Here is a 49,843-nt window from a genome sequence, read left to right on the forward strand (position 1 = left end):
TTCACCCTCGCCGAACTGAAAACCCTCTACGCCCGCGAGCGCCTGCCGCAGCTGCGCAGCACCGCGTTCGACGGCCAGTTCCGCATCGCCACGCTGGACGAGATCATCACTTTCCTGGTGCAGCAGGCCGGCCGCGCCAACCGCGGCATCGGGCTGGTGCCGGAGATCAAGCACGGCACCTACTTCACGCGCATCGGCCTGCCGATGGAAGACAAGGTGGTCGCCGCGCTGCAGGGCAACGCCTATACGCGCGTGGCACCGGTGACGATCCAGTCCTTCGAGGTCGGCAACCTGCGTTACCTGCGCGGCAAGCTCGGCCGCGACAGCAACATCCGCCTGCTGCAGCTGCTCGGCGATCCCAAGCAGCAGCCCGGTGACGTGCTGGCCGCCAAGGGCAGCCAGCGCTATGCCGACCTGATCACCCCGGCGGGACTGCGCGAGGTCGCGACCTACGCCGACGGCATCGGCCCGAGCCTGCGCATGGTCATTCCGCTGGATGCGCAGGGAAAACTGGGCACCCCGACGTCGCTGGTACGCGATGCGCATGCGGCCGGCCTGATGGTGGTGCCGTATACGTTCCGGCCGGAAAACTACTTCCAGGCCGCGGAGTTCCGCAGTGGCGAGCCGAATGCCCGCAACGCGGAAGGTTCGGTCGCCGAGATGCGGGCCTACCTGGCCACCGGCATCGATGCGTTCTTCACCGATGACCCGGCGCTGGGCCGGCGCGCGGTGGATGGGGATGGCACACCGGCGACCCGGTAGGTACCGACCGTTGGTCGGTACGATCGTGATCGGCGCGATATCTGAATGTCCGGCGCACGGCAGCCACGCATGGCCTGGCTCTACCCCGGCATGCCATCAGATGGCGTCGCCGGTCAGTCCAGCGATGACCCTTCATCGCGCCGCCGGAACGGCAGCACCACGAAGTCGCGGCCCTCGCGCGGTTGCCACAGCACCGGGACGCGGGTCGGGGAGGGCGGTTCCAGATCGGCGTCGCGCGCTGCCTCGATATCGTCCTCTTCCTCGTCCTCCCAGCTGTAGCGCTTGCGCGGCGCCATCGGGTCGGAGAGGCGGAACAGCAGTGCGCTGATGATGCCGGCGAACGCACCGCCCATATGCGACTGCCAGGACACGCCCGGTTCGTGCGGGAGGATGGTGAGCAGCATGCTGCCGTAGAAAAGGAAGGCGATCAGCCCGGCCGCGATCGCTGGCCGGTCGCGGCGCAGCAGGCCGAGCACGAACACCAGGAACATCAGGCCGTGGGTGATGCCACTGGCGCCCAGATGGTGGCTGCCCAGATCGCCGAGCAGCCAGGCGCCCAGCCCCGAGCCGACCCACAACAGGGGCAGCGCGCGCACGGTGGCCTTGGGATAGACGCTGCCGGCCAGCGTGCCGAGGATCAGCAAAGCCGCCGCATTGGCACCGAGATGCTGGATTGAGCCATGCAGCAGCGGTGCACCGAGAATGCCGAGCAGGCCGGCCTTGTCCAGCGGGGCAACCGCCCACGGACGCCAGTCGAAGTGGCCTTGGGCGGTATAGACCGCCACCAGCAGCAGCACGAAGGCCAGGCTCAGGTTGAATGCCCGCAGCACACCACCACGGTCGTTGCGGGACGGGACCGGCGGCGCGCCGGCGGGCTGGGGCAGGTTGGCGTTCATAGCCTTAGGGATGGCGTCGCCCCGGATGAACACAAGGGCAACGCCGTGGGAGAGAGAGGTACCGCCTGCGGGACAATCCCGCAGGCGGCACGGTCGGTCAGGCGTGGCCGCCTTCCTTCGGCGGGTTCTTCAGGCTCAGCACCACGGTCGCGGCGATGATCACCGCCACCACGCCCAGCGAGATCGGGGTGGGGATCTTGAAGATGTCGATCAGCATCATCTTGATGCCGATGAAGGCCAGCACCAGGGCCAGGCCGTACGGCAGCAGGTGGAAGCGATCGGCCATGCCGGCCAGCAGGAAGAACATCGCGCGCAGGCCCAGCACCGCGAACACGTTGGAGGTCAGCACGATGAACGGGTCGGTGGTGATCGCGAAGATCGCCGGGATGCTGTCCACCGCGAAGATCACGTCGGTCACCGCGATCAGGATCAGCACCACGAACAGCGGCGTGAACCAGCGCTTGCCATCGCGCATGACGCTCATCGCGTTGCCGGCATAGTCCGGCAGCAGGCGCAGGTGCTTGCGCATCCAGCGCAGGGCGGGGTTGGTCTCGAGATCCGGCTCGCTACCGGCCGAGAACCACATCTTCCAGCCGGTGAAGAGCAGGAACGCGCCGAACACGTAGAGCAGCCAGTGGAACTTGGTCAGCAGCACGCTGCCGGCGAAGATCATGATCGTACGCAGCACGATCGCGCCCAGGATGCCGATGATCAGCACCTTCTGGCGCTGTTTCTCGGGCACCGCGAAGTAGCCCATGATCATCAGGAACACGAAGATGTTGTCCACGGCCAGGGCTTTCTCGACCAGGTAACCGGTCAGGAACTCCAGGCCGACCTGGTTGGCCACCACCTGGCCGGCGGTCTCGTTCAGGTAGTACCAGAGGCCACCGTTGAAGGCCAGGGCCAGCGCGACCCAGCCGATGGACCACCACAGGGCCTCCTTGAAGGTGACCTTGTGCGGCCCGCCGTGTCGCATCAAAACGAGATCGACCAGCAACGCGATGATCACCACCGCGCCGAAGCCGCCCCACAACCACACATTACCGATCGTCTGCATTGGGTTTGTCCGTTGGAAAAATAGAATGCCTCAAGCCGGACGGCGAGGATCTGCAACGGAGGATCGGGGGGATCCGGGGACAGAGCTTCGCCATACGGCGAAGGTCTCGCTCGCAGTCCCGATGGGTGGGACTGCCGTTGCACCGGAGCCTGCGGGCTCGAATTGACGGCGACAACGTCTGGGAGCTACTCCCCTTCTGGGGCCGATTCTGCGGGGTGCCGGGGGCCGGCGTCAAATGGCGGCCTGCCGGCCGGGGCCGGGGGCCGTTTACAATACGCCCATGAATACCCCCCTTCCCGTTGTCCGCCTCAAGAACGCCTGGCGCTCCAGCCACCCGTGGATCTTCCAGAAACTGGTCGAAAAGCCGGCCGTCCGTCCCAAACCCGGTGCCATCGTCGACGTCATCGGCGTGGATGGGGAGTGGATCGGGCGTGGCTTCTACAACGGTCACTCGCGCATCGCCGTGCGCATCCTGGAGACCGATCAGGCCATCCCGGTCGACGCCGGCTGGTTCTCGCGCAAGATCGCCCAGGCGGTGTCGCTGCGTCGTGAGGTGCTCAAGCTGGACGAGATCTCCGACGCGTGGCGCGTGGTCCACAGCGAAGGCGACGGTCTGTCCGGCCTGGTCGTGGACCGCTATGGCGATCTGGTCGTGGTCGAGTTCTTCGCCGCCGGCATGTTCCGCCACCGCGAGTGGGTCTACGAGGCCCTGCGCGAGCAGTTCCCGGGCTGCCGTTTCCACAGCTTCGCCGACGAACACGTGCAGAAGCAGGAGAGCTTCGACTTCCACGGCAACACCACCACCGAAGCCTCGGTGATCACCGAGTACGGCGTGAAGTTCCGCGCCGACCCGGCCGGCGCGCACAAGACCGGCTTCTTCGCCGACCAGCGCGAGAACCGCCAGTGGCTGAGCCAGCAGGTGGAAGGCAAGACCGTGCTGGACCTGTGCTGCAACACCGGCGGTTTTGCGGTGTATGCCGCCGCGCGCGGTGCGGCCGAGGTGGTCGGCATCGACATCGATGAAGACGTGATCGCCATCGCCAAGGGCAACGCCAAGCTCAACAACGTGCGTCCGAAGTTCATCCAGTCCGACATCTTCCCGTGGCTGCGCGATGCGTCCAACCGCGGCGAGCAGTTCGACGTGGTGATCCTCGACCCGGCCAAGATGACCCGCGACCGCGACCAGGTCATCACCGCGCTGAAGAAGTACCTGGACATGAACAAGCTGGCGCTGGGCGTGGTCAAGCCCGGTGGCCTGCTCGCCACGTTCTCGTGCACCGGCCTGGTGGCCGAGGATCAGTTCCTGGACATGCTGCGCCGCGCCGCGTTCTACGCGGGCCGCACCATCCAGATCCTGAAGGTGGCCGGCGCCGGTCCGGACCACCCGTTCATGGCCCACGTGCAGGAATCGCGCTACCTCAAGGCCGTGTTCTGCCGCGTGGTGGATTGATCCGCACCGGGATTCCGGCCACGTTAGGCATCGGGTAGTGCCGGCCGCTGGCCGGCTCCTCCTGGTCTCCGAGTGTCGCGGGGAGCCGGCCAGCGGCCGGCACTACCGTTTGTTGTCCTCTCGGCGCTATGGTCTGACGCTTCCCATCCAAGGTGAGGCGTCATGACGTTGCGCAGTCTGTCTTTGCTGGTTTCGCTGGCGTTGTGCACGCCACTGGCCGCCCACGCGATCGAATTCACCCCGCAGGAACTGGCCAGGGCGTCCACGCTGCAGCACCGGCTGCTGACCCTGGACAGCCACCTCGACACGCCGGCCAATTTCCACCGCGACGGCTTCGACATCACCCAGCGGCACGATCACAACGCGCTGTCGCAGGTGGACTATCCGCGCATGGTCGAAGGCGCGCTCGATGGCGGCTTCTGGGCGATCTACACCGACCAGGGCGACCGCAGCGCGCAGGCGCACCAGCATGACCGCGATGCCGGCCTGCTGCGGCTGACCGAAATCCGCGAGATGCTCGCCGCGCACCCGGACACCTTCCAGCTTGCGCTGACCGCCGCCGATGCTGCGCGCATCAAGGCCGCCGGCAAGCGCGTGGTCTACATCAGCATGGAGAACGCCAGCCCGCTGGTCGACGACCCCACGCTGCTCAGCTACTACCACCTGGCCGGCCTGCGCCTGCTCAGCACGGTGCACTTCGCCAACAACGAGTTCGCCGATTCGGCTACCGACCCCAAGGGCGCCGAGTGGAAGGGCCTGAGCCCGGCCGGCAAGGCGCTGGTGGATGAAGCGGTGCGGCTGGGCATCGTCATCGACCAGTCGCATGCCTCCGATGCGGTGTTCGATGATCTGATCGAACGCATGCCGGTGCCGTTCGTGCTCTCGCACAGCTCGGCCAAGGCGATCTACAACCATCCGCGCAATCTCGACGATGCGCGCCTGAAGCGGCTGGCCAAGGCCGGCGGCGTGATCCAGGTCAACGCGTATGGCGGTTACCTGATCGATACCGGCAAGAGCGAGGCGCGCAAGGCGGCCGAGACGGCCCTGATGGAACAGCTCGGTACCGATTACGACGGCATGAGCATCCAGCAGGGCGTCGCGCTGAAGAAGGGGCTGGAAGAGATCGACCAGCGCATCCCGCTGCGCAAGGCCACGCTCGACGATTTCTTCGCCCACTTCGAGCACATCCTGAAGGTGGTCGGCCCTGAGCACGTGGGCATCGGGCTGGACTGGGATGGCGGCGGTGGCCTGGCTGATCTGCAGGACGTGAGCCAGCTGCCGAAGATCACCGCGTGGCTGCTGCGCAAGGGCTACAGCGAGAAGCAGATCGCCGGTATCTGGGGCGGCAACCTGCTGAGGGTGATGGCGCAGGCCCAGGCGCATGCCCAACAGGCAGCCAAACCCTGATCCCGGACCTGTAGTGCCGAGCCTTGCTCGGCAACGCGCAATGCAGCCGCGCATGGCTCGGCTCTACCCGAACATGGCGGCGGTAGGTGCCGACCGGTGGTCGGCACACGCCCCGATCCGGCCTTGCCCCGCACCGCCGTGCGACGCCCATAGGCGAAGTAGGCGATCAGGCCCAGAACGTTCCACGCCAGGAAGTACAGCTGGGTGGTGCTCGGCAGGCTGAAGAACAGGTACACGCAGCCGATCACCGCCAGCGGGCCGACCACGTAGGCCAGCGGCGTGCGGAACTTGCGCACCCGGTTCGGCTCGCGCTTGCGCAGCACCACCAGGCACAGGCCCACCGCGGTGAACGCGGCCAGCGTGCCGGCGTTGGCCAGTGCGGCGATCTCGTCCAGGCGTGCCACACCGGCCAGCGCCGCAACCAGCACGGCGGTGAACAGCGTGGTGGCGATCGGGGTGCCGGTGCGCGCGCTGACCTTGGACAGGCCACGCGGCAGCAGGCCATCGCGCGACATGACGAAGAAGATGCGGCTCTGGCCATACAGGAAGGCCAGCAGCACGGTCGGCAGCGCGATCACCGCCGCTGCGCCGATCCACTTGGCCGCGCCCGGGCTGCCCAGCTCGCGCAGGATCAGGGCCAGCGGCTCGGCGCTCTGGCCGAAGATCGTGTAGCTCATCGCACCCACGGCGGCCAGCGCCACCAGCACATAGATGATGGTGCAGCCGACCATCGAGCCGATGATGCCGATCGCCAGGTCGCGCTCGGGCTTCTTGGTTTCTTCAGCCGCGGTGGAGATCGCATCGAAGCCGTAGAACGCGAAGAAGATGATCGCCGCGGCCGCCATCACCCCGCGTTCCACGCCATCGGCGCCCAGCGATTTGACGAAGCCGAACGGCATGAACGGCTCCATGTGGCCGGTATCGAAGTGCGGCAGGGCGATCGCCACGAACACGGTCAGCGCGATGATCTTGATCACCACCAGGACCGCGTTGAGGGTGGCGCTCTCCTTGGTGCCGGCCATCAGCATGCCGGCCACCAGGAAGGTGATCAGCACCGCGGGCAGGTTGATGAAGCCGCCTTCCACGTGGGGACCGGCGGTCAGCATCAGGGGCAGGTCGATGCCAAAGCCATGCAGGAAGCCGACCGCGTAGCCGGACCACCCGACCGCCACCGTACTGACCACCAGCGAGTACTCCAGGATCAGGCTCCAGCCGACCACCCAGGCCACCACTTCGCCGAGCGCGGTGTAGCTGTAGGTATAGGCGCTGCCGGCGGCCGGCATCATCGTCGACAGCTCGGCGTAGGACAGGGCCGCACAGGCGCAGACCGCACCGGCGATCGCGAAGGAGATCAGCACCGCGGGGCCGGCCAGGTTCGCGCCGACACCGATCAGGGTGTAGATGCCGGTGCCGACGATCGCGCCGATGCCCAGCGCGATCAGGTGCGGCCAACTCAGGGTCGGGATCAGTTGCCTGCCGGCTTCATGGACGGTGACGGTGTCTAGGGACTTGCGCCGGAGCAATGACATGGGGCCTCGCGGTGGATGACTGTTAACGACAAGTCTGCGAGTTTTACCGAACGCGGCGCAGCATTACTACTGCCAAGCGTCGTAAGCAGCTGCGCGGCGCGCATGACCGGGGCGAAGGTGACGAAAGCGGCACAAAGGCCGGACACTCATTCCCAGTGGCAGCCGGTGTCGGTGATCGCCTCGACGTCTTCGCCGAACGCGGTCTGCTGGCCGGTGCGGGCGTTGGTGTACGAGAAGTCATAGATCCGCGCGCCTTGCGAGCTGATCGCATAGTGGCCGATGACCTTGCCGCCCAGGTGCTCGTCCCACACCGTGTCGAACTGCCAGGGGCGGTCCTCGGCAAGCACCGTGCTTTCCTGCGAGGCCAGGGTCAGTCGCAGCCACTGGGTCTTGCCGGCATAACGCACATGGCTGACCCGTTCGCCGTCCGCGGTGCCCTCGGGGATTTTCCATTCGAGGTGGATCTGCTGGCGGCTGCCGCCGGTCAGGCAGCGGATTTCATCGGCGTGGGCCGGCGCGATGGCCAGCAGCAGCAACAACGGGGTAAGCCAACGCATGGGCCAGGGTCCATCCAGACAGAGAGGGGGCTATTGTCCTCCCGGCGCACCCGAAGGGGGCATCGGCCGGATCGCGCCTGCCGATCCGGCCGATGAAGCTCAGCGGTTCAACGTCGCCATCGCCGCGGGGGCATAACGCGCGCCGGCGGCGGCCTCGGCCGGGAAGATCGCATTGATGCGCGATACGTCATCGGGACTGAGCTCGACCTGCAGCGCGCCGAGGTTCTCCTCCAGGTAGGCCAGCCGCTTGGTGCCCGGGATCGGCACCAGATCGTCGCCCTGCGCCAGCACCCAGGCCAGGGCCAGCTGCCCGGGCGTCACGCCCTTGTCGCTGGCCATCGCGGTGACTGCGTCGACCAGGGCCAGGTTGCGGTCGAAGTTCCCGCCCTGGAAGCGCGGCGACTGGCGGCGGTAGTCATCGGCCTCGAAATCGGCCGGGCTGCGGATCGCGCCGGTCAGGAAGCCACGGCCCAGCGGCGAGTAGGGCACGAAGCCGATACCGAGCTCGCGCACCGTCGCCAGCACACCGTTTTCCTCCGGATCGCGCGACCACAGCGAGTACTCGGTCTGCACCGCGGTGATCGGGTGCACCGCATGGGCGCGGCGGATCGTGCCGGCCGAGGCCTCGGACAGGCCGAGGAAACGCACCTTGCCCTGCTCGACCAGCCGCGCCATCGCCCCCACGGTGTCTTCGATCGGCACCGTGCCGTCCACGCGGTGCTGGTAGTACAGGTCGATATGGTCCACGCCCAGCCGCTGCAGGCTGGCCTCGCAGGCGGCGATTACGTACTCGGGGCGGCCATCGACGCTGCGCGCGGCGGTGTCGCTCGGCTCCAGCCTGATCCCGAACTTGGTGGCGAGGAACACGTGGTCGCGGCGGTCGGCGATCGCCTTGCCGACCAGCACCTCGTTGGTGTGCGGGCCGTACATGTCGGCGGTGTCGAGCAGGGTGACGCCGCTCTCCAGCGCGCGGTGGATGACCGCGATCGATTCGGCATCGCTGCCGCGGCCGCCATAGAAGGCGCTCATGCCCATGCAGCCCAGGCCGAGCGCGGAGACGGTGGGGCCAGTGCGGCCAAGGGTACGGGTCTGCATCGGGTACTCCGGGGGGGAAGAGAGGGAACACCCCCAGCATCCTCCTGCGGACTAGGTGGATAAACTGGCTGCTCCTGCATCGTCCTTGAAGCCAGCCTTTACAATGAGTGCCCAGCACCCGCTGCCCGCCGTGGTCGCCTTCGCCCGCGTCGCGCACCATGCCAGCTTCACCCGCGCCGCCGACGAGCTGGGCGTGTCGCCCTCGGCGCTGTCGCAGACCGTGCGCGCGCTGGAAGCCCATCTCGGCGTGCGGCTGCTGCAGCGGACCACGCGCCGGGTCGGCCTGACCGAGCAGGGCGCGCGTTTCCTGGTACAGGTGCGCGAGGGCCTGGCCCGGATCGACGCCGCCTTCGAGGACCTGGACCAGGTGCGCGATGTGCCCGCGGGCAAGCTGCGCATCAACGTGCCGCGGATCGCCGCCGAACTGCTGGTGCTGCCGCACCTGCCGGGCTTCCTGGCGCGGTATCCACAAATCGAGGTGGAGCTGTTCGTGGAAACCGCGCTGAGCGACCTGGTCGCCGGTGGCTTCGATGCCGGGGTCCGGCTGGGCGAAAGCCTGGCCCGCGGCATGATCGCGGTACCGATCGGACCGCTGGAGCGCCAGGTGGTGGTGGCCACGCCGGACTACCTGGCCCGGCACGGGATACCCGCCACCCCGGCCGAACTGGTCACCCACGAGTGCATCGTGCATCGGCTCAGCACCGGCCGGCGGATGGCATGGGAGTTCACCCGCGACGGCCGCGATCTCGAGGTCGAGGTGGCCGGCCGGCTGGTGTTCAACGACGCCGGCCTGATCCGTGCCGCAGTGATCGGCGGCATGGGCCTGGCGCAGGGGTTCGAGGCGCTGTACGCCGGCGATGTGGCGGCCGGCCGCCTGCAGTGCGTGCTGCAGGACTGGCAGCAGCCGTTCGCCGGGTTCCATCTGTACTACCCGGCCCGCGAGCAGATGGCGCCCAAGCTGCGGGTGTTCATCGACTACCTGCGCGACGCGATGCGGCGCTGACGAACGGGGCGCGCGCGGTGGCCGCCCTTCCCGCGGTGGGCCGGCCTCAGCCGCTGACGCCCAGCCGCACGCCGAACCCGACCAGGAACACGCCCGCCACGCGCCTCAGCCAAAGCCCGACCCGCGGGTGCTGGAGAATCCGACGGCGCAACAGATTGCCGACCCCGATCAGCACCGAGCAGTACGCCAGTCCCATGGCGAAGATGATCAGCGCCATGGTCGCAAACGTCACCACGCCCTGGTGCCGGGCCGGATCGATGAACAGCGGCAGGAAGGCCATGTAGAAGATGATCGCCTTCGGGTTGAGCAGGTTGATCAGCACCGCCTGGCGGAAGTAGTGGCCCGGGGTGAGCCGGATACCGCCTTCATCGCCCTGGGCGCGTGGCTGGCGCAGCAGGCCGATGCCGATCCACACCAGGTAGGCCGCGCCCAGGTACTGCACGGCGTGGAACACCAGCGGGTTGGCCTTGAGCAGCGCGGCCACGCCGGCCACCGCCAGCCACATCAGGATCTGGTCGCCCAGCAACAGGCCGAACAGCGCCGTGTAGCCGCCGCGCACCCCACCGCGACCGGTGGCGGTAAGCAGGGTGAAGGTGCCCGGTCCCGGCAACGCCAGGAACACCAGCACGGCAGCGACAAAGGTCCACAGATCCTGGATGCCCATCCACGGCATGGCGGCGACTCGACAACGGGGAGGGGCATTGTCCGGCAGCCGCGCGCCGGGCGATAGCGTCAGCGCGCGCTGGTGGGCAATCCGGCGAGCAGCGGCTGCAGGCGGTGCGCGAACATCGCATGCAGCTGCCGGATCGCCGGGGAGAACTGCTTGCGGTGCGGGCACACCAGGTTCAACGGCAGGCTGTCGCCCGCGCCGTCCAGCAGCACCTGCAGGCGCCCGGCCTGGACATCGGCGCAGACATCCAGCCACGACTTGAACACGATGCCTTGCCCGGCCACCGCCCAGCGGCGCACCACGTCGGCATCGTCGCAGACCATATTGCCGCGCACCGGGATCACCGTCCGCCGGCCATCGAGCTCGAAACTCCAGCGGTCATACGCGCGCCCGGCCAGCTGGTAGAGCAGGCAGTGGTGGTCCTTCAAGGCCTCCAGGCTGTCCGGCGAACCGTGCCGGGCCAGGTAGTCCGGCGAGGCGGCCAGCACCCGGCGATTGCCGGGCAGCAGCGGCAGGGCGACGTAGCTGGCGTTGTCGAAGCGGCCCAGGCGGAAGGCGATGTCGACCGGATCGCGGAAGACATCGGCGACCTGGTCGGACAACTGCAGGCGCAGCTGCAGCTTCGGGTGTGCGGCGCGGAACTCGGTCAGCCACGGCAGCAGCAGGTTGCGGCCCAGGTCCGACGGTGCGGCCACCTGCAGCGTGCCGCGCAGCTCGGCATCCTCGCCGCGCACCCGGGCTTCGCCCTCGCGCAGCGCGGCCAACACCTCCTGCGCGTAGGGCAGGTACAGCGCGCCTTCGGCAGTCAGGCGCAGGCTGCGGGTCGAGCGCACGAACAGCCGCAGGTCCAGCTCGCGCTCCAGCCGCGCGACGGCCGCAGCCACCTGGCCCGGGAGCAGGTCGGCCTCACGCGCGGCGTTGGAGAAACTGCCCAGCGCGGCGGTGCGGACGAACAGGGCGAGGTCGTCGAACCGGATCATTTTCATTCCTGCAGTGAAAGTGCTGCCCGATTTTGCGCCTTTCTCCGCCCGGCCGTGAAGCGCACGCTGTCCGTCTTCCCCAACGGATCTCCCCACGATGAAAGCCGTCGCCTATACCCAGCATGGCCTGCCGATCAGCGACCCCGCCGCGCTGGTGGACATCACCCTGCCGATCCCCACCCCCGGGCCGCGCGACCTGCGGGTCGAGGTCCGCGCGATCTCGGTGAACCCGGTCGATACCAAGGTCCGCAACGGCGTGGCGGTGACCGAGCCGCGCGTGCTGGGCTTCGACGCGGTCGGCATCGTGGATGCGGTGGGCGACGAGGTGACGCTGTTCCAGCCCGGCGACGCGGTCTTCTACGCCGGTGCGATCGGCCGCGCCGGCAGCAACGCCGAGTACCAGCTGGTGGACGAGCGGATCGTCGGGCACAAGCCGGCCAGCCTGGATGACGCCGCCGCGGCCGCGCTGCCGCTGACCGCGATCACCGCCTGGGAGCTGCTGTTCGACCGCCTGCGCATCCCCGAGAACGGCGGTGAAGGCCAGACCCTGCTGGTGATCGGCGCGGCCGGTGGCGTCGGCTCGATCCTGGTCCAGCTGGCCCGCCAGCTGACCCGCCTGACCGTGATCGGCACCGCCTCGCGCCCGGATACCCAGGACTGGGTCTACGCGCTGGGCGCGCACCATGTGATCGACCACACCCAGCCGCTGAGCGAAGGCCTGCAGCGCCTGGGCATCGCCGAGGTCAGCCACGTCGCCAGCCTGACCCATACCGACCAGCACTACGACCAGATCGTCAGCGTGCTCGCCCCGCAGGGCCAGCTGGCGCTGATCGACGACCCCGGCCAGCTCGATGTGATGGCGCTCAAGCGCAAGAGCCTGTCGCTGCACTGGGAATCGATGTTCACCCGCTCCAGCTTCAACACCCCCGACGTGCAGCGCCAGCACGACCTGCTCGAACGCGTGGCAGCGCTGATCGATGCCGGCGTCCTGCGCACAACGCTGGGCGAGCACTACGGCCGGATCAACGCCGCCAACCTGCGCCAGGCGCACGCCCTGATCGAGAGCCACCGCGCACGCGGCAAGCTCGTCCTCGAAGGGTTCTGACGCAGCCTTTGAGACCGCCGCGGCCTACACTTGCCGCATGCAAACCGAATTCCTCATCCTCGGCGGCCTGGTGTGTGCCGTCCTCGTGCTGCAGCTGCTCGCGCTGCTGCGGCGTTCCGGCCATGGCGACCTCGAACAGACCCTGCGCGAGGAAGCGCGGGTCGGCCGCAGCGAACTGCGCGAGCAGCTCGAAGGCCTGGGCCGCCAGCAGGACGCGCGGCTGGAGAGCTTCGCCCGCGCGCTGACCGATCTGTCCACCCGCACCGACCAGCGCCTGGACCTGCTGCGCGATGCGCTCGGCGAAGATGCGCGCAAGGCCCGCGAGGAAAGCACGCTCAGCCAGCAGCGCACCGGCGACCTGCTGGCGCTGCGCATGCAGGAAGTGCGCGCGCAGCTGGAAGCGTTCGGGCACCAGCAGCAGGCCCGCATCGAAGCGTTCGGCCAGCAGCTGGTGGAACTGACCACGCGCACCGACAGCCACATGGCCGCGCTGCGCCAGGCCCTGGCCGAAGACGCGCGCCTGGGCCGCGAGGAAACCGGGCAGTCGCAGCAGCGCCTGGCCGAATCGCTGGGCCTGCGCCTGCAGGAGATGACCCAGCGCAACGAACAGCGTATCGGCGAGATGCGCGCCACGCTCGAGCAGCAGCTCAAGAGCCTGCAGAGCGACAACGCCGAGAAGCTCGACCAGATGCGCGTGACCGTCGACGAGAAGCTGCAGACCACGCTGGAAACCCGCCTGGGCGCCTCCTTCCAGCTGGTCTCCGAGCGGCTGGAGCAGGTCCAGCGTGGCCTCGGTGAAATGCAGCAGCTGGCCACCGGCGTGGGCGACCTCAAGCGCGTGCTGACCAACGTCAAGAACCGCGGCAGCTGGGGCGAAGTGCAGCTGGACAACATCCTCGAGCAGACGCTCACCCAGGAGCAGTACGCGCGCGGCGTCAAAGTGCGCCCGGACAGCAACGAGATCGTCGACATCGCCGTGCGCCTGCCGGGCCGCGGCCATGAAGACACCCCGGTGTGGCTGCCGATCGATTCCAAGTTCCCGCGCGAGGATTACGAGCGCCTGCTCGATGCGCAGGAACAGGGGGATGTCGAGGGCGTACGCCTGCAGGGCGCCCAGCTGGAGCGCGCGATCCGCATCCAGGCCAAGTCGATCTGCGACAAGTACATCGCGCCGCCGCACACCACCGATTTCGCGGTGATGTTCCTGCCCACCGAAAGCCTGTACGCCGAAGTGATCCGCCGCCCCGGCCTGATCGACCTGCTGCAGCGCGACCATCGCGTCGTGGTGGCGGGCCCGACCACCGTCACCGCGCTGCTCAACAGCCTGCAGATGGGCTTCCGCACGCTGGCCATCGAACAGCGCTCCAGCGAAGTGTGGGGCCTGCTCGGCGCGGTCAAGAGTGAGTTCGGCAAGTTCGCCGGCATCCTGGAAAAAGCCGAGAAGCAGATCACCACGGTGGGCCGCAGCCTCGGCGAAGCCAGCCGCAAGACGCGCACCATCGAACGCCGCCTGCGCAGCGTGGAAACGCTGGGCGGTGAACAGACCCAGGACCTGCTCGGCGACATGAGCGGCGAGGACGAGGATATGGCCGGCGACGAGGCCAGCACCGTGCAGGAGTAAGCGGCGACGCGACGCATGCATGCGATCGCGCATGCTGCGTGGCACGTCCTTTCCCTGCCGTCTTCCACCTTTCAAGGAACCGCCCATGCGTCTGACCCTGATGCTGTCCCTCCTGCTCGCCCTGGCCGGGTGCAGCAGCACGCCCTCCGCCGACACCACGGCGGCGACACCCGCTACGCCGAGCGCCGCTGAATGCACCGCCACCGGTGGCAGCCTGCAGCCGCTGGGTCGCCTGCAGCGCGTGCAGTGCGTGGTGCCCTACGCCGATGCCGGCAAGGTCTGCAGCGCCAAGGCCGACTGCAGTGGCCAGTGCCTGGCCACCAGCGATGTCGCGCCGGGAACCGCCGCGCGTGGCGTCTGCCAGCGCGATGTCAGCCAGAACTTCGGCTGCCGCCAGCGCATCGATGGCGGCGTGGCGCTCGGCACGATCTGCGTCGACTGATCTCCCCACGGCACGGCTATGCTGTGCCTCCCCCGATGCAACGCAAGGAATCTGCAGTGAGCCAGACCGTCTACGACATCCCCGTCACCACCATCGAAGGCCAGCCGACCTCGCTGGCCGACTACCGCGGCAAGGTGCTGCTGGTGGTCAACGTCGCCTCCAAGTGCGGCCTGACCTCGCAGTACGCAGGCCTGCAGGCGCTGTACGCCGACAAGCAGGCCGCCGGCCTGGAAGTGCTGGGTTTCCCGGCCAACAACTTCCTGGCGCAGGAGCCGGGCAGCGAAGCGGACATCCAGCAGTTCTGCCAGCTGGAATACAACGTCAGCTTCCCGATGTTCGCCAAGATCAGCGTCGCCGGTGAGGACACCCATCCGCTGTACCAGCAGCTGACCGCCGCCCAGCCGGCCGCCACCGGCGAAGGCCCGATGCGCGAGAAGCTGGAAGGGCTGGGCGACAAGTACCCGGACCTGGTGGTCAACCCGGCCCCCCAGGTGCTGTGGAACTTCGAGAAGTTCCTGATCGGCCGCGACGGCCAGGTCATCGCGCGCTTCGCCCCGGACGTGCCGGCCGATGACGCGCGCCTGGTGGCCGCGATCGACGCCGCGCTGGCGGCCTGATCGGCGGACCCGGAAACAGAAAAAGCCCCGCTTCGGCGGGGCTTTTTCTTTGCTCGCACCACGACCAACGGTCGTGGTCTACCACCTCGGTAGGTACCGACCGTTGGTCGGTGCTCGGTAGGTACCGACCGTGGGTCGGTACTCCGATCAATTACCCCAGTTCGGCATCGGCATCGCATCGACCGGGATCGGCGCGTCCGGATCGTCCTTGCCGCGCGCATGCTTGCCGCGCAGGTCGTTCTCGATCTGGTAGTTGCGGCGCTGCAGCCACGCATCGCGGACCAGCGAGTACTCGTCCACCGCGTTGTCGCGCATGTCGTCCACCGCCAGCAGCTGCGAACGCATGTCCACCAGCTGCAGGCCCTGCAGGCCGATGCGGATCTTGTCCTCTTCGATCGTGCGGATCGGCGAGAGCGGCATGTCGCCGGCCAGGCCGAACACATCGCGCACGGTACGCGGGCCGAAGAACGGCAGTTCAACGTACCGCGAACGGCGCCAGCCCCAGGTGCCCAGGGTCTGGCCGAAGTCTTCCTTGCGGCGCGGCACCATGGCCTTGCTGGCCGGATCGAACAGACCGCCGATACCCAGCGTGGAGTTCATCAGGAAGCGGCCCAGGCTGTCCCAGGCATCATCCGGACGGCCCTGCAGCAGCTGGTTGGTGATCGTCACCGGCGCGCGCAGGTTGCTGAAGAAGTTGCTCACGCCGGTCCGTGCGAAGCGCGGGACGACGTTGGTATAGGCCACCGCCAGCGGCCGTGCGACGGCACGGTCGACCACGTTGTTGAAGCTGTGCACCCTGCGGTTGAACGGTTCCCACGGATCGTACGGCGCGCCGGTGGGCTCGGTGCCGTCCGCGGTCGGGGCCGGGCCGCCGTACAGGGCGGCGAAGTCGTCTTCGGCATTGGTCGGCGCAGTGCCGCCGGTGACCGGTGCGGCGGCCGGATCGGTGCTGGCCTGCGTTGCCTGGGCGGCCGTGTCGGCGACGGGCTCGGCCGGTACCGCATCGGTGCTGGCCACATCGGCCGCCGGTGCCGCCACAGGGGCGACCTCGACGCTGACCGGTGCGCTGTCGCGTGCGGGCTTGCCGGCACAGGCGCTCAGGGCCAGCGCCAGCACAAGGAGGGGGAGGGTGCGTATGACGTTCATGTCAGCTCGCCGCAGAAAGGGCATGGAAATCCAGGGAAGGTGCCAGCCGGTAGGCGGCACGGAGGTCGGTGAAACCGACCGGGCTGCCGACGATCGTCGGCGTTGTCCCGGTTGCGCGCAGGCGTGCGGCCAGCTCGGCCAGCAGCGCCAGACCGGCGCTGTCGAGCCGGCTCACTGCCGTCAGATCCAACTGCTGCACGCCGTCCAGCGCGGTCAGCGAGGGCCACAGGGCCGTCACCGCCGCGCGGTCGAGCAGCCCGCTGAAGACCAGCGAGGTGCCGTTGCGCTGCACGCTGGCGCTGTTACTTGCCACGCGGGGCCTGCCCGGCCTGCATGCTGCCGTTGCGCAGCTCGGTGGCCACCTGCTGGATCGACTTCTGGCGCAGCGGGGCGTCGAACTGGGTCTTGAAGGTCTGCACGTAGGAGATGCCTTCGATCATCACGTCGAAGATCTTCCACTGGCCGTTGACGTTGCGCATCAGGTAGTCGACCGGGGTCGGCTCGTTGCCGGCCCGGATCAGTTCGGTGGACACGCGCACGCCGCGGTTGCCCGGCAGCGGCGACTCGCTCTTCAGGCGGAAGGTCGGCTTGCCCTGGATCTCGAGCAGGGCCGAACCGTAGCGCTGCATCAGATTGTCGGCCATGGCATCGGCGAACAGCTTGACGTCGGCATCGGAGGCGCCGCGGCCGTGCACGCCCAGCACCAGGCGGGCGGCGTAGTCACGGTCGAAGGTCTTGTTGAGCTCGCTGTTGATGAAGTCACGCAGCACGGCCGGGTTGGCCCGGAACTCGGTGCGGCGCTGCTGCAGCGAGGTCAGGATGCGGGTGCTGGCGTCCATCACGGCCTTGCCGGCCTGGCCCTGCTGGGCGGCGGCGGCTGCCGGGGCGGCCTGGGCGAAGGAGAGCGAGGGCGTGGCGGCGAGCAGGGCCGAGGCGAGCAGCGCCGGGATCAGGGTCTTTTTCATGGTTGCGGTTCCGTTGCAGGCGCGGGCGCGCCGTTGCCATCGTGGGAGTCAGCGCCACCGGTATTGGCCGGACCGCTGAACATGTACTTGCCGACCAGCTGGAGCAGGTCCACCGCCGGCTGGGTGAAGACGATCTCGTCGCCGGACTTGAGTACGTCCGGATCTCCGCCCGGCTGCAGTCCGATATAGCTCTCGCCGAGCAAACCGCTGGTGAAGATGCCGGCCGAGGTGTCGGCGGGCAGGTCCTTGAACTTGCCGTCGAGCTTGAGGGTCACGATCGAGTCGAACTTCTGGGGATCCAGTTCGATGCCCGAGACCTGGCCGATGGTCACGCCGCCGATCTTGACCGGCGCCTGCTTGCGCAGCTGGCCGATCTGGGTGAAGCGCGCCTTGAGTTCGTAGCCGCTGCCGCCGGTGCCCCACCGTTGGTTGGTGGAGGCCACGGCCAGCACCAGCAGCGAGGCCAGCGCCAGCAGCAGGAAGGCGCCGACGGAAAATTCGAGTCTGGGACCGCGGATGGCCATGGGATATCTCACTGTTCTTTGTCAGGTGCCTGGACAGGTGTCCGGGCGGGAAGTCTTTGCGTACCGAAGAAGCGCACCGAAGAGGCGTACCGACCAACGGTCGGTACCTACTGGAACATCATGGCGGACAGCACGAAGTTGAAGACCAGCACCAGCAGCGAGGCGTTGACCACCGCACGCGTGGTGGCGACCGAGGTGCCTTCGATGGTGGGCTCGGCATGGAAGCCGACATAGGACGCGACCAGGGCAGCCGTGCCGCCGAAGATCGCCGACTTCAGCATCGCCACGCCGAAGTCATCCCAGAAGTCCACGCTGTTGCTCAGCGCCGACCAGAACACGCCATTGTCCAGGCCGAGCACGTGCACGGCCTCGAAGTAGCTGGCACTGATCGCCAGCGAACAGAAGATGCCGGTCAGCAGCGGCACGGTCAGCACGGCCGCCCAGAAGCGCGGGGCGACGACCTTGGCGACCGGGTCGATCGCCATCAGCTCCAGGGCCTTGATCTGGTCGGTGGCGCGCATCAGGCCCAGTTCGGCGGCGATCGAACTGCCGGCGCGGCCGATGAACAGCAGCGCGGTCAGCACCGGCGCCAGTTCGCGGTACAGCGACAGGCCGAGCAGGGTCGACAAGGCATCGGCGGCGCCGAAGGTGGTCAAGGTGCGGTAGCCCTGCAGAGTCAGCACCAGGCCCACGAAGGCACCGCCCACGGCGATGATCGGCAGCGAACGCGCGCCGATCTTGTAGATCTCGCGGGTCAGCTCGGCCAGGAAATCGGCGGTCGGCAGCGAGCCGCGCAGTACCGTCAGCGAGAACAGGCCGGCGCGACCGAGCGAGCGGGTGGCGTCAACGAACGGCATCAGGCAACCCTCGCACGCGGGGCGGCATCGAACGGGATCGGGCCGTCCGGCTCACCGTGCAGGAACTGCCGCAGCAGCGGGTCCTGGCTGGATTCGAGCGCGGCCGGGCTGCCCTGGAACACGATGCCGCCGTTGGCGATCGCGATCACCTGGTCGCAGATCGGCAGGGTCTCGTGCACGTGGTGGCTGACGATGATGCTGGTCAGCCCCAGGCTGTGGTTGAGGCGCTGGATCAGGCTCATGATCACGCCCGAGGCGATCGGGTCCAGCCCGGTCAGCGGCTCGTCGTAGATCATCAGCGGCGGGTCCAGGGCCAGCGCGCGGGCCAGGGCCACACGGCGCGCCATGCCGCCGGACAGCTCACGCGGCCAGGCGTCGGCAGCGGCCAGCAGGCCGACCGCGTGCAGCTTCATCTGCACCAGGCGGCGCAGCATGGGCTTGGGCAGGCGGGTGTGGGTGCGCAGCGGCAGGGCCACGTTCTCGGCCACGGTCAGATCGGTCAGCAGGCCGTTGCCCTGCAGCAGCACGCCCACGCTCTTGCGCATCTCCAACAGCGCGCGTGCGCCGGTCGGGATGGGCTGGCCGAACAGGGTGATGTCACCTGCGGCCGGGCGCAGCTCACCGGTCAGTGCGGCCAGCAGGGTGGACTTGCCACTGCCCGACGGGCCGAGCACGGCGGTGATGCTGCCGCGCGGAACGGTCAGCGAAACGTCGCGCAGGATCGTGCGTCCGCCGCGGTCGATGCGGACGTTGGACAACTGCACCAGACTCTCTTCGGAAACCGTCATGAGCGCCATTAACAAAATTCCAACGTTGTAAGATCGTGGTGAACGGCTGAACATAACCGAACTGCACCGTGCAGTATTGTCGCACGGGCAGGTGAGGGCAGCGCCGACGCTGCGTTCGTGCGCGCGCTGCGGCACACTCCTGCGATGACCGACGCTGCTTCAGACTTCCGCCTGTACCACTCCAACTCGCTCGATGTGCTGGCCGCCCTGCTGGCCACGACGCTGCGCACGCCGGTGCCGGGCCAATCGATCCTGGTGCCGGAGGTGGTGCTGATCCCGCAGGTCGCGATGCGCCGCTGGCTGCAGTCGACCCTGGCGGCCGAGTATGGCATTGCCGCCAATCTTGAGTTCCTCACCCCCGGTGAGCTGGTCGCCCGCGCCCTCAACGCCAACGTGCCCGGCGAACATGACGATCTCAATGCCGAGGGCCTGCGCTGGCGGTTGTACGCCGCCCTGCGCGACCCGGCCTTGATGGCGCAGCCGCCGATGGCGGCCCTGCAGGCCTATCTGTCCGCGGCCGATCCGCTCAAACCGTGGGCGCTGGCCGCCGAGCTGGCCTCGGTGTTCGAGAAGTACCAGGCCTGGCGTCGCGATTGGCTGCTGCGCTGGGAGGCCGGGGCGGCACCGAACGACCCGCAGGCGATCCTGTGGCGGCGTATTGCCGGTGGCGAGCAGTACCGTGCGCGCCGCATCGATGCCTATCTGGCCCGCTTCGAGGGCGCCGGGCAGCCGCTGCCGCAGGGCCTGCCGGCGCGCGTGTTCGCCTTCGCCACGCTGAACATCTCCCCGGACGTGCTGCGGGTGATGGCGACCCAGGCGCGGGTCGGCACGATGCACTTCTATCTGCCCACGCCGACCCAGGCCTACTGGGGCGATCTGCAGACCCTGGGCGAGAAGCTGCGCAGCGGTGCCCCCGATCCGTTCGGCGAGGCGGCGGGCGAGAACCGCCTGCTGCAGGCCTGGGGCGCGGCCGGTCGCGACTTCATGGCGGTGCTGGGCAGCTACGAGGTCGTGCATCCCTCCGGCGAGATCGCCGCCTACGATGATCCCGAAGACGATGCGCGTCCGGACATGGACGACGGTGGCTTGTCCGACAGCCTGCTGCACCGCCTGCAGCGCGACCTGTTCCACCGTCGCGGGCAGCCGGCCGGCGCGCTGCGCGACGGGCTGCGCCATGACGATCCCAGCCTGCAGGTACATGCCTGCCACACCCGGCTGCGCGAACTGCAGGTGCTGCACGACCAGCTGCGCGGCCTGCTCCAGGACCCGCGCTTCGATCCGCCACTCCAGGCACGCGACATCGCGGTGCTGGCGCCGGACATCGATCCCTACGTGCCGTACCTGGAAGCGGTGTTCGGCGGACGCAGCGGGGGCGACGAGCACATTCCGTATGCGCTGGCCGACACCAGCCCACTGGCCGGCGAGCCGCTGGCCGATGTGTTCGTGCATCTGCTCGGGCTCCCGGTCTCGCGCTTCGGGCTGAACGAAGTGCTCGACCTGCTCGCCAGCGCGCCGCTGGCCGAGGCGGCCGGTCTCGATGCCGCAGCGTTCGATCGCCTGCACGATTGGCTGCAGGCCGCCGGCGCGCGCTGGGGGCTGGATGCCACCCATCGCGGACAGCACCAGGCGCCGGTCGACGATGCCTTTACCTGGCAGTTCGCGCTCGATCGCCTGCTGCTCGGCCATGCCAGTGGCAGCGACGGCGATATCGCCGGGGTCGCGCCGTGGCCGGAGCTGGAAGGCAGTGCGCTGGATGCGCTGGACCGCCTGCTCGGCCTGCTGCGCGTGCTGGCGCGCTACCAGAAGGCGTTGGGCGAAGCGATGTCCCCCGGCGAGTGGCGGAAGCGCCTGCTGGGGCTGCTTGATGCACTGCTTCCGACGCCGCCGCAGGCCGCCAACAGCCAGCGCGCGCTGGAGCGCCTGCGCAAACTGATCAACGAGTTCGCTCGCGACGCCGACACCGCCGGCTTCGAGGGCGAGGTGCCGCCGGAGGTGCTGCGTGCGCATTTCGCCGGCGTCCTCGCCCAGGCCGATACGCGCGCACCGCTGCTGACCGGCGGCGTCAGCTTTGGCCGGATGGTGCCGATGCGGTTGCTGCCGTTCCGGGTGATCTGCGTGCTGGGCCTGAACGACGGCGATTTCCCGCGCCGCGACCCGGCCGCCGGGCTCAACCAGCTCACCGCCGAGCTGGGCACCGACAAGCGCCGGCATGGCGACCGCTCGCTGCGCGAGGATGACCGCTTCCTGTTCCTGCAGTTGTTCGCCTCGGCGCAGGACGTGTTCTACCTGAGCTATCTGGGTGCCGACCCGCGCGATGGCAGCGTGCGCGAGCCCTCGGTACTGGTCAGCGAGCTGATCGATGCGGCGGCCGACTACCACCTGGATCCGCCCGCGGCCGCCAGGCAGATGACGGTGCGGCATTCGCTGCAGCCGTTCGCGCCGGCCGCGTTCGGTGGCGGTGAGGAGCCGCGCCGCTTCAGCTACCGCCAGCAGTGGCACCCGGCCGCCGGCTCGCTCGGCGGTGCTCGCCGCGCGCTGGCGCCGTGGTTCGCGCGGCCCCTGCCGCCGATGGAGAGCGGCAGCGCTGAGGCCGACCTGAGCGTGGACGCGCTGCGACGCTTCCTCACCGATCCGGCCAGCCAGTTCCTCTCGCAACGGCTCGGCCTGCGCCTGCCCGACGACGTGGACACCGCCGAAGACGTCGAGCCGCTGGTGATGGCCGCACGCGGCAGCGATACCGCGCTGCTGCAGCAGGCGGTGATCGAGGCCACCCTCGACGAGGATGCCGCGCCGCTGTACCCCCGGCTGCGCGCGCGTGCGCTGCTGCCCTCCGGCGCGCTGGGCGAGCGCCAGTTCGCGCTGCTGCAGGCGCAGACCGAGCCGTACGCGCAGGCCCTGGCTCAGTGGCAGGCCGGTACCGCGGCCGACAGTCGCCGCTACGAGGTGGAGATCGATGGCGTGCGCCTGCACGGCCGGGTCGATGGCCTGCATCCGCACGGCCTGGTGCGCCTGCGCCCGGGCCCGCTCAACGGCCGCGCCGCGATCCGCCAGGGCCTGGACTGGCTGCTGGCCAACGCGGCCGGCGATGCACGCTCGCTGGTCCAGTTCCACGAGGCGGGCGATGACGGGCTGGGCCCGCATACGCTGCCGCCGCTGGACGCCGAGCGCGCGCGCCAGGTCCTGCGCCGCCTGCTGCAGCTGCGCGCTGAAGGCCTGCGCGCGCCGCTGTTGTATGGCCCGTCCACCGGCTGGGTGCTGTACACCGCCGCCGAGGTCAAGCGCGAGGCCGAGGGCCGCGCCAAGTGGCATGGCAGCGACCGCAGCTGGGGCGAATCCACCGGCGCCGGCTACCAGCTGGCGCTGCGTGGCCATGATCCCTTCGCCAGCGCGGACAGTTACCGACAACTGCTGCACAACAGCTTCGTGGTGTTCACCGCGGTGCGCGAAGGCCGGGTGTTCCCGGGCTTCGACGAGGAAGGAGCCCTGCGATGATCGACCACGACCTGCTTGACGATCCCTACCTGGCGTTGCCGCTGGACGGCGTGCGCCTGATCGAGGCCAGCGCGGGGACCGGCAAGACCTTTACCTTGGCCACGCTGTTCACCCGGCTGGTGGTGGAGAAAGGCTGGCGCATCGGCCAGATCCTGGCCGTCACCTTCACCGATGCCGCCACGCAGGAACTGCGCAAGCGCATCCGCGAGCGCCTGGCCTTGGCCGCACAGCTGGTGGAGCGCGTGCCCAGCGAACAGGACAGCCCGGAGGTCGCCTTGACCCGGGTGATCCTGCAACGCCAGCTCGCGCTCGGTGAAGAAACTCCGGCTGCGCTGGCGCGCCGGCTGCAGACCGCGGCCGATGAAATCGACCTCGCCTCGATTTTCACCATCCATGGCTTCTGCACCCGCGTGCTGCGTGAGCATGCCCTGGAGAGCGGACACACCTTCGATCCGCCGACCCTGCTGCCCAGCGAGCGCGAGCTGCACGAGGAGCTCGCCGCCGACCTCTGGCGCGTGCATGCCAACGATCCGACCACGGTCGATGCGCTGACCTGGCTGTGGTCGTCTCCCGAGGCGCTGGCCGGCGATCTCTCCACGCTGATCAAGCCCTTGCCGTTGCTGCCGCCGCGCCCCACCCACAGCGTCGACGACCCGGCGCCGCAGCTGCGGCTCGCCGCGGCGGCCCTGGCCGAGGCGATCGAGGCGCACGCCGAGGACGCGCAGGCACGGATCGCCACCGCCTTCGACCGCAAGGTCTTCGACGGCCGACGTGCCAAACGGCCGAGTTTCGACAAGGCCTTCGGCGAGCTGTCTGCCGGCCGCAGCGCGCAGCACTGGCCGCGCGGCGATAAGAGCCACCTGGGCAAGCTGCTGCCGGTGCAGCTGCTGGCCTTCTGCAAGGACGGCATGGAGGGACAGTGCCCGGTCTCGCCGCTGTTCGATGCGCTGCAGTGCTGGTGGCATGCCGCCGACGCGCGTGAACAGTGGCTGCGCCAGCAGGCCACCGCGTTCCTGCATGACCTGCGCGACGAAGCGCGTGCGCGCCTGGCCGAGCTCAAGCGGATCGGCCGCGTGCAGACCTACGATGACCTGATCGACGGTGTCGCCGATGCACTGGAGGGCCCGCACCGGGCGACCCTGGTCCAGCAGTTGCGTGCGCAGTATGCGATCGCGCTGGTGGACGAGTTCCAGGACACCGACGACCGTCAGTGGGGCATCTTCCAGCGCGTGTTCGGCGATTCGGAGGAGACCCGCGAGGCCGGCCTGGCACCGGCGCTGTTCCTGATCGGCGATCCCAAGCAGGCGATCTACGGCTTCCGCGGCGGCGACATCCACACCTACCTGAAGGCCAAGCGCCAGGCCGACGCAGCGCCCGCGCTGGACCGCAACTTCCGCTCGCGTCCGGCGGTACTGCACGCGATCGAAGCGCTGTACGCCAACGCCGGCGAACGTGCCTTCCTGGAGGCCGACATCGCTTTCGAGCCGGTGCATCCCGGCAGCACCCGGGTGGATGCGGATTTCCTGCGCGATGGGACTCCCGCGCCCGGCCTGACCGTGCGCGTGCTGCACAACACCGAGGGCGGCGACCTCAAGGCCGATCCTTCCCGGCAGCAGGCCAGCGACGCCTGCGTGGCCGCGATCCACCAGATCCTCAGCGAGGCCCGCGAAGGGCGCGCGCTGCTGCGCGGTGCGCCCGTGCAGCCCGGCGACATCGCGGTGCTGGTGCGTTCGCACAAGGAGGCCACGCGCATCCAGCAGGCGCTCGGTGTGGTGGGCATTCCTGCGGTCGCCGCGGGCAAGCAGAGCCTGTACGCCACGCCCGAGGCACACGACCTGCGCCTGCTGTTGCTGGCCCTGCTGCAGCCGGCCGATGAAGGGCGCCTGCGCGCCGCGCTGTCGACCGTGCTGCTCGGCGAAGATGCCGAGGCGATCGACGCGCTGGAACGCGAAGGCGATGCGCAGCGCTCGTTCCAGGTGCGGTTGCTGGAATGGCGCGAGCGCTGGCAGCGCGGCGGTCCGTTCGCGGTGATCGCCGATCTCTGCGCCGAACATGCCGAGCGCCTGCTCGGTCTGCTGGATGGCGAGCGCCGCCTGACCAACTACCTGCAGCTGGGCGAGCTGCTGCAGCAGGCGGCCGGGCAGACCCTGGGCATGCATGGCCTGCTCGACTGGCTGCAGGTGCAGATGGCGCATGCCGACCAGGATGACGAACAGCAGCTGCTGCGCCTGGAATCGGATGCGCGCCGCGTGCAGATCATCACCCTGCACAAGAGCAAGGGGCTGGAGTATCCGCTGGTGTTCCTGCCGTTCGTCGGCATCGGTGGCGGCGCGCCCAACACCGAGGCCAACTGCACGGTGTACGCCAACGGCCGCCGTGAGCTGCACTGGAAGCTGGACAAGGACGACAGCTGGAGTGCGGCCAGCACGCGCAGCGCGCAGGAACAGGAAGCCGAAGACGCGCGCCTGCTCTACGTCGGGCTGACCCGTGCCGAGCACGCGCTGTGGATCGCCGCCGGCGATCTCGCCGGGCTGGCCAGAACCCGCCTGGCGCCAATGTTGTCGGACCTGGAGGCGCTGCGTGCGCATCCGGACATCGCCGTGATCGAGGGCCCGGTGGAACCCCGCCCGGCGCAGCTCGCGTTCGAGCGCGAGGGCGAACTGCCACCGGTACGCGCGCTGACCCGCCGCGTGCCGCACGACTGGTGGGTGTACAGCTTCACCCAGCTGGCGCATGCCGACGCGGGCCATGACACCGATGCGGCCGCGACCGAAGTACCGGCCCCCGCCGCCGACGAACCGGCCGGTGTGGACCTCACGCTGGAGACCGAACAACCGGCCGTGCCCCTGGAAGAGATCGACCCGCGCTTCATGGGCAGCCGCTTTGGCAACGTGCTGCACGATGCGCTGGAAAACACCGACTTCGCGCAGTGGGGCGGATGGCAGGCCGGGCAACCCGCACCCGGCGAGGAAGCCGACATCCTGCGTGCTTCGCTGCGCGCGGAAGGCTATGCCGAGGAAGACCTGGACGATGGCGTGGCCATGTTGACCGCGCTGGTCGGCCAGACCCTGACCGTGCCGCTGCCGGAAGGCGGCGCACTGCACGACCTGCCGGCCGAGGCACGCCGCGCCGAAATCGAGTTCCACTTCGCGATGCAGCCGACCGCGGTCCCGGCATTGCTGACCCTGCTGCACGCGCACGGGCTGGTCCGCGACCGCCATGGCTTCGGCACGCGGCGGCGGCTGGAGGGCCTGATGACCGGCAAGATCGATCTCACCTACGTGCGCGCGGAGCGCTGGTACGTGCTCGACTACAAATCCAACCGCCTGCCCGGCTACGACGCGGCCCGGCTGGCCAGTGCCATGCAGCACAGCGAATACGATCTGCAGGCGCTGATCTACACCGTGGCGCTGCACCGCTGGCTGCGCTTCCGGCTGGGCGCGCAGTACGACTACACGCGCGACATGGGCGGCATCCGCTACCTGTTCTGCCGTGGCCTGGATGCCCGCCGCGAGGACAGCCCCGGCCTGTACGCACACCGCTTCGATCCGGCCCTGGTCGATGCACTGGATGCGCTGTTCGCCGGTGGCGAGCACGCCCAGGCCCGCATGGCCGCGCGCGCACGGGGAGTGGCATGAGCCTGCTCACCACGCTGTACCGCGGCAACGCGCTGCGCACGCTGGACCACGCGCTGGCGCAGAGCCTGCGCCGGCTGCGCCCGGACACGCCCGATGCAGTGCTGCTGGCTGCCGCACTGGCATCGCTGGCGGTCTCGGAAGGGCACGCCGGCCTGGACCCACACCAACCGCAGCGGCTGATCGACGCCGAGATCGAGTGGCCTGCGCCCGACGTGTGGCTGGCGCAGCTGCGCGCCTCGCCGTGGGTGGATGTGCCGGAGACGGATGACGTGGTCGCCGGGGATGCGCCGCTGGTACTGGAGAACGGGCTGCTCTATCTGCGCCGTTACCGCGAGTACGAGCGCCGCCTCGCCGTTGGCCTGCAGCGCATCGCCACGCATCCGCTGGCCGAGGCCGATCCCGGCACCCTGGCCACGCTGTTCGGCCAGCTGTTCCCGCAGGCGCGCGACGGCATCGATCACCAGGCGCGTGCCGCCGCCGTCGCGCTGCGCCATCCGCTGGTGCTGGTGACCGGTGGCCCCGGTACCGGCAAGACCACCACCATCGCGCGGCTGCTGGTGCTGCTGGCCGCACAGGCGGTGCAGGCCGACCAGGCACTGCCACGGGTCGCGCTGGCCGCGCCCACCGGCCGCGCCGCCGAGCGCATGGCCGAGAGCCTGCGCCTGGCCGTGCAGCGGCTGCGCCTGGTCGGCATCGCGCCGGCCCTGTGCGATGCGATGCCGAGCACGGGCACCACCCTGCATCGCCTGCTCGGGGTGATCCCCGATTCGCCGCGCTTCCGCCATCACGCCGACAACCCGCTGCCGTATGACGTGGTGGTGGTGGACGAAGCCTCGATGATCGACCTGCCGCTGATGACCAAGCTGGTCGAGGCGGTCGCCGATGGCAGCCGGCTGGTGCTGCTCGGCGATCCCGATCAGCTGCCCTCGGTGGAAGCCGGTGATGTGCTCAGTGCGATCCTGCGCGCCAGTGGCGATGGCCTGGGCACCCAGGCCGATGATGCGCAGGCATTGCGCGCGCTGCTCGCGTCCGGTGCGCTGCAACCGCTGGCACCGCCACGCCGGTTCGGCGGCCGGCGCGTGCAGCTGCAGCGGGGCTACCGGCAGACCGACGCGCTCGATCTGGCGCCGCTGGCGCATGCCGTGCGCGACGGCAACAGTGCCACCGCACTGGCGTTGCTACGCATGGGCACGTTGGCCGGCGTGCATTTCCACGAAGACCAGAGCGATCCGCTGCAGCACCACCGCGAGCAGCTGCTCGGGCATTGGCGTGGCCTCGGTGACGCAGCCGATCCCGGCGTGGCGCTGGCCAATGCCGGCCGCATCCGCCTGCTCACCGCCGTGCGCGAGGGCCCTCAGGGTGCACGCGGACTCAATGCCCGCATCGAAGCACTGCTGGCCGGTGTGCCGCGCCCGGGCATGGCGCCGGGTTATTTCCACGGCCGGCTGCTGCTGATCACTGAAAACAGCTACCGGCACCGCCTGTTCAACGGCGACATTGGCATCTGCCTGATCGATCGACAGGGCAGCGTGACCGCCTGGTTCCCCGGCGAGACGCCGGATCAACCACGCGGCTTCCATCCAGGCGCGTTGCCCGCACATGAAAGCGCGTTCGCGATGACCGTGCACAAGGCGCAGGGCTCGGAGTTCGATGAGGTCTGGCTGCAGCTGCCGCGACGCGACAACCGCGTACTCTCGCGCGAGCTGATCTACACCGGCATGACCCGCGCGCGGCAGTCGTTGCACGTGCTCGGCAGTGCGGAGGTACTGGAGGCCGCGTTGGCGCGGCATGCCAGCCGTCTGTCCGGCCTGGCCGCACGCCTGCAGGGCGGCGTGGAGGAAACGCTGGCCGACACCGTCGTGACGGCGCCGGCCCAGGGGCAGTTGTTCTAGCCCCGTGTCCGGTCTTACTCCGGAATCACCACGGTGCCATCGGGGAACACGATGGCGCCGTCACCGCTGACATCGAAGAAGCCCAGCTGGTGGGTGTTGGCCAGCACCTGCACCAGGCCGTGCGCGTTCTCGGCCACCTCGTCATCGAACGAGGCGTAGACCACGTGCTGGCCGATGCTGTAGTCGGTCACTTCCGGGCGGTCGTCTTCCTCATCGGACAGCGGGCCGTCCATCGGCGGGTAATGCTCGGCGAGCGCGGCGAAGAACGCCTGCAGCGCCGGTACCGACACCTTCGGGTCGTCGTAGTCGTGCGTCTCGTTCCACTCGGTCTGGGCGTCATACCACTGCAGGAAGGCCTCGGCCTCGCGCGGGGCGACGGCGGGGTCGAACACCATCAGGTCGTAACTCATCGGGACTCACCTTGATCCATGCGCAAATGCATGCGTCAGGATAGCCCTGATCGGCGCGGACCGGCCGGCCCCCCCCCCGGCCGGTTCAGCGCGGCGCGGGCAGGCCGGGTGGACCTGCGGTGGTCTCGGCCGGCGCTGCGGCCACCGGTGCCTCGGGGAACAGCGCATAGCGCAGCCCGATCAGGCCCATCAGGGCCTCATCGCGGGCCTTGCCGGCCTCCACGGTCTGCACGCGCTTGAGCGAGGCCTCCAGCCGGGCCTGCAGCCCGGTGGAGGCGGGCAGGGGACGCCGACGCGCCGCCTGCGCGCGGTAATGGGCCGCCACTTCGTCCAGGATCGCGTCGATCGCGGCCACGCTGGCCGCCGGCAGGCCGTGCCGCGAGCGGCGCAGCTGCAGGATGTTCAGGCCGATCCGCGCTTCGGTGAGCATGTCCACCGAGGCGATGTCGCTGCCTTCCGGCGTGGCCGCGAGGCGCGGTGCCAGCAGGCCGAGCAGATCGAGCATGCGCGCGGCGAACTGCTGGCGGTCCTGCTGGCCGCGGCCCTCGGCCGCATCGGCCAGCGTGTTCCAGCCCTGGCGCACCAGCCGGCGCGCGGTCCACTCGGCACCCACCGAGCGGAACAGCCGCGTCATCACCACCGCAAAGCCGATCCCGATGAACATCGCCACGGCCGAGTTGATGAAGCTCTGGATGTTGGCGCTGTAGGTGTTCTGCACGTTCAGCAGCGCCACCAGGTTCACCGTCAGCGGCAGGCCGATCAGCGCGGTCTTGGGCCGATGCAGCAGCAGGCCCAGCGGCAGGAAGATCACCGCCAGGACCAGCACCAGGCTGCCGAAGTCGTGCACCGCCGGGAAGATCCCGAACAGGTACACGCCGGCCACCAGGCTGGCCACGATGGCCCACAGCAGGAAGGACAGCATGCTCGGCGCGGGATCGTCCTGCGCGGCGAAGAACGCGGCGGCCACCGCGGCCATCATCGCGCCGTTGCCACCGCCTTCCCAGCCGAGCCCGATCCACAGCACGCAGTAGGTCATCAGGGCGACACCGGCACTGGCCGCGGAGAACAGCGCCATGCCGTAATCCACGTGGCGTACGTGGTCCACGCGCTGGGTGCGCACGCGGTAGTGCGCGGTATCGCTCGGCGCGGTGCCTTCGTCGATGGCTGCGTGCAGGGTGGTGCAGTCCTGCCAGAGGTCGACCAGTTCTTCCAGGCGCAGCAGCAGGGTGACCAGCAGCAGGTGATCCAGCTCGCCGTCCACCGCCGGCTTGAGCGCGACGATGCGCGCGCGCAGCGTGGCGTAGGCGCTCGCACTGGATCGGCCCGGCTGCTCCAGCCAGTGCGCCAGATCGGCGATCAACGGCTCCAGCCCGGGCGGCAGCGCGCGGCCACCCGCACGCAGTGCACCCAGCCGGTCGGCGATCGAAGAGAGCACCGGCAGCATCAGCAGCATGCGCTCGCGCAGTCGCTCCATCGAGACCGCCGCACCGGCATGGCGCGGATCGTCACGACGCATGAATTCGATCAGCGCTTCGAACTGCACCAGGTCGGCGGCCAGGCGGTTGCGCGGGCCGTGCGCATGGCCGCGCGTCAGGATCTGCCGGCACCAGTCGGCGGCATCGCCCATCCAGCTGCCGATCCGCGAGCGCAGCATCGGCCGCACCGAGGCGGGAAAGAACAGCGAGGCGAACAGCACGGCCACTACAGTCCCAAGGATGATCTCCTCGCTGCGTGCCACCACGGTGTCGAAGATGGTGTCCGGCGAGGTCACCGCCGGGAAACCGATGAAGGCGGTGGTGTAACCGGCCAGCAGGAAGGCATAGCCGCGCGGGCCGCGGTTGAGCAGGGCGATGAACAGGCACGCGGACAGCCACAGCGACATCGCCGCGCTGAGCAGCAGTGGCGTTTCCACCAGGTGCGGCAGCATCCACAGCGTGGCCGCGCCGGCGATCAGCGTGCCGAGGATGCGGTAGGCACCCTTGGCGCGGGTCGGGCCGAGCATCGGCTGGGTCACGATGTAGACCGTGGCCATCGCCCAGTAGGGGCGCGAGAGGTTGCCGGCCAGCCCGATGTACAGCGCCGCGATCGCCGCCAGGAAGGTCTTGACCGAGAACAACCAGGCCTGTCTGTCCAGCAGCAGCATGGCTTACCTCGCGGCCGTGCCGGTGGCGACGGCGTCGGCATTCCAGCCGCCGCCGAGCACCAGGAACAGCTGGATCTGGTCGCGCGAGACCTGCGCCTGCGCCTCTGCCAGGGTCGCATCGGCGCTGGCCAGGCTGCGGTCGGCATCCAGGCTGGCCAGGTAGGGCGTGCGTCCGCCCTGGTACAGACGGCGGTTCTGGCTGGCGGCCAGGTCGGCCTGCTGCTGCGCCTGCTGCAGGAACTGCAGGCGCTGCAGATCCTGGGCATAGCGGCTCAGCGCGGTCTGGGTTTCGCGCAGCGCCTGCAGCACGCTGTGGTCGAACTCGGCCAGCGCGGCGTCGGCACCGGCTTCGGTGGCGTGGATGCGGGCGTGCGTGCCGGAGGAGGGCAGCGTCCAGGAAATCAGCGGGCCGATCGACCATTGCTGGGTCAGCGGCGTGCCGAAATCTTCCAGCAGGCCGGCCGCACCGACCGAGGCGCCCAGGCGGATGTCCGGGTAGAGCTCGGCGGTGGCCACGCCGATCCGCGCGGTGGCAGCGGCCAGCTTGCGCTCGGCCTGGCGGATGTCCGGGCGGCGTTGCAGCAGCGAGCGGCCATCGCCGATCGGCAGCGCCTGGGCCAGGGTCGGGGCCTGGCTGCAGTCGCTCACGCCCTCGGGCAGCTGGCCCGGGGTGCGGCCGAGCAGGGCGGCCAGCTGGTACTCGGAGGCCTGGCGGTGTGCACGCAGCGGCGGCAGCGCGGCCTGCAGCATCGCGACCTGGGCATTGGCGCGGGCCAGCTCCGGCGGCGTACCGCGGCCGGCCGTGATCAAGCGCTGGGTGACTTCGCGGCTGCGCTGCTGCAGCTGCAGTGAGTGTTCGGCCACGTGCAGCTCATGGTTGGCGTGGCAGATGTCGACGTAGCTGCCGGCCACCTGCGCGACCAGCGACACGCGTGCCAGGTCCATCGCGGCGGCGGTAGCCTGCTCGTCGGCATGCGCGGCCTCGGAGGCGCGCTTGAGCTTGCCGAACAGATCGAACTGGTAGGACACCGCGAACTTGCCGTCGGCCAGGTTGATCGGCGGCAGTTCGTGTTCGAGCAGGAATGATTCGGCCGAGAGCTGCGCGCGGCTGACCCCGGCCTCGGCCTCGTACTCAACGCCACCGGCATCCAGCGCCTGCTCATACACGGCGGCGGCACGGCGCAGGTTGGCATCGGCGACCTTCAGTTCGACGTTGTCGCGCAGCGCCTGCTGCACCAGCGCATTGAGGGTGTCGTCCTGGTACAGCTCCCACCAGCGCGCGGGCAGCGCGGCGCCAGCGGCGACCTGCGGGTTGCCGGTCTCGAGGAAGGCGGCACTCGCCTCCGGCCGCTGGAAAGCGGACCCGGCCGGCACCGCGTAGTCCGGGCCGACGGTGCGGCACGCGGCCAGCGTGGTCAGCGCCAGCCCCAGCGCGATGCGGTGCAGCGCCGGGCGGTTCACAGCGCCGTCCGTGCCGGTTGCGCCGGCGTGGCCGGGGCGGTGTCCGGCTGGATGGTGACCGTGGCGGTACGCCCGGCGATCAGGTTCACCCCGGCCGGCACGCGGTCGATATGGATGCGCACCGGGATGCGCTGGGCCAGTCGCACCCAGTCGAAGGCCGGGGTCACGTTCGGCAGCAGGCTGCTGCCCTCGCTGCGGTAACGGTCTTCGATGCCGGCGGCGATGCTCTGCACGTGGCCCTGCAGCGGCTGCGCTTCGCCCATCAGGCGGATGTCGACCTTCTGGCCGGCATGCACGCCCTGCAGGCGGGTTTCCTCGAAGTAGCCGTCCACGCGGAACGAGCCGGTATCGAGCACGGCCATCACCGGGCGCCCGGCGGTCACGTAGTCGCCCGCGCGCACGGTGCGGTCGTTGACGTGGCCATCGCTGGGGCTGCGCACTTCGGTACGCGCCAGGTTGAGCTTGGCCAGATCCACGGCGGCCTGCGCGGTGGCCATCGAGGCCTGCGCGGCGAGCCGCTTGGCGCGGCGCACTTCGGCGTCCTCGGCGGCGACCAGATCCTGCAGGCTGCGGTCGCGCGCGATCTCGCGGCGCAGCTGGTCCAGCGTGGCACGGCGTTCGCCGAGCGCGGCCTGGGCCTGTTCCAGCGCGATCTCATAGCGCGCGCGGTCGACCACGAACAGCACCTCACCGCGCTTGACCGGCTGGTTGTCGGCGACCTTCACCGCCTCCACCAGCCCGGACACGTCCGGCGCGACCTGCACCACGTCGGCGCTGACGTGCGCATCGCGCGTCCACGGCTCGTCCATGTAGTACGCCCACAGGTGGCGCAGCACCAGCACGGCAGCCACCACGGCCACGACGGTCAACACGACCGGGAATGTCTGCTTGAGGATCTTGTTCACGATTGCATCCAACGCATCAGGGAAAACAACCCGCCGAGCACGATCACGTACACGGCCAGGTTGAACAGGGCGGGGTGCCAGATGTGGCGGTAGGCGCCGGTGCGCTGCAGGACCACGCGCAACCCGCTCTTGAGCAGGTAGGCAAGCAGCATCAGCCCGAGCAGGGTCGGGACGAACACACCATAGAGACTGAATTCACCGTACATCGAGGCAAAGGGTTCACTGGAGAAAGGTAGGCGACGACCGTGGGTCGTCGTACGTCATGCCGTCGCAGTACGACACCGGGCGGTACAACGGGGGAACAGGCTTACGTCACGCGGTCGGCCGCATCGGCCAGCAGCTGCCACAGCTTCAGGACGGTGCGCAGTTCATCCAGGGTCAGCTCGCCGAACACGTCCTGGCGCAGGCCGATCAACTGGGTTTCCAGCTCGCTGACCAGGGCCTCGCCCTTGTCGGTCAGCCACAGCAGGTTCGCGCGGCGGTCGCTGGCGTCGCATTCGCGGCGGACCAGGTCGCTGGCGGCCAGCTTGTCCAGCAGGCGTACCAGCGAGGGGCCTTCCATGCCCAGCTGGTGGGCCAAGGCCACCTGGCGGATACCCCCGCCGGCGCGCCCGATCATCAGCAGCGGCATGGTGCAGGCGGCCGAGATGCCGTAGCTGCCCAGGGCCTGGTCGGCCAGGCGCTGCCACTGCCGCCCTGCATAGAGCAGGCCGGAACTGAGCTGCATCTGCAGCTGGGTACGTTCGTCGAGGGATCGGTTCATCAGAATAGATAGGATACTACTAATTCGCGTCCTATCAATACCCGTGGCACAACCGCGGCCCAATGAGCGCCTGCCAGGGCGGGCCGGGGCGCCGCCGCGCAGGACGCCCGAGGGGTCTGTCGGGTACGATGCTCGCCCCCCTTCGGGTGCTGTATGTAATGAGCAAGCAAGACAACGACGCCAACCCCGTCACCCAGGCCGAGGCCGAATCGGCGGTGCGCACCCTGCTGCGCTGGGCCGGTGAAGATCCGACCCGTGAAGGCCTGCTGGATACCCCGCGCCGCGTTGCCGAAGCCTATGGCGACTGGTTCAGCGGCTACCGCGACGACCCGCGCGCCTACATGGAGCGGACCTTCGAGGAAGTGGCCGGCTACGACGAACTGATCGTGCTGCGCGACATCGAGTACGAAAGCCACTGCGAACACCACATGGCGCCGATCATCGGCCGCGTGCACGTCGGCTACCTGCCGGCCGGCAAGGTCGTGGGCATCAGCAAGCTGGCCCGCGTGGTCGAGGCGTATGCACGCCGCTTCCAGGTCCAGGAAAAGATGACCGCGCAGATCGCCCAGTGCATCCAGGACGTGCTGCAGCCGGTCGGCGTGGGCGTGGTGGTGGAAGGTGCGCACGAGTGCATGACCACCCGCGGCATCCACAAGCGTGGCGTCAGCATGGTCACCTCGAAGATGCTGGGCAGCTTCCGCGAGGACGCGCGCACCCGCGCCGAGTTCCTGCGTTTCATCGAAGTGGGCGGCAAGCGCTGATTCCCCGCGCTGTCGCGCGCGACCGGCAGGTGCTGGGCTTCGGCCCGGCCCTGCGGGTGCGTGCGCGTCCCGTTTCCCTCCCGGCCGCCGCGATCCGCGCGGCCCGTCTTCCTGTCCCCGGTCTCGAATGAAACATCGCGAGCGCATTACCCGTTACCGCCACCTGCGCGAACAGTCGCAGTGGAAGCTGCTGGCGGCCGATCACGCGCCGGAGATCATCGGCCTGCTGCAGAGCCTGCTGATGCAGGACGAGCGCACCCTGTCCACCGCGGTGCTGCACGAACGCCTGCAGCGCGCGCTGGATGACCTCAAGGCCGATGAGCTGTCGCGCGACCTGCCGCGCACCGCACAGGCCTACATCGCGCATTGGCTGGCCCAGGGCTGGCTGGAACGCCGCCTGCCCGAAGGCGCCGACCAGGAACAGTACGAACTGTCCACCCAGGCCGCGCAGGCGATCCGCTTTGCCGACAGCCTGGAGCAGGCGCGCGCCGCCGCTACCGAGAGCCGCCTGGCGCTGGTGATCGAGCAGCTCTCGCAGCTGGCCGCGCTGACCGAATCCAATCCGGATGCCCGCCTGTCCGCGCTGCGCGACGAGCGCGACCGCATCGATGCCGAGATCGCCCGTGTCAGCGGCGGCAAGGTCTCCTCGCTGGACGGCAAGCGCGCGCTGGAGCGGACCCGCCAGATCATCGGCCTGGCCGACGAGCTGACCGAAGACTTCCGCCGCGTGCGCGACGACTTCGAACGCCTCAACCGTGAATTCCGCGAACGCATCATCGATGACGAAGGCGAGCGCGGCGACGTGCTGTCCAAGCTGTTCGAAGGCGTGGACGTGATCGGGGACAGCGACGCCGGGCGCAGCTTCGAGGCGTTCTGGCGCCTGCTCAATGATGCCGAACAGAGTGCCCAGCTCGATGCCGCGCTGGAGACCGTGCTCGCGCGTGGTTTCGCCCGCAAGCTGGACCGCAACGAGCGCACCTTCCTGCGCGGCTTCACCACCACCATGCTCGAGCGTGGTGGCCAGGTCCACGACGTGCTGCAGCACTTCGCACGCAGCCTGCGCGGCTTCGTGCAGAGCCGTGGCTACCTGGAACAGCGCCGCCTCAACCAGCTGCTCAAGCAGGCCCAGGGCGAGGCGCTGGGCCTGCGCGATCACATTCCGGCGCAGCGCTCCATCGGCCGCGACCTGCAGCTCACCACCAGCCGGCTGCGCTCGCTCTCGCAATGGAAGCTGCATGATCCGCGCCAGGCGCAGGTCGATGGCAGCGTGCAGCGCAACGACACCGCCGCGATCTCGCTGGAGAGCGTCGGCGATCTGGTGGCGGCCTCGGAAATCGACTTCCGCACCCTGCGCCGCGACCTGCATGACCTGCTCGGCGCGCAGCCGCGGCTGTCGATCGCACAGGTGCTTGAACACCGCGAGGCCCCGCAGGGCCTCGGCAGCATCATCGGTTACCTCTCCCTTGGCACCCGCCATGGCGAGGTCGCCGCCGACCAACAGGAGATCGCGCAATGGCGCGGCGGCGATGGCCACTGGCGTCGCGCCCGCATTCCGCTGATCTGGTTCACCCAGGAGAAACGCCATGAGCTGGCATGACCATTCCACCGACGCCCCGATCGACGGCGGCGCAGACGAGCACGACGACGAACCGGTCGTGGTGACGCCCGTCCTGCGGCGTAACAATGACGTGTTCTACATGGGCGACACCGGCCGGCTGCCGCTCGATGGCCGCCGCGCGCTGTGCCAGCTGCTGATCGGCCCGAGCATCGACCAGCTGCGCCACGCCAAGCTGTGGCCGGCGCTGCTCCGCAGCGAAGCGGCGATCCGCTCGGCGCTCTCGGACCTGTTCCTGGAACTGGTGCTGGACCGCGAGAGCGGGGTTGCCTTCACCCGCCAGGCCGATACCGAAGATATCGATGCGCCGGTACTGCTGCGTACCTCGCCGCTGACCTTCATCGACTCGGTGCTGCTGCTGCACCTGCGCCAGCAGTTGGCCGAAGCCGATGCGCGCGGCGTGCGCGCGGTGGTCGAGGATGCCGAACTGGCCGAAGCACTGGCCGTGTACGAGCGCCACCTGTCCACCGACCGCGCCGGCTTCAACCGCCGCGTCGCCAGTGCCGTGCAGAAGATGAAGGACAACCACATCCTCACCCGCCTCGGCGGTGACGATGCGCGTCATGAAGTCTCGCCGGCACTGAAACTGATGTTCTCCGCCGAAGATGTCGCCGCCCTGGCGCAGGTGTACCGCCGCCTGCGCGAAGCGCCGGCCGACCTCGACGCCTGAGCGCGCGCCCGCGCGCCGCTGCCCTGCCTGGATTGCTAGCCCTGCCATGACCGTCCACATTCCCGCACCCGCCCTGTTCCCCGGCGACCAGCCCGATCCGCGCGCGCAGCAGTTCCGCATGCGCCGCCTGCAGGTCCACAACTGGGGCACGTTCTCCGGCCTGACCGAAGTGCCGATCGCCGAACGCGGCTTCCTGTTCGTCGGCCGCTCCGGCTCGGGCAAGTCGACCCTGCTCGATGCGATGTCCGCGCTGCTGGTGCCGCCGGCCCTGGTCGACTTCAACGCCGCCGCGCGCGAAGCCGAACGCAGCGGCCGCGACCGCAACCTGGTCTCCTACGTGCGTGGCGCCTGGGCCGACCAGCAGGACAGCGGCACCGGCGAGATCGCCACCCAGTACCTGCGCAAGGGCGCCACCTGGACCGCGCTGGTACTGGAATACCGCAGCAACGACGGCCGCATCGTCAGCCTGGTGCGCCTGTTCTGGATCGCCGGCAACGGCGCCGCCGCGGCCGATGTGCGCAAGCACTACATGGTGGCCGAGCGCAGCTTCGACATCGCACGCGACCTCGGTGGTTTCGACCTGGACCTGCGCAAGCTCAAGCAGCGCCTGGGCGATGTGCATCACTTCGACAGCTTCGCCAGCTACGCCGAACGTTTCCGCCACGTGCTCGGGATCGAGAACGAGATGGCGCTGCGCCTGCTGCACAAGACCCAGTCGGCGAAGAACCTCGGCGATCTGAACGTGTTCCTGCGCGACTTCATGCTCGATGCACCGCGCACCTTCGATGCGGCCGAGCGGCTGGTCGATGATTTCGCCGAACTCGATGGCGCCCACCAGGCCGTGGTCACCGCGCGTCGCCAGGTCGAGACCCTGTTGCCGGCGCGTGGGCATTACGCCGACCTGCAGGCACTGCGCCGCCAGCGCGAAGACCTGGACGAGATGAAGCTGGGCATCGACGGCGTGCGCGAGCAGCGTCGCCTGGCCCTGCTCGAGGCCCGTCTGCTCGAACTGGACACCCGCGACCGCGGTCTGTCCGGGGAAGAAGGCCAGCGCCGCAGTGCGCTGGAGAACCATGAAAGCCACCTCGCCGAACTGGAGGCGCAGCGTCGCCAGCAGGGCGGCGAACGCATCGAAGAGCTGGAACGCGAGCAGGGCCGTGTCGCCCAGGAACGCGACCGCCGCCTCGCCAAGCGCAGCCAGGCCAACCATGCCAGCCGCGAACTGGGGGAAACCCTGGCCGAGAGCGCGCATGGCTTTGCCGAACAGCTCGCTCGCGCACAGGCCCGCCTGGACGACGGCCAGCGCGCCGCGGCCGAACTGGATGAGGCCATCGCCGAACGCATGGGGGGCAAGCGCGACGACGAGCGCCGCTTCGCCGAGGTGCGTTCGGAACTGGACGCGCTCAAGCGCACCCCGTCCAGCATTCCCGCGCCGATGCAGCAGCTGCGCGCGCGGCTGAGCAGCGACACCGGCATTCCCGAAGCAGCGCTGCCGTTCGTGGGCGAACTGCTGCAGGTCCGCGACGAAGACGCCGCATGGCAGGGCGCCATCGAGCGCGTGCTGCACGGCTTCGCGCAGTCGCTGCTGGTCGATGAGCGCCACCACGCCCAGGTTTCGGAGTGGATCAACCAGACCCACCTTGGTACCCGCCTGGTGTATTACCGGGTGCGCCGCAACGACGATGCGCTGCACGGCCGTGAGCCGGGCGCGCGTTCGCTGCTGCACAAGCTGGAGCTGCGCGAGCACGGCTATGCCGGCTGGCTGCGCCGCGAGCTGGGCAAGCGCTTCGACTACGAATGCGTGGATGCACGTCATCTGCGCGACACCGACCGCGGCATCACCAAGGAAGGCCAGGTCAAGCACCCGGGCGAGCGCTTCGAGAAGGACGATCGCCACAACATCAGCGATCGCCGTCGTTGGCTGCTCGGCTTCAACAACCGCGACAAGCTGGACCTGTACGAGCGCGAAGCGATCGAACTGGCCCAGCGCATCGCCGCCTGCGACAGCGACGTGGCCGGCCTGCGCGCGCAGCGCGAACAGGACGGCAAGGCCCGCCTGGCCTGCCATCAGCTGTGCACGCTGGGCTGGGACGAGATCGATGTGGCCGCACCGCTGCAGCGCCTGGACGATATCGCCCAGGCCCTGCACGACCTGCGCGAAGGCAATGCCGATCTGCGCAGGCTGGGCGAACAGATCGAGAAGACCCGGGCCGATGTGGCCCAGGCCAAGCGCACCTATGAAGACGTGCGCGTGGAGCGCGGCCAGCTCGGCCGTGAGCACGAACGCCTGGAACGCCTGCACGAGCAGTGCGCGCCGCTGGCCAAGCGCGTGGTCACGCCGCTGCAGCAGCAGGGCCTGGACGAACGCGTCAAAGCGCTCGGCGTGCTCAGCCTGGAAAACCTGGAAGCCCACTTCCGGCAGATCAGCAACACGCTCAACGAACAGCTCGGCGGTTCCCAGGCCGAACACAACCGCCTGGAGAACCTGCTGCTCGGCTGCTTCCGCCGCTACTGCCAGGCCTGGCCGGAAGACAGCGGCGACTTCACCGTCAGCCTGTCCAGTGCTGAAGACTTCCTCGCCCGCCTGCAGCGGCTGGAGAACGATGGCCTGCCGCAGCACGAAGCGCGCTTCTTCGATCTGCTGCAGAGCCAGAGCAAGAACAACCTGCTGGCCCTGCAGCGGCACACGGCCGAGGCGCGCAAGTCGATCGCCCAGCGGCTGGACGAGGTCAATGCCTCGCTGGAGCAGGTGCCGTTCAACCGCGGCACCCTGCTGACCATCGAACTCACCGACCGCCGCCTGCCCGAGGTACTGGATTTCCACCAGCGCCTGCGCGACGTGCTGTCCCAGCAGCAGACCGAGCAGCGCGAACTGGCCGAAGCGCAGTTCGCGGTGCTGCGTGAGCTGGTCGCCAAGCTCGGCTCGCAGGAAGGCGAGGACAAGCGCTGGCGCGAGCTGGTGCTGGACGTGCGCCTGCACGTGGAGTTCGTCGGCGTCGAACTCGATGCCGCCACCCGCCAGCAGGTCGAGATCTACCGCAGCGGTGCGGGCAAGTCCGGCGGCCAGCGCCAGAAGCTCGCGACCACCTGCCTGGCCGCCGCGCTGCGCTACCAGCTCGGTGGTGCCGACGGCCAGCTGCCCAGCTACGCGGCGGTGGTGCTCGATGAAGCCTTCGACAAGGCCGACAACGAGTTCACCGCGCTGGCGATGAACATCTTCGACAACTTCGGGTTCCAGATGGTCGTGGCCACCCCGCTGAAGTCGGTGATGACGCTGGAGCCTTTCATCGGGGGGGCCTGCTTCGTGGAAATCAGTGGTCGCCATGATTCCGGCGTGCTGCTGATCGAGTACGACGACGAGGGCCGGCGCCTGAAGCTGCCGGAGCGGGCCCGCGCGGGTGAGACGGCCGCGGTATCGGCACCGGCACCCGCGGCGATCGCGGCGTCTGACGTGGTCGATGCGCCGAAGGAGGTTGCCGACCAGGTGATCGCCGGATCGCCCGCCGGGCAGGCCGACGCCGAGGGGGACGCCGTGGACGCACCGGCACCGGTATCGCGCTCGAAGGTGGCAGCACCCAAGGCCGCGGCCAAGGCGCCGGCAAAGAAAGCTGCAAAAAAGACGGCCACCAAGGCCGCCACCAAGGCCGCCGCGAAGAAGTTGGCCAAGCCGAAGCGCTGAGCCATCGGCGGGTCAGCCCCAGGGCTGGCCCGTCCGGCTAACCGGCGAAGGTATCCCAGCCCATCCGGGCGATCAGCACCACCACCAGGCCGACGAACAGCTTGCGGATGAAGGGCGTGCCACCGCGCAGCGCCATCCGCGTGCCGACCACCGAGCCGATGATGTTGGCCGCGGCCATCGGCAGCGCGAACAGCCACAGGATGTTGCCGGTCGGCACGAAGAACGAGATCGCCGCCACGTTGGTGGCCACGTTCACCACCTTGGAGGCGGCCGACGCACGCAGGAAGTCCAGCCCGAAGAAGCGCACGAACAGGAAGATCAGGAAGCTGCCCGTGCCCGGCCCGAAGAAGCCGTCATAGAACCCGATCACCGCACCGATCGCCAGCGCAGTCACCAGCTCCCTGCGGCCGATCTCGCGCGGGCGGTGCAGGGCACCGAAGTCCTTCTTCCACAGCGTGTAGCCGAGCATCGCCACCAGCAGCACCAGCACCAGCGGGCGGACCGCGTCCTTGGGCAGCAGGCTGACCGCCGTGGCCCCGGCAAACGAGAACACGAAGGCCGTGCCCGCCGCGAACAGCACCGGCCGCCACGGGAAGCGCACATTGCGCGCATAGCGGAATGCCGCAGCCGCGGTACCGAACATCGAACTGAACTTGTTGGTGCCGAACAGCATCGCCGGCGTGTGCTGCGGCAACACTGTGAACAACCCGGGCAACTGCACCAGCCCACCGCCGCCCACGGCGGCATCGACGAGGCCGGCGATGAAGGAAATCGCCACCAACCACAACAGCTCAGGGGGAACCAGCTCAAGCACGGCAACACATCGCGGCAGAAGGCGCGCCAGCATACGCCCGCCCATCGCGCGACAATACCCCCATGACCATCGTCCCCTCCGATCCTTGTCCCTGTGGCCGCCCGCTGGCCTACGCCGCCTGCTGCGGCCTCTACCATGCCGGCACCCCCGCACCGGATGCCGAAGCGCTGATGCGTTCGCGCTACAGCGCCTACGTGCGCCACCTGGCCGACTACCTGCTGGCCAGCTGGCACCCGTCCACGCGTCCGGCCGAGCTGTCGCTGGATGAAGCACCCGGGCAGCGCACGCAGTGGCTGGGGCTGACGATCCACGCACATACCCGGTCGGATGCCGATCATGCGCAGGTCCGCTTCACTGCGCGCTACAAGGTCGGCGGCGGCAGCGCGGTGAAGATGCTCGAACACAGCCGCTTCGTCCGCGAAGACGGCCGCTGGTTCTATCTCGACGCAGTGCCCTGAGCGAGCGCGGCCGTGCGCACCGGCACGGTCCCCTGCTGCCCATGCGCGCGCACGCAGTTGCGGCCGGCGTCCTTGGCCGCATACAGGGCCTGGTCGGCGGCCTTGATCACCGCCTGCGGGCTGTCGGCGACCCGGCTGTCAGCCACGCCGATGCTCACCGTCACCTGCACCACCTCGCCGCTGCCCCCGCGTCCGCGCTGCAGCTGCCCTGCCGCATCATCGCGGCTGCGCGCGGCGCGGTCGCGCAGGTGCATGCGCCCGCCCTCGATCCGGGCGCGGATCTCCTCCACCGCCGCCACGCAGGCCGGGGCAGGCCGATCCAGGAACACCAGCGCGAATTCTTCGCCGCCATAGCGGAACGCGCGGCCACCGCCGCCGATGTCGGCCAGGCGCGCGGCCACCAGCCTGAGCACGTCATCGCCGGCGTCGTGGCCATGGGTATCGTTGAAGCGCTTGAAATGGTCCACGTCCACCATGGCGATGGTGTAGGTCGTGCCGACCCGCTGCAGGCACTCGTTCAAGGCCCGGCGCCCGGGGAGGCCGGTCAGTTCGTCGCGGTAGGCCATGTGGAAGGCTTCCTGCAGCATCGCCGAGGTGATCAGCAGCAGGGCCATGCAGCTGACCGAGGGCAACAGCGCGGGCGAGACGAACACCCGCGGCAACATCCACCACAGGCAGAGCAGGGCGACCAGCAGGGCGGTGTGCAGGGGACGCGGCCGGCGCCAGGCCTGCACCGCCAGCGCTGCGGTGGCCACCACGAACAGCAGCGCCGGGAACTGGGCCAGCGCGCTCCAGCCACCGGGCAACCACGCCAGGTGCCGGTCCGACAGCAGCGCCTGCATGCCGTCGGGGCCTTGTGCCGCCAGCAGCAGGAAAATCCCCAGCGCGGCTCCACTGACCACGCCGCGCAGCAGCAGGTCCTGGCGCAGCCGCCCGCGCTCGGGCCACAGCCCGTGCAAGAGGAACAGCAGCGGCAGCCACCAGGACACCGCATGGAAGATCAGCGGGGTCAGCGCCGAGATCGTGCCCTGGCGCAGGAAGGTGCCGACCACGCCGTGCAGCACGGCGAAGGCCAGCGCGATCGCCAGCATCAGGCACACGGCCCGCACGCGGGCGTAGATCAGTCCCAGGCCGACGCCCAGGCAGGCCAGCACCAGCGGCAGCAGGCGGTGCACGGGATTGCCGACCTCGGCCGCCGGCGTGGCGCCCCACAGCCCGACGGCCACCAGCACGGCAGGCAGCACGAACAGATAGTGGCTGGGCTGGCGTAGCAGGTGCGTCCGCAAGTAGGGGTCCAGTGGTGGGCCGGCGCGCCGTGGCTGCAGCGTGCAAACCGGACAACACAGGCAAGGGGTCTCCCCGATAGCGGCCCAAGCGCATTCAACTTGAGCGCTGTCACCGTACCGATGCCGTGCCATGACGTGGCACTCACCCCGGCTGGTCGATCCTGATCGGGATGAATACCGCCGTTGCTGCCGCACCACCCCTCACTGCCGCCCCGCCGTCGTCGCTGGCCGCCCGCTATGCAGGCGTGCGCGCCCGCACGGTCGCGCTGGCCGCGCCGCTCAGCGCCGAAGATGCCATGGTGCAGAGCATGCCCGACGCCAGCCCGGCGAAATGGCACCTGGCCCATACCACCTGGTTCTTCGAGCGCTTCGTGCTGGCCACCCGGCCCGGCTACGTGCCGATCAATGCGGACTGGCATTACCTGTTCAACAGCTACTACCAGAGCATCGGCCCGGCGCATGCGCGTCCCCAGCGCGGCCTGCTCTCGCGGCCGACGCTGGACGAGGTGCTGCGCTTCCGCGCCGAGATCGACCATCGCGTGATCGCCGCACTGCAGGCCGGCACGTTGAGTGGGCAGGCCCAGCAGCAGCTGCTGCTCGGCCTGCACCATGAGCAGCAGCACCAGGAACTGCTGTTGACCGACATCAAGCACGCGTTCTGGTCCAACCCGCTGCAGCCCGCCTACCGCGATGACCTCGTGGCGACGCCGGCGCGTGCGCTGCCGCTGCAGTGGCTCAGCAGTCCCGAGCAGATCGTGGAGATCGGCGCGCCGGTCTGGCCGACCCAGCCCACGTTCGCCTATGACAACGAATCGCCGGTGCACCGTGCCCTGGTCCCCGCCCATGCCCTGGCCAACCGCCCGGTCAGCAACGACGAGTACCGCCAGTTCGTGCAGGCCGGCGGCTACCGCGAGCCGCGCTGGTGGATGAGCGAGGGCTGGACGCTGTGCCAGGACCAGCACTGGCAGCATCCGCTGTACTGGGACGACGCACTGGAGCGCGAGTTCACCCTTGGAGGCTGGCGCGCGCTCGATCCGCACGCACCGGTCTGCCATCTCAGCTATTTCGAAGCCGACGCGTATGCGCGCTGGCAGGACGCCCGCCTGCCCACCGAGTTCGAGTGGGAAGCAGCGACCGCGGGCCGTCCGCTGCGGGGGCGCTTTGTCGAGGCCGATCAGCTGCACCCCGGCGGCGCGGAGGAGGACGGCGACATGGTCCAGCTGTTCGGGGATGTCTGGGAATGGACCAGCAGCGCCTATGGGCCGTATCCGGGCTTCCGCACCTTCCCGGGCAACCTGGGCGAGTACAACGGCAAGTTCATGTGCGGGCAGTGGGTGCTGCGAGGCGGCAGCTGCGTGACCCCGGCGGATCACCTGCGCGCCAGCTACCGCAATTTCTTCGCCCCGTCGGCCCGGTGGCAGTTCGCCGGCGTGCGCCTTGCACGGGACGCCGCATGAGTTCGGTCCGGGATGCGCTCGACGCACTGACCGATCTGCAGCCGGATCGCGACCAGATCACCGCCGACATCCTCCGCGGGCTCTCGGCCACGCCGCGCCAGCTGCCGTCCAAGTACTTCTACGATGCCCACGGCTCGGCGCTGTTCGAGCAGATCACCCGGCAGCCCGAGTACTACCCGACCCGCACCGAGCTGCAGCTGCTGCAGGACTGCGCGCGGGATATCGCCAAGGTGGTCGGCCCGCACCTGCATGTGGTGGAGCTGGGCAGCGGCAGCGGGCGCAAGACCGAACTGCTGCTGCATGCGCTGCGCGATCCGGTCGCCTACACCCCGATCGAAATCTCCCGCGCCGCACTGCTGGACAGCATCAGCCGGCTGGCCGCGTCGCTGCCGGACATCGAAATGCTGCCGGTGTGTGCCGACTTCACCCAGCCGGTGCAGCTGCCGTCCCCACAGCGCGAACCGGCCCGCCGTCTGGTGTTCTTCCCCGGCTCGACGCTGGGCAACTTCGCCCATGACGAGGCGGTCGCGCTGTTGAAGGCGATGCGCCAGACCATGGGTCCGGAGGGCATGGCGCTGATCGGCATCGACCTGCACAAGGATGCGGCGTTGATCGAGGCCGCGTACAACGACGCTGCCGGGGTCACCGCCGACTTCACCCTCAACCTGCTGCGTCGTCTCAATCGCGACATCGGCAGCGACTTCGACCTGGACGGCTTCCGCCATCGCGCCCGCTACAGCGTGCCGCGCCTGCGCATCGAAACCGAACTGGTCAGCCAGCGCGACCAGCGCGTGCATGTGGATGGGCAGAGCTTCGATTTCGCCGAAGGTGAAGCGATGACCGTCGAGTACAGCCACAAGTACACCGACGCGGTGTTCGCCCGGATGGCTGCGGACGCCGGTCTGCAGGTGACGGCGCACTGGAACGCCACCGATCCCGCCTTCGGCCTGCGCCTGCTGCAGCCGGCCTGACCTGCGCGGCATTGCCGCTATGATGCAGGTCCACTGGCTGCAAGGACTCCCGCCGATGCGATGGTCGCCCCTGTTGTTGGCCGGGCTGTGTCTCGGCGCACCGTCGCTCGCGATCGCCGCGCCGGATGCCTTCTCCACGTGCCTGGGCACGCTCAAGGCGCAGGCCGGCAAGCAGGGCGTCACGGGCGAGCGCTTCGACGTGCTCACCGCCGGGCTGACCCCGGATCCCAGCGTGCTGCCGCTGCTCGATGCGCAGCCGGAGTTCACCACGCCATTGTGGGATTACCTGGCCGCCCTGGTGGATACCCAGCGCGTGGCGGATGGGCGCGCCCGCCTGGCCGAGCACCGGGATCTGCTGGCGCGGGTATCGACCGAGTACGGCGTCGATCCGGCCACGATCGTGGCGGTCTGGGGGGTGGAGAGCGATTACGGGCGCGTGTTCGGCAAGCGCCCGCTGCTGCAGTCGCTGGCCACGCTGTCCTGCGAAGGCCGCCGCCAGCCCTTCTTCCGGGGCGAACTGCTGGCGCTGCTCAAGCTGATCGACGCCGGCGACCTGCGTGCCGAAGGCCTGACCGGCTCGTGGGCCGGCGCGTTCGGCCACACCCAGTTCATGCCCTCCACCTATGCACGCATCGCGGTGGACGGCGATGGCGATGGTCGTCGTGATCTGGTCGCGTCCATTCCCGATGCCCTGGCGTCTACGGCCAATTACCTCAAGAAGGCCGGCTGGCGCACCGGGCAGCCGTGGGGCGTCGAGGTGAAGATTCCGGCCGGCTTCAACGCCGGCCTGGCCGGTCGCACCCAGCGCAAGCCGCTGGCCGACTGGCGCGCGCTGGGCATCGTGCCGATCGCCGGGGGTGCCCTGGCGCCTACCGGACTCCCGGCCGACAGCAATGCGGCATTGTTGCTCCCGACCGGTGCCAAGGGCCCGGCCTGGCTGGTGTTCCGCAACTACGACGCGATCTACGCCTACAACGCCGCCGAGAGCTACGCCCTGGCCATCGCCACGCTGGCCGACCGCCTGCGCGGTGGAACAGGTATCGTCGCGGCCTGGCCGACCGACGATCCCGGCATCGGCCGGACCGAACGCCGCGAGCTGCAGACCCTGCTGCTGGCCCGCGGCCACGATATCGGTACTGCGGACGGCATGATCGGCACCGCGACCCGCCGCGCCATCCAGGCCGAACAACAGCGGCTGGGCTGGACCCCTGCGGATGGCCGTGCCGGCCAGCGCATCCTTACCGTCCTGCGCGGTGCTCCTCCTTCTTCAACGCCGACCATGCCCGCATCCACCGTGTTCACCCTGCCGCCGAACCATGCCCAGTACGTCCAGTCCCCGGCCGCGCCGCGCGCTGCCCTGCCCAAGGTGCCCGGCCTGAGCCTGGCCGATGTGCAGGGCTTCCCCGCGTGGACGGTCGAGACCCCGTTCGCCACCGCCGCGATCAGCGTGTTCGGCGGCCAGCTGCTGTCCTATGTGCCCAAGGGCGGGCAGGACGTGATGTGGCTCTCGCCCAGTGCCCAGCCGCTGCCGACGCCGATCCGCGGCGGCACCCCCGTGTGCTGGCCCTACTTCGGCCGCCAGGGGCAGGGCAATGACGTGCCCTCGCACGGTTTCGTCCGCAACGTGCCGTGGACCCTGCAGCAGGCACGCCGCGAGGCTGACGGCACGATGGTGCTGACCCTGGCCCCGCCGGTGCTGGAGAACCTGGACCTGCGCCTGCGCATGGAACTGCGGATCGGCCGCACCCTGGAACAGCGCCTGATCACCGAGAACACCGGCCGGCAGCCGGTCGCCTTCACCCAGGCCCTGCACAACTACTTCCATGTCAGCGACGCGATGCAGGTCAGCGTCGAAGGCCTGGACGGTCTGTCCTACCTGGACAAGTTCGAGAACTATGCCGCGCCGCGCCGGCAGCAGGGCGAGTGGAGCCTGCGCGACCCGCGCGATCCCGGCCGCAGCGACCGCATCTATACGCAGGCCGGCGGCCGCTACCTGCTCAAGGACCCGGGCCTGAAGCGCCGCATCGAGATCATCACCACCGGCAGCCGCTCGCTGGTCGCGTGGAACCCGGGCGAGGCGGGCGCCAGCAGGATGGCCGATGTCGGGGCCGGCTGGCGCAACTATGTATGCCTGGAAGCGGCCAACGCCGGTCCGGACGTGGTGACCCTGGCGGCGGGTGCCAGCCACACCCTGACCCAGACCTTCCGGGTGCTGCCGCTTCAGTAAGTCATGGACGGGGCAGGGCGCTCCTTGCGCGCTGCCCCGGCCGCATCAGGCAGGGCGCGGTCGCAGCGCCGCCAGGCAGATGCCGCCGGCCACCAGCCCCCAGAACGCCGAGCCGATCCCGGCCAGTGACAGGCCCGAGGCGGTGACCAGGAACGTCACCAGCGCCGCCTCGCGATCGGCCTCCTCACGCAGCGCCATCGCCAGGCTGTTGGCGATGGTGCCGAACAGCGCGATACCGGCCACGCAGGCCACCAGTTCCTTGGGGAAGGCGGCGAACACGGCCGCCACCGTCGCCCCGAACAGCCCGACCACGATATAGAAGGCGCCCGCGGCCACCGCTGCGGTGTAACGCCGCGCCGGATCCTCGTGTGCCTCGCGCCCCATGCAGATCGCCGCGGTGATGGCGGCCAGGTTCAGCCCAAAGGCGCCGAAGGGGGCAAGCAGCGTATTGACCACCCCGATCCAGCCGATCACCGGCGACACCGGCGTGTCGTAGCCGGAGGCGCGGATCACCGCCACGCCCGGGATGTTCTGCGAGGCCATGGTGACCACGAACAGGGGCAGGGCGATGCCGAACACTGCCGACCACGACAGCGTCGGCCAGGTGAACACCGGCGTCGCCAGTTCCAGCCGTACGTCCTGCATATGCAGCAGGCCCTGGCCGGCCGCGACCATCACACCTACAAGCAGGGTGGCGATCACCGCGTAACGTGGGAACAGCCTTCGCCCCACCAGCCAGGTGGTGAACATCGCCAGCGCCATCCCGAGCTGAGTGCCCATGGAGACGAATACATCCAGCCCAAAGCGCAGCAGTACACCGGCGAGCATGCCGGCGGCCAACGCCATCGGTACACGTTTCATCACCTTCGCGAAGATTCCCGAGAAGCCGGCCAGCATCCCCAGCACCGCGGCAAGGACGAACGCACCGATCGCATCGCTGTAGCCGACGGCGCTCGCACCCACCACGAGCATGGCCGCACCCGGCGTCGACCATGCGGTGACGACGGGCATCCGATAACGCAGTGACAGACCAATGCACGTCACGCCCATGCCAAGGCCCAACGCCCACATCCATGAGGCGATCTGCGCCTGATCGGCGCCCACTGCACGTGCGGCCTGGAACACGATCACCGCCGAACTGGCGAAGCCCACCAATACCGTAATGAAGCCTGCCATCACCGCGGGCAGAGAGAGATCGCGCCACAACGAACGTTTGCCGACCGCAGACATCGCATGCATTCCTGATGACAAGAGATGCATTGTTAGCAAGCCAGCGGCAGCACGCGCAACGCGCGTGCTGCCGCGCTTGTTGATGAGCAGCACGTAGGAATGACGCGTTGATGAAAAAGATCGACGAAAACGCTTGACGAATTTTCAGAAGTCTTTAGTATTCGCTCCCTCGCTGCGACGCGGTCTTCACCCCGGTGAACACCCACCCGCAGCGACGACAACAAGCTTCGAAAGAAGGTGTTGACGGAAACGAAAAGCCTGACATAATAGGCGGCTCGCAACGACGAAAGCCTCTCGGGGCAAACGACGAAGCGGCATCGGCAACAACGGTTCACTACGGTGAAGCGGCCTTGAAAAAAGGTGTTGACGAAGCAGATAAGCCGGTCTACAATGGGCGGCTCGCAACGACGGAAACGTCGGGGCACACGGAGGAAGGCGCTGAGGCCGACTCCCAAGTTCTTTGACAGTATGCGCAGGTATCTTGTGAAGGCGCCTGCAGG

The 49,843-nt window shown here is 69.2% G+C and carries 41 protein-coding genes and 1 pseudogene (1 of these 42 only partly in view); 19 read left to right on the forward strand and 23 right to left on the reverse strand.

Annotated elements, in window-relative coordinates; genetic code table 11:
* Nucleotides 1-762: the 3' portion of a glycerophosphodiester phosphodiesterase gene (locus ABE473_RS03315; RefSeq protein WP_346488524.1), read on the forward strand. Its footprint begins 330 nt before the window's first position; 762 of the gene's 1,092 nt are visible here — the last part of the coding sequence; its start codon lies beyond the left edge, outside the window; the stop codon is at nt 760-762.
* A 113-nt stretch (nt 763-875) separates the two neighbouring features.
* Here the strand turns inward: ABE473_RS03315 and ABE473_RS03320 are convergent, their stop codons facing one another.
* On the reverse strand, nt 876-1,658 hold the full coding sequence (locus ABE473_RS03320; RefSeq protein ID WP_346488483.1) for a rhomboid family intramembrane serine protease: 783 nt from the start codon (nt 1,656-1,658) through the stop codon (nt 876-878).
* 97 nt (nt 1,659-1,755) lie between these two features.
* Nucleotides 1,756-2,715, reverse strand: coding sequence for a TerC family protein (locus tag ABE473_RS03325; protein WP_346488484.1), 960 nt, complete (start codon nt 2,713-2,715; stop codon nt 1,756-1,758).
* Nucleotides 2,716-2,995: 280 nt separating this feature from the next.
* On the opposite strand from ABE473_RS03325, the gene ABE473_RS03330 reads away from it, so the two are divergent.
* A complete protein-coding gene (locus tag ABE473_RS03330; RefSeq protein ID WP_346488485.1) occupies nt 2,996-4,165 on the forward strand; it encodes a class I SAM-dependent rRNA methyltransferase in 1,170 nt (389 codons plus the stop codon).
* A gap of 162 nt (nt 4,166-4,327) precedes the next feature.
* On the forward strand, nt 4,328-5,572 hold the full coding sequence (locus ABE473_RS03335; protein WP_346488486.1) for a dipeptidase: 1,245 nt from the start codon (nt 4,328-4,330) through the stop codon (nt 5,570-5,572).
* Here ABE473_RS03335 and ABE473_RS03340 read toward each other — a convergent pair.
* The 3 genes from ABE473_RS03340 to ABE473_RS03350 form a co-directional block, all read right to left on the reverse strand.
* The gene (locus tag ABE473_RS03340) at nt 5,476-7,101 is read right to left on the reverse strand and encodes an amino acid permease (protein WP_346488487.1); all 1,626 of its coding nucleotides are present in this window, start codon (nt 7,099-7,101) and stop codon (nt 5,476-5,478) included. The genes ABE473_RS03335 and ABE473_RS03340 overlap by 97 nt on opposite strands.
* A gap of 146 nt (nt 7,102-7,247) precedes the next feature.
* Nucleotides 7,248-7,658 (reverse strand): hypothetical protein, encoded by a 411-nt coding sequence (locus ABE473_RS03345; RefSeq protein ID WP_346488488.1) that lies wholly within the window; start codon nt 7,656-7,658, stop codon nt 7,248-7,250.
* Between the two features lie 99 nt (nt 7,659-7,757).
* Nucleotides 7,758-8,753 carry an aldo/keto reductase gene (locus ABE473_RS03350; RefSeq protein ID WP_346488489.1) on the reverse strand — a complete coding sequence of 332 codons (996 nt, stop codon included), beginning with the start codon at nt 8,751-8,753 and terminating at the stop codon, nt 7,758-7,760.
* A 103-nt stretch (nt 8,754-8,856) separates the two neighbouring features.
* On the opposite strand from ABE473_RS03350, the gene ABE473_RS03355 reads away from it, so the two are divergent.
* Complete coding sequence (locus ABE473_RS03355) at nt 8,857-9,756, forward strand: LysR family transcriptional regulator (RefSeq protein WP_176991009.1); 900 nt, start codon at nt 8,857-8,859, stop codon at nt 9,754-9,756.
* Nucleotides 9,757-9,802: 46 nt separating this feature from the next.
* On the opposite strand, the gene leuE is transcribed toward ABE473_RS03355, so the two are convergent.
* Both leuE and ABE473_RS03365 read right to left on the reverse strand, forming a co-directional pair.
* The gene (gene leuE, locus ABE473_RS03360) at nt 9,803-10,429 is read right to left on the reverse strand and encodes a leucine efflux protein LeuE (RefSeq protein WP_346488490.1); all 627 of its coding nucleotides are present in this window, start codon (nt 10,427-10,429) and stop codon (nt 9,803-9,805) included.
* 59 nt (nt 10,430-10,488) lie between these two features.
* Nucleotides 10,489-11,412, reverse strand: coding sequence for a LysR family transcriptional regulator (locus tag ABE473_RS03365; protein ID WP_346488491.1), 924 nt, complete (start codon nt 11,410-11,412; stop codon nt 10,489-10,491).
* A gap of 91 nt (nt 11,413-11,503) precedes the next feature.
* On the opposite strand from ABE473_RS03365, the gene ABE473_RS03370 reads away from it, so the two are divergent.
* The 4 genes from ABE473_RS03370 to ABE473_RS03385 all read left to right on the forward strand — a co-directional run bounded on the left by ABE473_RS03370 (nt 11,504) and on the right by ABE473_RS03385 (nt 15,191).
* Complete coding sequence (locus ABE473_RS03370; RefSeq protein WP_346488492.1) at nt 11,504-12,511, forward strand: zinc-binding alcohol dehydrogenase family protein; 1,008 nt, start codon at nt 11,504-11,506, stop codon at nt 12,509-12,511.
* Between the two features lie 37 nt (nt 12,512-12,548).
* Nucleotides 12,549-14,132, forward strand: a complete 1,584-nt coding sequence (gene rmuC / locus ABE473_RS03375) for a DNA recombination protein RmuC (RefSeq protein ID WP_346488493.1) — start codon at nt 12,549-12,551, stop codon at nt 14,130-14,132.
* Between the two features lie 85 nt (nt 14,133-14,217).
* Nucleotides 14,218-14,574, forward strand: a complete 357-nt coding sequence (locus ABE473_RS03380; protein WP_346488494.1) for a hypothetical protein — start codon at nt 14,218-14,220, stop codon at nt 14,572-14,574.
* Between the two features lie 56 nt (nt 14,575-14,630).
* Complete coding sequence (locus ABE473_RS03385) at nt 14,631-15,191, forward strand: glutathione peroxidase (protein ID WP_346488495.1); 561 nt, start codon at nt 14,631-14,633, stop codon at nt 15,189-15,191.
* A 147-nt stretch (nt 15,192-15,338) separates the two neighbouring features.
* Here ABE473_RS03385 and ABE473_RS03390 read toward each other — a convergent pair whose 3' ends face one another.
* From ABE473_RS03390 to ABE473_RS03415, 6 genes are all read right to left on the reverse strand, one after another.
* The gene (locus tag ABE473_RS03390) at nt 15,339-16,337 is read right to left on the reverse strand and encodes a VacJ family lipoprotein (protein WP_346488496.1); all 999 of its coding nucleotides are present in this window, start codon (nt 16,335-16,337) and stop codon (nt 15,339-15,341) included.
* Nucleotide 16,338: 1 nt separating this feature from the next.
* Nucleotides 16,339-16,650 carry an STAS domain-containing protein gene (locus ABE473_RS03395; RefSeq protein WP_346488497.1) on the reverse strand — a complete coding sequence of 104 codons (312 nt, stop codon included), beginning with the start codon at nt 16,648-16,650 and terminating at the stop codon, nt 16,339-16,341.
* Nucleotides 16,640-17,302 (reverse strand): ABC transporter substrate-binding protein, encoded by a 663-nt coding sequence (locus ABE473_RS03400; protein WP_319211097.1) that lies wholly within the window; start codon nt 17,300-17,302, stop codon nt 16,640-16,642. Before ABE473_RS03400 ends, ABE473_RS03395 begins: the two co-directional genes overlap by 11 nt.
* On the reverse strand, nt 17,299-17,826 hold the full coding sequence (gene mlaD / locus ABE473_RS03405) for an outer membrane lipid asymmetry maintenance protein MlaD (RefSeq protein WP_019183994.1): 528 nt from the start codon (nt 17,824-17,826) through the stop codon (nt 17,299-17,301). Before mlaD ends, ABE473_RS03400 begins: the two co-directional genes overlap by 4 nt.
* A gap of 107 nt (nt 17,827-17,933) precedes the next feature.
* Nucleotides 17,934-18,683 carry an MlaE family lipid ABC transporter permease subunit gene (locus tag ABE473_RS03410; RefSeq protein WP_019183993.1) on the reverse strand — a complete coding sequence of 250 codons (750 nt, stop codon included), beginning with the start codon at nt 18,681-18,683 and terminating at the stop codon, nt 17,934-17,936.
* Nucleotides 18,683-19,471: an ATP-binding cassette domain-containing protein gene (locus ABE473_RS03415; protein WP_346488498.1), complete on the reverse strand. Its 789-nt coding sequence runs from the start codon at nt 19,469-19,471 to the stop codon at nt 18,683-18,685. The genes ABE473_RS03410 and ABE473_RS03415 overlap by 1 nt, the downstream gene beginning before the upstream one ends.
* A 144-nt stretch (nt 19,472-19,615) precedes the next feature.
* On the opposite strand from ABE473_RS03415, the gene recC reads away from it, so the two are divergent.
* From recC to recD, 3 genes are read left to right on the forward strand one after another with little or no spacing between them, the layout of a single operon-like run.
* Nucleotides 19,616-22,963, forward strand: coding sequence for an exodeoxyribonuclease V subunit gamma (gene recC / locus ABE473_RS03420; RefSeq protein WP_346488499.1), 3,348 nt, complete (start codon nt 19,616-19,618; stop codon nt 22,961-22,963).
* The gene (recB, locus tag ABE473_RS03425; protein WP_346488500.1) at nt 22,960-26,601 is read left to right on the forward strand and encodes an exodeoxyribonuclease V subunit beta; all 3,642 of its coding nucleotides are present in this window, start codon (nt 22,960-22,962) and stop codon (nt 26,599-26,601) included. The genes recC and recB overlap by 4 nt, the downstream gene beginning before the upstream one ends.
* Nucleotides 26,598-28,493: an exodeoxyribonuclease V subunit alpha gene (gene recD, locus ABE473_RS03430; protein WP_346488501.1), complete on the forward strand. Its 1,896-nt coding sequence runs from the start codon at nt 26,598-26,600 to the stop codon at nt 28,491-28,493. Before recB ends, recD begins: the two co-directional genes overlap by 4 nt.
* A gap of 14 nt (nt 28,494-28,507) precedes the next feature.
* Here recD and ABE473_RS03435 read toward each other — a convergent pair whose 3' ends face one another.
* From ABE473_RS03435 to ABE473_RS03460, 6 genes are all read right to left on the reverse strand, one after another.
* Nucleotides 28,508-28,903, reverse strand: a complete 396-nt coding sequence (locus tag ABE473_RS03435) for a hypothetical protein (RefSeq protein WP_088435243.1) — start codon at nt 28,901-28,903, stop codon at nt 28,508-28,510.
* An 85-nt stretch (nt 28,904-28,988) separates the two neighbouring features.
* Nucleotides 28,989-31,046 carry an FUSC family protein gene (locus ABE473_RS03440; RefSeq protein ID WP_346488502.1) on the reverse strand — a complete coding sequence of 686 codons (2,058 nt, stop codon included), beginning with the start codon at nt 31,044-31,046 and terminating at the stop codon, nt 28,989-28,991.
* A 3-nt stretch (nt 31,047-31,049) separates the two neighbouring features.
* On the reverse strand, nt 31,050-32,507 hold the full coding sequence (locus tag ABE473_RS03445) for an efflux transporter outer membrane subunit (RefSeq protein WP_346488503.1): 1,458 nt from the start codon (nt 32,505-32,507) through the stop codon (nt 31,050-31,052).
* The gene (locus ABE473_RS03450; RefSeq protein WP_346488504.1) at nt 32,504-33,412 is read right to left on the reverse strand and encodes an HlyD family secretion protein; all 909 of its coding nucleotides are present in this window, start codon (nt 33,410-33,412) and stop codon (nt 32,504-32,506) included. Before ABE473_RS03450 ends, ABE473_RS03445 begins: the two co-directional genes overlap by 4 nt.
* Nucleotides 33,409-33,618 carry a DUF1656 domain-containing protein gene (locus tag ABE473_RS03455; RefSeq protein ID WP_019183984.1) on the reverse strand — a complete coding sequence of 70 codons (210 nt, stop codon included), beginning with the start codon at nt 33,616-33,618 and terminating at the stop codon, nt 33,409-33,411. Before ABE473_RS03455 ends, ABE473_RS03450 begins: the two co-directional genes overlap by 4 nt.
* Before the next feature lie 101 nt (nt 33,619-33,719).
* Nucleotides 33,720-34,175, reverse strand: coding sequence for a MarR family transcriptional regulator (locus tag ABE473_RS03460; protein WP_121043644.1), 456 nt, complete (start codon nt 34,173-34,175; stop codon nt 33,720-33,722).
* A gap of 158 nt (nt 34,176-34,333) precedes the next feature.
* Here ABE473_RS03460 and folE point away from each other — a divergent pair, with 158 nt between their 5' ends.
* From folE to ABE473_RS03480, 4 genes and pseudogenes are all read left to right on the forward strand, one after another.
* Nucleotides 34,334-34,936 (forward strand): GTP cyclohydrolase I FolE, encoded by a 603-nt coding sequence (gene folE / locus ABE473_RS03465; protein ID WP_019183982.1) that lies wholly within the window; start codon nt 34,334-34,336, stop codon nt 34,934-34,936.
* A gap of 127 nt (nt 34,937-35,063) precedes the next feature.
* On the forward strand, nt 35,064-36,533 hold the full coding sequence (locus ABE473_RS03470) for a DUF3375 domain-containing protein (protein ID WP_346478949.1): 1,470 nt from the start codon (nt 35,064-35,066) through the stop codon (nt 36,531-36,533).
* Nucleotides 36,534-36,621: 88 nt separating this feature from the next.
* Nucleotides 36,622-37,221, forward strand: a pseudogene (locus ABE473_RS03475) (DUF4194 domain-containing protein); the annotation flags it as partial.
* 46 nt (nt 37,222-37,267) lie between these two features.
* Nucleotides 37,268-40,900: an SbcC/MukB-like Walker B domain-containing protein gene (locus ABE473_RS03480; RefSeq protein WP_346488505.1), complete on the forward strand. Its 3,633-nt coding sequence runs from the start codon at nt 37,268-37,270 to the stop codon at nt 40,898-40,900.
* A gap of 37 nt (nt 40,901-40,937) precedes the next feature.
* On the opposite strand, the gene ABE473_RS03485 is transcribed toward ABE473_RS03480, so the two are convergent.
* Nucleotides 40,938-41,714 carry a TSUP family transporter gene (locus ABE473_RS03485; protein WP_179460694.1) on the reverse strand — a complete coding sequence of 259 codons (777 nt, stop codon included), beginning with the start codon at nt 41,712-41,714 and terminating at the stop codon, nt 40,938-40,940.
* Between the two features lie 62 nt (nt 41,715-41,776).
* On the opposite strand from ABE473_RS03485, the gene ABE473_RS03490 reads away from it, so the two are divergent.
* Entirely contained in the window at nt 41,777-42,172 is a 396-nt protein-coding gene (locus ABE473_RS03490) for a YchJ family metal-binding protein (RefSeq protein ID WP_346488506.1), read from the forward strand.
* On the opposite strand, the gene ABE473_RS03495 is transcribed toward ABE473_RS03490, so the two are convergent.
* The gene (locus ABE473_RS03495) at nt 42,151-43,458 is read right to left on the reverse strand and encodes a GGDEF domain-containing protein (protein ID WP_346488507.1); all 1,308 of its coding nucleotides are present in this window, start codon (nt 43,456-43,458) and stop codon (nt 42,151-42,153) included. The genes ABE473_RS03490 and ABE473_RS03495 overlap by 22 nt on opposite strands.
* Before the next feature lie 170 nt (nt 43,459-43,628).
* Here ABE473_RS03495 and egtB point away from each other — a divergent pair, with 170 nt between their 5' ends.
* Genes egtB through ABE473_RS03510 form a run of 3 tightly spaced genes read left to right on the forward strand, consistent with a single transcriptional unit; the run spans nt 43,629 to nt 48,113 of the window.
* Nucleotides 43,629-44,915 (forward strand): ergothioneine biosynthesis protein EgtB, encoded by a 1,287-nt coding sequence (gene egtB / locus ABE473_RS03500; RefSeq protein ID WP_346488508.1) that lies wholly within the window; start codon nt 43,629-43,631, stop codon nt 44,913-44,915.
* Complete coding sequence (gene egtD / locus ABE473_RS03505; protein ID WP_346488509.1) at nt 44,912-45,886, forward strand: L-histidine N(alpha)-methyltransferase; 975 nt, start codon at nt 44,912-44,914, stop codon at nt 45,884-45,886. Before egtB ends, egtD begins: the two co-directional genes overlap by 4 nt.
* Nucleotides 45,887-45,941: 55 nt before the next feature.
* Nucleotides 45,942-48,113: a lytic murein transglycosylase gene (locus ABE473_RS03510; protein ID WP_346488510.1), complete on the forward strand. Its 2,172-nt coding sequence runs from the start codon at nt 45,942-45,944 to the stop codon at nt 48,111-48,113.
* Between the two features lie 45 nt (nt 48,114-48,158).
* On the opposite strand, the gene ABE473_RS03515 is transcribed toward ABE473_RS03510, so the two are convergent.
* A complete protein-coding gene (locus ABE473_RS03515; RefSeq protein WP_346488511.1) occupies nt 48,159-49,343 on the reverse strand; it encodes a benzoate/H(+) symporter BenE family transporter in 1,185 nt (394 codons plus the stop codon).
* Between the two features lie 32 nt (nt 49,344-49,375).
* Nucleotides 49,376-49,843, reverse strand: a 468-nt coding sequence (locus ABE473_RS03520) for a hypothetical protein (protein ID WP_346488512.1), incomplete at its 5' end; no start/stop codon positions are given.

The organism is Stenotrophomonas sp. TWI700 (assembly GCF_039673645.1).
In the GTDB taxonomy this organism is placed as follows: Bacteria; Pseudomonadota; Gammaproteobacteria; order Xanthomonadales; family Xanthomonadaceae; genus Stenotrophomonas; species Stenotrophomonas maltophilia_AA.

Coding starts and splice junctions, on each gene's coding strand:
- ABE473_RS03320 (WP_346488483.1), bottom strand. CDS start 1,658: ATGAACGCCAACCTGCCCCAGCCCGCCGGCGCGCCGCCGGTCCCGTCC.
- ABE473_RS03325 (WP_346488484.1), bottom strand. CDS start 2,715: ATGCAGACGATCGGTAATGTGTGGTTGTGGGGCGGCTTCGGCGCGGTG.
- ABE473_RS03330 (WP_346488485.1), top strand. CDS start 2,996: ATGAATACCCCCCTTCCCGTTGTCCGCCTCAAGAACGCCTGGCGCTCC.
- ABE473_RS03335 (WP_346488486.1), top strand. CDS start 4,328: ATGACGTTGCGCAGTCTGTCTTTGCTGGTTTCGCTGGCGTTGTGCACG.
- ABE473_RS03340 (WP_346488487.1), bottom strand. CDS start 7,101: ATGTCATTGCTCCGGCGCAAGTCCCTAGACACCGTCACCGTCCATGAA.
- ABE473_RS03345 (WP_346488488.1), bottom strand. CDS start 7,658: ATGCGTTGGCTTACCCCGTTGTTGCTGCTGCTGGCCATCGCGCCGGCC.
- ABE473_RS03350 (WP_346488489.1), bottom strand. CDS start 8,753: ATGCAGACCCGTACCCTTGGCCGCACTGGCCCCACCGTCTCCGCGCTC.
- ABE473_RS03355 (WP_176991009.1), top strand. CDS start 8,857: ATGAGTGCCCAGCACCCGCTGCCCGCCGTGGTCGCCTTCGCCCGCGTC.
- leuE (WP_346488490.1), bottom strand. CDS start 10,429: ATGCCGTGGATGGGCATCCAGGATCTGTGGACCTTTGTCGCTGCCGTG.
- ABE473_RS03365 (WP_346488491.1), bottom strand. CDS start 11,412: ATGAAAATGATCCGGTTCGACGACCTCGCCCTGTTCGTCCGCACCGCC.
- ABE473_RS03370 (WP_346488492.1), top strand. CDS start 11,504: ATGAAAGCCGTCGCCTATACCCAGCATGGCCTGCCGATCAGCGACCCC.
- rmuC (WP_346488493.1), top strand. CDS start 12,549: ATGCAAACCGAATTCCTCATCCTCGGCGGCCTGGTGTGTGCCGTCCTC.
- ABE473_RS03380 (WP_346488494.1), top strand. CDS start 14,218: ATGCGTCTGACCCTGATGCTGTCCCTCCTGCTCGCCCTGGCCGGGTGC.
- ABE473_RS03390 (WP_346488496.1), bottom strand. CDS start 16,337: ATGAACGTCATACGCACCCTCCCCCTCCTTGTGCTGGCGCTGGCCCTG.
- ABE473_RS03400 (WP_319211097.1), bottom strand. CDS start 17,302: ATGAAAAAGACCCTGATCCCGGCGCTGCTCGCCTCGGCCCTGCTCGCC.
- mlaD (WP_019183994.1), bottom strand. CDS start 17,826: ATGGCCATCCGCGGTCCCAGACTCGAATTTTCCGTCGGCGCCTTCCTG.
- ABE473_RS03410 (WP_019183993.1), bottom strand. CDS start 18,683: ATGCCGTTCGTTGACGCCACCCGCTCGCTCGGTCGCGCCGGCCTGTTC.
- ABE473_RS03415 (WP_346488498.1), bottom strand. CDS start 19,471: ATGACGGTTTCCGAAGAGAGTCTGGTGCAGTTGTCCAACGTCCGCATC.
- recC (WP_346488499.1), top strand. CDS start 19,616: ATGACCGACGCTGCTTCAGACTTCCGCCTGTACCACTCCAACTCGCTC.
- recB (WP_346488500.1), top strand. CDS start 22,960: ATGATCGACCACGACCTGCTTGACGATCCCTACCTGGCGTTGCCGCTG.
- recD (WP_346488501.1), top strand. CDS start 26,598: ATGAGCCTGCTCACCACGCTGTACCGCGGCAACGCGCTGCGCACGCTG.
- ABE473_RS03435 (WP_088435243.1), bottom strand. CDS start 28,903: ATGAGTTACGACCTGATGGTGTTCGACCCCGCCGTCGCCCCGCGCGAG.
- ABE473_RS03440 (WP_346488502.1), bottom strand. CDS start 31,046: ATGCTGCTGCTGGACAGACAGGCCTGGTTGTTCTCGGTCAAGACCTTC.
- ABE473_RS03455 (WP_019183984.1), bottom strand. CDS start 33,618: ATGTACGGTGAATTCAGTCTCTATGGTGTGTTCGTCCCGACCCTGCTC.
- ABE473_RS03460 (WP_121043644.1), bottom strand. CDS start 34,175: ATGAACCGATCCCTCGACGAACGTACCCAGCTGCAGATGCAGCTCAGT.
- folE (WP_019183982.1), top strand. CDS start 34,334: ATGAGCAAGCAAGACAACGACGCCAACCCCGTCACCCAGGCCGAGGCC.
- ABE473_RS03470 (WP_346478949.1), top strand. CDS start 35,064: ATGAAACATCGCGAGCGCATTACCCGTTACCGCCACCTGCGCGAACAG.
- ABE473_RS03480 (WP_346488505.1), top strand. CDS start 37,268: ATGACCGTCCACATTCCCGCACCCGCCCTGTTCCCCGGCGACCAGCCC.
- ABE473_RS03490 (WP_346488506.1), top strand. CDS start 41,777: ATGACCATCGTCCCCTCCGATCCTTGTCCCTGTGGCCGCCCGCTGGCC.
- egtB (WP_346488508.1), top strand. CDS start 43,629: ATGAATACCGCCGTTGCTGCCGCACCACCCCTCACTGCCGCCCCGCCG.
- egtD (WP_346488509.1), top strand. CDS start 44,912: ATGAGTTCGGTCCGGGATGCGCTCGACGCACTGACCGATCTGCAGCCG.
- ABE473_RS03510 (WP_346488510.1), top strand. CDS start 45,942: ATGCGATGGTCGCCCCTGTTGTTGGCCGGGCTGTGTCTCGGCGCACCG.
- ABE473_RS03515 (WP_346488511.1), bottom strand. CDS start 49,343: ATGTCTGCGGTCGGCAAACGTTCGTTGTGGCGCGATCTCTCTCTGCCC.